The following is a 55,906-nucleotide window of genomic DNA, read 5'->3' on the forward strand; positions in this document are numbered from 1 at the left end:
TCCGCCGCATCCACGCGTGCAGCGCCAGATACAAGTCCTGCCCCGCGCGTGATTTACCAATCGCCGCGCCCTTCAGAATAAACAGCGGAATCGACAGCAGCGTGATGCTGGCCATCTCCTCGTAGACGTTTTGCGTAACCGTATCGAGCGACGACGCGGGCATGAAGCCGAACATGAACGCGACGGCCACGGCGCCGAGGGCAAACGCAATGGGCATGCCTGAGAACATGGCGACCAGCGTTGCGCCGCCGTAAAGCAGGCCAATAGTGAGCTCGCTCATACGTGCGTGCCTCCCTCGCGATTCGACGCCTGCCCATCATCGGCGCGGGGCCCCATCTCACAAGCGCCGATGGCGATTTGCAGCAGCAATTGCACCGTGAGCAAGGTCATCCCGCCCGCCATCAGCCCATAGGGAATCGCCAGCGGCGGGCTCCACGTCGAGCTGCTGGTCTGCCCGTCGACATAGGCTTCCCAGAACAGCGTCCACGACTTCCATGAAAAGAACGCACAAAACGCGAACGTGGCGATGTCGACAAACCAGCGCCGGATACGATTCACCCGCGGCGAGAGCAGTGTCGTAATCGCTTCGATGCCGATGTGACCGCGCAGATGTTGCACGTGCGCGGCACTGACAAACGTCGCACCCACCAGCAGGAACACGGCCGCCTCGTCCTGCCAGTCGGTGGCGAGCTTGAGCACATGCCGGGCAAACACGCTGTAACTAAGCACCAGCGCGGCCCCCACGAGCGCGAGCATGCACACGACCATGAGCAGGCGGCTCACGCCCTGCAAGAGGGCGTCGAGCCGACGCAGGACGCGGGTTCGCGGCACCACGGGATCGGCCCCCATGGCGACCCCGCTCATGAAGGCACCTTCTCGGCGAGCGCGAGCAACTTGGCGCAGGTGTCCGACTTGCTGGCGTAGTCCTTCCACGCCGTGCGCCGGGCAATGTCACGCCACTTCATCACCGTCGCTTCGTCGAGGTCATAAACCTTCGCGCCCGCCTTGGTGTAGACGCTGGCAATCTGCGCGTCGTCGGCCTTGGCCGCTTCGGTACCGAACGCCTCCAGTTCCTTGCCAACTTGCAGAATGACCTGCTGCTGGTCTTTGGGCAGCTTGTCGAAGATCTGCTTCGACATGAGCAGCGGCTCCAGCATGAACCAGTAAGACTTGTTGCGCCCGGTGGTCAGATGCTTCGAGACTTCTTCGAGCCGGAACGACATCAGACTCGTCGACGACGTCATGGCCGCATCCATCGCGCCGGTCTGCATGGCGGCATACAACTCGTTGGATGGCAGCGAAATCACGGCGGCCCCGGCTTCCTTCAACATCATGTCCATCTCGCGGCTGCCGCCGCGCACCTTCATGCCCTTGGCATCTTCGGGGGCGACAAGCGGCGTCGAGCGGCTGGCGACCCCACCGGCCTGCCAGACCCAACTCACGATCACGATGTTTTTCTCCGCGAGCACGTCCGTCAGCACTTTGCCGATCTCGCCGTTGCGCCACGCGTTGCCTTGGGCGTACGACGTCACCAGCCCCGGCATCAAGCCGATATTGAGCTCACGTACCTCACCACCGGCGTACGGCAGCGGGTAAAGCGAGAGATCGAGCGCGCCCCGGCGCAACGCCGAGAACTGCGAATTGGTCTTCATGAGCGAGCTGCCCGGATAGACCTGAAATTTGAGCGCGCCATTCGTGCGCTTCTCGACTTCCTGCGCGAACTTGCGGCACAGCCGATCGCGAAAGTCGCCTTCGGTGAGGGTGCCCCCGGGGAATTGATGCGAAATCTTGAGCGGACCGGTCTGCGCGAAAGCGCTGCCCCACGGGCTGGCCAGCCCGCCGGTCACGAGCGCCGATGCGGCGCCCAGCATGAGTTGCCGCCGCAGCGGGGAAGGTGTCGTCTCCATGGCGTCTCCTGTCACTTCTGTCAGTGATGAACCGGCGAAGCACGGTGTCTGACGTCGCCCGGGCCGAAGATCGCCCCGGGTGCACCACCGGCCCAACCGGCACTGCATGTACGGATGACTTGCTTTGTTTTTTGATATTTCGAGCGCTGAGGTTGCCGCACTCGAGATGAAATCGTATAGTTATTCCGCCACAGTGTATACAAATTGACCTCGTAAAAAATACACTTTCGGCGTTAACCCCGATCTTCAGGCAACGCTCACCGCGTTACCTTGATCGCAATTCCCCCATTCACGGCCCGGGCGACCGGATCGATTTACGTCCTAGCGAGAGCGTCATGACGGTAAAACCGAAGCGATCAGAAGCGCTGCGCCAGGCCATCGAAGAGAAGATTGCGCTGGGCGAGTACCCGCCGGGCATGCGGCTGGACGAAGCCGAGTTGTCGGCCACGTTCGGCGTGTCTCGCACGCCGCTGCGCGAGGCGCTGATTCAGTTGGGCATGTCGGGCGTAGTGGAGATGCGCCCGAGGCGAGGCGCCGTGGTCGCCGAAGTCGATCCGAAGCGGCTGTGTGAGATGTTCGAAGTGATGGCAGAGCTTGAATCGATGTGCGGCCGGCTCGCCGCGCGCCGCATCACTGACGCGGAGCTGGCCGAGTTGCGCACCACTCATCTGGCGAGTCAGGCGGCAGCCGAGGCACGCGATCTCGACCGGTACTACACCATCAACGCGAGCTTCCACGCGCAGATCTATGCGGCGAGTCACAACGCGTATCTTCACGAAACGGCGTTGCAGTTGCATCAACGGCTGCGCGTCTACCGCCGCATGCAGTTGCGCGTACGCGACCGGCTCGGGCACTCGTTTGCCGAACACGACGCCGTCTTCCGCGCGATCGAAGCCGGTGATGCCGACGCCGCCGCCGAAGGCTTGCGCGCCCACGTGACCGTGCAAGGCGAGCGCTTCGGCGATCTGATGGCGTCACTGCGGGCGTTGGAACGAAAGGCGGGCTGAGCGCCCCGGCGCCGGGCACACGGGTCAACCGTCGAAGAATGCGTTTTTGACGACCCGACGGCGTTATTGCGTGCGAAACGCATGGTGGGCCGAGCTGAGCGGTCCGGTCCCGGGAAAATACGCCGCTTCGCCCGTCACAGCGTCACCGTACAAAGGGGCCGTCGTCGCGCGCTTGACGACGCGCGCCGGCTCGGCGGTGTGCGCCTGCGCAGCGCCTTGCACGTCGCCGGCAGGCAGCGCCGCGATCATGTTCTGAATCTCGCGCCAGAGCGCGGGGCGCTCGCTCGCACGGACGAGATAGGCGGGCATCCCCGCAACAGAATGCTGCACGTCTGCGAGCAACCCGGCGATTCGCTGTGCATACGTTGCCCCGCCTTCGATGGGGCGCTGCCCCAGCGCCTGCGTGACGTTGCACCCCCGTTCGCGCAATGCGTCAATTGTCTGGCGCCAGAGACGAAGCTCATGAGCACTGGCGCTACCCTCGAACTCCAGCAACCGGGTGGCAAGCACTTGCACCATGAATTCGCCGTCACCTTGCACACGCGCGTCGCCGCCTTGCAATACCCAGCGATCGGCGGCCACACAAGCCATTTCGATCAGCCCCGCGCGCGGCGATGCCAGCGATGAGGCAGCGGCGCCGGCGACGGCCAACGCGTCGTAACCATCGAACGACTGAACATCGAGACGGCCGCCGTGCCGGGCCAACATCGACATCGTTGTGCCACGCCCCGCAAGCACCGCGTGATGCATGGCCGTCCCCCCGGGCAAGTAATCCAGACCACAGGCAGCGCTGTAGCGATGTGCGCCGGACACCGCCTCGTTCGGATTTGCCCCGTAGCGCAGGAGTCGATCGACAACAGCATCGGGAACGACACGGCATAGCGCATACGGCAGCGGCGGTATGCCACCGAACGCTGTGGCATCGAGACTGGCACCGCAGGCCAACACAATGTCGATGGCGGCAACAGCATCCCGTGTCCCCGCGTCCGGAATGGCATGGTAGTGCCCCATGAACAAGTCGATGACGGCGCTCACGAAAGGCTTACCTCCCGCCGCGTCAGCGAGTCTGTCCAACGACTCCCCGCGAAGCGCCAGCGCAAGCAGACGTAACACAACCGGTGTGTCGGTCATCGTTTCGGCAGCGCTCATATTCGCCGTCGTCGCGCGCCGGATCGCCACCAACACGTCCGCAGTGCTGGAGGTTTCTACGACAGCGCGTGCCACCGTTTGCATCGAGATGCCGTCCGACGCTGCCATCGCAGACAGAAGCACCTGTGCCGTGCGCTGTGCGACGCCTGCCGCGCGCAAATCGTCGAGCCCCCAGCGTGTGGGATCTTTCGACAACAGCGCCGCCACCGGCGCTGTTGCGCAATGCGAGATCGTCAATTGTTCGAGCACGGCGTCCAGCGAAGTCGCTGACGAACCATCGACGGTATTTGACACAGTTATCGTGCCGGTTTGCGGTTGCGCAGACTGACTCGAATGCACGGGTGCGCTCACAGCAGCGGAAAGGACGTTGGTTTTCATCGGAATTCCTTGTTCTGAAAAAAGTCCATCATTTCGAAGAGCAGCATCTTGCGTTTTCTGCTCGGCCTGATTGTCGGAAACACCGCGAGAGATGTGGTGAACCATTGCGTTGGCGCGATACCTGAAACGTTCCGATCCGAAAATCTCGCCGGGATGCGGCGAACCATGCGTGCCGCGTTGATCTCCCGTTGATCTCGGGCTGTGACCAGCCCCGTGGCATGGCGCGGCTATCTGGAGTTGCCAGCGTCCGCGAGCACAGCCGTACGGATCACGTTCAGAAGTCGTCCGTAGTTGTCGTCTCGCTGCAATGGCCCGCTGAGTGCGCCGGCAACCTTTTCATACGAAACGACCAGGGCGCTGCCATCGATCAGCTCTGGAATCGCCTGACGCTCGCGGCCGCAGGCAATCGTGAGCAACAGGCTGCGCATGAGATGGTTAAACGAGGCCAGCTTCACAACAGAATCGGGCTTGCCTCGTTTGAGCGCTTCTGAGTACTCACTGAGGTCGGCAACCTCGAGAAGCGCGTTGACTGGCGGGTAGAGGTTGGCGATCACTTGGCCATCAACGCACTGCAAATCGTCTTCCCAGTTCGCGACGATATGGCCGAACTCGTGAAACACGATATCCGCGAGGTGAGTTCTCGCGACATGGTGAGCGAGGGTGTGAGCGTCGTGTGCCTGCACGGCCGCGACTCGGCTTCGGTCGATGGCGATGGCGGGAATATCGAAACGGCCGATGAGATCCACGTCCTCCAGCGTTCCGTGGCTCAGTCCGCCTGTGGTGCCGTTGCCCGCGAACTCAACGATCGATATCAACGCCTCGCTGCGCTCAAGGCTTGCCCGAAACGTGGGGGCATTGTCTTCGAGCGCCTGAAGATGAGCGTCGACCAGCCTTTGCGCGTCCCCTGCGTTCGGAACAAAGTTTCTGTAAAGATCGCAAACGGTGTCGCGCTTTTCCGGCGCTTTGAGCACGCTCACTATCGTGTCGAGCTCAGTCTCCAGCGTAGCCGCGATCTCGTCGAAAAGCCGCGAAAGCGGTTTCGCTCCGGGCTCTGTGCGCAATGGTTGAATGGCCAGACACCGTCCGGAAGAAGCGATACCTGCCGTCCAGGAAACGCCTTTGACGTCGCGGATCTTGCCGTCGAAATCGCGCTTCAGGTTCGTCAGGCGCTCGCTCATCTCGAACCAGTGGAACTCGGTACTGTCCGGCATCGCGCGTCTTGCTTCCACGTTCTGCACCCATCGCTCGCCTTGCTGTTGCGCAATATCGAACGCGTAATGGGCGCCTGCAACGCTCGCCATGCCGAACCAGCCGTTTCCCGGGTCGAAGCACTTCACGAATGAGGATTCAATGGTCTGCGCGGGCACGGCGTCATCGCACGAATGCGACAGATCCACGTCGCAAACGCTGCGCGACAATTTGCCGGGCGTTAGCTCCACTCTGACGACTGACGGATAGGCACGCTCACCGCGCTCGAACGCCAGAAGCAGATGCGCGGTCTGCGCTGGCACGTCGCCACGATCCTTCGGCTGGCTCAAACGTGCGCTGGCCGTTCTGTCGAACGTCCAATAGCTTGGCATTTCTTCCTTGGCCAATGCGCCCGGCGCCCGTGCCGCCTCCTGTCCGCACGCGAGACCCGGCCTTGGATAACCTTGCCGGAGCGCTTGCCTGACCGACGTCAGATCGCTTGCCATCGTCTGGCCAGACCTGCTGTCCGTCGCGCGTACGTTCCCCTGTCCGATCGCGTGGCCCGGCTTCGCGTACGGCGGCAAGCCGTGCACGTGAGCAGCACCTGTGCCCGTCAATTTGGGTTTCATTCCGATGTCCTCGCTCCAATTCGCCATTGCAGCGCTCAGGTCGCAACAATGACGAGAAAGTAAGCAGCGTCACGGATCGCCGCTTTGCGAGAACGGTTCACTAGTTTTCGAATTCATGCCGCAAGGGATTTCGCTTGCGAAAATGGGCTCGAATTCCCCTAAAACCAGCCTCGAGCGCAAAAAAAGGGCCGCCAGTGACACCACTGGCAGCCCTTTTGGATTTTCCACTGCGGTCAGCCGACCGCGCAAAATTCGCCGCTATGCGACCGATGGCGCGGCGCGTCGATGCGCCCACACCAGCATGATCACGCCCGCGACGATCATCGGCAGCGAGAGCCATTGGCCCATCGACAACCCGAACGACAGCAGGCCAAGGAACGAATCCGGCTCACGGGTGAATTCGGCAAGGAAGCGGAACAGCCCGTAGCCCACGAGGAACATGCCGGAGACCGCGCCCACCGGACGCGCCTTGCGTGCAAAGAACCACAACAGCAGGAACAGCGCCACGCCTTCAAGCGCGACCTCGAACAACTGCGACGGGTAGCGCGGCAACCCATGGAATTGTGCGAACACCATCTGCATCGCGCTATCGGCCATCGCCTGCGGGTGGGCCATCGCCCACTGCGCATCTTCGGCCGCCGCTTGCGGAAACAGCATCGCCCAGCGCGAATCGGGGCTCGTCACCCGGCCCCATAGCTCGCCGTTGATGAAGTTGCCCAGACGCCCCGCCGCCAGCCCCAACGGAATCATCGGCGCGATCAGATCGGTGCCTTCCAGCAGCGAATGACCGCGGCGGCGCGTGAACAGCCACATCGCCACCAGCACGCCAAGGAAGCCGCCGTGGAAGGACATGCCCCCTTCCCACACATTGAAGATATCGAGCGGGTTTGCCAGATAGAACGACAGCTTGTAGAAAATCACATAGCCCAGCCGTCCGCCGAGAATCACGCCGATCACGCCGTAGAACAGCATGTCGTCGAGATCCTGCGCCTTCCAGCCTTGCGCGGCAATTGACGGCTGGCGCACGCGCAAGCGTCCGACCAGCAGGAAGAGAATGAAGCCGACCAGATACATCAGGCCGTACCAGCGGATGGCGAGCGGGCCGAGATGAATCGCGACCGGGTCGAATTGAGGATGAATCAGCATGGATCAGAAGATAGGGATTCGTGAACAAAAGTTCCGAAAATTTCCGTGAACTCGCGCGCCGCCATTCACAAAAAAGCGGTGCCGCCGCGTCATGACACACAGATTCCGGCGTGCCGTCGGATGGCCTGCACAATACCACGAGCCATAGGGGGGAACAGGCCCTAGTCCACCAGCGTTGCACCGGGCGGTGTTTGTGCCACACCGCGCGCCGTTTCGAGAAAGCCTTCGAGCACGGGCGTGACTTCCGCCGTGCGCCAGAGCAGCCCCGTCTCGATCAGCGCACTGGTCTCGCGCAGGGCACGATACTCGACGCCCGTGCGACGCAGATGACACAGCGACTGCGGCACCAGCGCCACGCCCATACCCGCCGAGACGAGACTCACGATCGTCTGCATCTGAATGGCTTCCTGCCCGACACGCGGCGTCAGCCCCAATGCCCCGTAACAGCCCATGATGATGTCGTAGAACGCCGGGGCCACACGGCGCGGGAAGATCACCAGCGGCTCGTCGGCAAAGTCCGTCAGGCTGACGGGCTCGTTCGGCTCGTTCGACGGCTTCGACCCGCCCCGCCGATCCCCCCGCCCCGCCGGCAACGCCAGCATCAGCGGCTCGCGCATGATCGGCAGGTACGAGAGCTCGTTCGCGAAACGCGCGGGCACGGGCGGGATGAAGAGGCCCGCGTCGATCCGGCCGTCCATGAGCGCCTCGACCTGCACGTCGCTGGTCGCCTCGAGCAATTGCAGCCGCACGCGGGGATAGCGCTCGCCGAATTCGCGCAGCAGCGGCGGCAGGATGCCGTAGTCCGCCGTCGACACGAACCCGAGCGATAGCGTCCCGACCTCGCCGTGCGCCAGCCCCTGCGCCAGTGCGGGCAGCGCCTCGGCGTCAGCGAGAATGCGCCGCACCTCGGGCAGCAACTGCCGCCCGACCGCCGTGAGCTCCACCGAGCGGTTCGTTCTCACGAACAGCGGGGCGCCGAGCGACGCCTCCAGCGCCCGAATCTGCTGAGAGAGCGGCGGCTGGGTCATCGCCAGACGCTGTGCGGCACGGCCGAAATGACGCTCTTCGGCCACCGCCACGAAATACCGAAATTGACGCAGATCCATGATATGTTTTTCGACCTAATCCGAGTCAAATAATATATTTGACAAGCATCCAAGGAAAGACGAATCTTAACGTCCAATTCAGTCCGGCCAAAGCCCGCTTGGATGCGTGGCTGCCCAAAAGCCGGACGACTCGCCTGACCATTCTTTACCCACAAACACTGCGTTTCACGAGACGACCATGCCTCACTACCGTTCCCGCACCTCCACCCACGGCCGCAACATGGCCGGTGCCCGCGCGCTGTGGCGCGCCACCGGCATGACCGACGAAGACTTCGGCAAGCCGATCATCGCCGTGGTGAATTCCTTCACGCAGTTCGTGCCGGGCCACGTGCACCTGCGCGATCTGGGCGCCGTCGTCGCCAAGGAAATCGAGGCTGCCGGGGGTGTCGCCAAGGAATTCAACACCATTGCCGTCGACGACGGCATCGCCATGGGTCACGGCGGCATGCTCTATTCGCTGCCGTCGCGCGAACTGATCGCCGACTCGGTGGAATACATGGTCAATGCGCACTGCGCCGACGCCATGGTCTGCATCTCGAACTGCGACAAGATCACCCCGGGCATGCTCATGGCCGCCATGCGCCTGAACATCCCCGTCGTGTTCGTCTCGGGCGGCCCGATGGAAGCCGGCAAGGTCAAGTCGGGCGACGGTCAGGTGATTGCCAAGATCGATCTGATCGACGCCATGATCAAGGCCGCCGATCCGAAGATCAGCGACGCGGAAGTGGCCGAAGTCGAGCGTAGCGCCTGCCCGACGTGCGGTTCCTGCTCGGGCATGTTCACGGCCAACTCGATGAACTGCCTGACCGAAGCCATCGGCCTCGCGTTGCCGGGCAACGGCACCATCGTCGCCACGCACGCCTGGCGTCGCGGGCTGTTCGAGCAAGCCGGCCGCCTCGTGGTCGACCTGTGCCGCCGCTACTATCAGGAAGAAGACGCCTCGGTGCTGCCGCGCAACATCGCCACCAAGGCGGCGTTCGAGAACGCCATGACGCTCGACGTCGCCATGGGCGGCTCGACCAACACCGTGCTGCACTTGCTGGCCGCCGCGCAGGAAGCCGGTGTCGACTTCAAGATGGCCGACATCGACCGCATCTCGCGCAACGTGCCGTGCCTGTGCAAGGCCGCGCCTGCGACCGACAAGTACCACATCGAAGACGTGCACCGTGCCGGCGGCATCATCGGCATTCTGGGTGAACTGGCGCGCGCCAACCTGCTCGACACCTCGTGCGGCAACGTGCACAGCGGCACGCTCGGCAACGCCATCGCCAACTGGGACGTGGCTGCCAGCGCCGAGAAGGTGAACGACAAGGCGCAAACGTTCTACAGTGCCGCCCCGGGTGGCGTGCCGACGACCGTGGCATTCAGCCAGTCGTCAACGTACGCGAGCCTCGACGTGAACCGCGAAACCGGTTGCATCCGCGACCTGGAACACGCCTACACCAAGGACGGCGGTCTGGCCGTGCTGTACGGCAACCTCGCCGAAAAGGGCTGCATCGTGAAGACGGCCGGCGTGGACGAATCGCAATGGGTCTTCACCGGCCGTGCGCGCGTCTATGAAAGCCAGGACGACGCCGTCGAAGCCATTCTCGGCGACAAGGTGCAAGCGGGCGACGTGGTCGTGATCCGCTACGAAGGTCCGAAGGGCGGCCCGGGCATGCAGGAAATGCTGTACCCGACGTCGTACCTGAAGTCGAAGGGGCTGGGCAAGACCTGTGCGTTGTTCACCGATGGCCGTTTCTCGGGCGGTTCGTCGGGCCTCGTGATCGGTCACGCCTCGCCGGAAGCGGCTGAAGGCGGCACCATCGGTCTGGTGGAAGACGGCGACGTGATCGAAATCGACATCACGCAGCGCAAGATGCATCTGGCCGTGTCCGACGAAGAACTGGCGCGTCGCCGTGCCGCCATGGAGGCGCGTGGCGACGAGGCATGGCAGCCGATCGGCCGCGAGCGCGTGGTGTCGCAGGCTCTGCAAGCTTATGCAGCGCTGGCGACGTCGGCCGATCGCGGCGCCGTGCGCGACCTGTCGCAACTGAAGTTGGCCAAACGTGGCTGATTTCGCACTGGCAACCTGACGTAAGCCACACGGCGCGCCCCTTCCGGAGCGCGCCGTTTTTGCATCTGACGTGTGATACAACAACGCATGTGTCTGCGTAACCAAAGCGGCGCATCCCCACAGGACAGAGGAGACAGTCATGGCATTCAACCGTCGTTCGCGCAACGTCACGCAAGGCGTGGCCCGCTCGCCCAACCGCTCGATGTATTACGCGCTGGGCTACAAGGAAGAAGACTTCGACAATCCGATGATCGGTGTGGCCAACGGCCACTCGACGATCACGCCGTGCAACGCCGGCCTGCAACGCCTCACCGACGCCGCCGTCGAGGCCATCAGAACGCATCAGGCCAACCCGCAGACCTTCGGCACGCCGACCATCTCCGACGGCATGTCGATGGGCACCGAAGGCATGAAGTACTCGCTCGTGTCGCGTGAAGTCATCGCCGACTGTATCGAGACGGCCGTGCAGGGGCAGTGGATGGATGGCGTGGTCGCCATCGGCGGCTGCGACAAGAACATGCCGGGCGGCATGATTGCACTGGCCCGCATCAACGTGCCGGGCATCTATGTCTATGGCGGCACGATCAGGCCGGGCAACTGGAAGGGCAAGGACCTGACCATCGTCTCGTCGTTCGAGGCCGTGGGCGAGTTCACCGCCGGGCGCATGACCGAGGCCGACTTCAAGGGCATCGAGAAGAACGCGTGTCCGTCGACCGGTTCGTGCGGCGGCATGTACACCGCCAACACGATGAGTTCGTCGTTCGAGGCACTCGGCATGTCGCTGCTGTATTCGTCGACGATGGCCAACCCCGATCAGGAGAAAGTCGACTCGGCGGCCGAATCGGCGCGCGTGCTGATCGAGGCAGTGAAAAATGACATCAAGCCGCGCGACATCATCACCCGCAAGTCCATCGAAAACGCCGTGGCCCTCATCATGGCCACGGGTGGCTCGACCAATGCCGTGCTGCACTATCTGGCGATTGCACATGCGGCTGAAGTCGAATGGTCCATTGAGGATTTCGAGCGCGTGCGCGCCCGCGTGCCGGTCATTTGCGACCTGAAGCCGTCGGGCAAGTATGTGGCGACCGATCTGCACAAGGCCGGGGGCATTCCGCAAGTGCTGAAGCTGTTGCTCGATGCCGGTCTGCTGCATGGCGACTGCCTGACCATCACTGGCCGCACGATTGCGGAAGAACTGAAGGATGTGCCGTCAGTGCCGCGCGCCGATCAACATGTGATCTACCCGATCGACAAGGCGCTCTACAAGGAAGGCCATCTCGCGATCCTCAAGGGCAACCTTGCCGAAGACGGTGCCGTCGCCAAGATCACGGGCCTGAAGAACCCGGTCATCACCGGACCGGCACGCGTGTTCGACGACGAGCAAAGCGCGATGGACGCGATTCTTGCCGACAAGATCAAGGCTGGCGACGTGCTCGTGCTGCGCTACCTCGGCCCCAAGGGCGGGCCGGGCATGCCGGAAATGCTGGCCCCGACCTCGGCGATCATCGGTAAGGGCCTCGGCGAGTCGGTCGGCTTCATCACCGACGGGCGGTTCTCGGGCGGCACGTGGGGCATGGTGGTCGGCCACGTCGCGCCGGAAGCATTCGTGGGCGGCACCATCGCACTGGTGCAGGAAGGCGACTCGATCACCATCGATGCGCACAAACTGGTGCTGCAACTGAACGTCGCGGACGATGAACTCGCCAAACGCCGCGCGGCATGGAAGGCCCCTGCGCCCCGCTACACGCGTGGCGTGATGGCGAAGTACGCCGCGCTGGCACAACCGGCGAATAAGGGCGCCGTGACGGGCTGACGCGTGACGTTTGCGCGCGAGGATCGTGATGACGACTGCCGCGAGGCGGCATCCTTGCAGCGGATTGCGGTATAGCGGTATTGCGGCACGTTTTGCCTGCCCGGCAGACGTGCCGTTTTCATTGGGCAATCACGGGTAAAGAAGGGCGTCGGCCGCCGCCGTATAATGGCGCGTCGATGCGCCCTGCGCCACAGCTTCCCATCACTATCACGCAGCCTCGCATCGCGATCCGTCAACGATCGGGGAGTAGCACATGAAGGATTCAGGCGACAAAATCGCCGTAGTGGTTGCAGGCCTGCTGATGACGCTGCTCGCGCTGGTGCCGCCGAGTGCGGCCGCCCAGACGTCGGCGACCGATCAGGCCATGCTGAAGCTCGCACGCGAGCGCAACTGCATGACATGCCACGCGGTCGAGCGCATGCTGCTGGCGCCGGCTTATCGCGACATTGCCAAGCGCTACGCCGGGCAGAACGGCGCGGTGGAAAAACTCACCCAATCGATTTCGGACGGGAGTCGCGGTACGTGGGGCAATATTCCGATGCCCGCCAGTCCGCAACTGGCACCGGGCGAGGCCGAGCGCCTTGCCCGCTGGATTCTGGGCTTTATCCGCTGAGCGCGGGCACAGGGCCTGAGGCAACGCGGCGTTACGACCAAAGGCCAGCCGCCCTCCACCCTCTCAGCCCTGCGAGCGGGCCTGCTTCGCCACTTCCTCGATGACCGCCTGCCGGATGCGATCCGGCAGTTGCACTTGTAACGCGTCGGCCACCTGTTTGCCGATAAGTTGCACGAGCCACGACGTCTGATCGATCAGCGCGTCGTGACAGCGACGTTCCACCAGCGTCGTGATCTCGTCGGCCAGTTGCAACGTCAGCCGCGCACTCACGCGCTCGGCGAACACCGCCACATCCGCCGGTACGCCCTGCTCGGCAGCGCGCTGCCCGCCAGCGCCCCCGGCGGCCGACACCGACGCTGCTCTCGATTCGTTCGATGGGATCGTCGGTGGCACCTCGTCGCCGGGCGCGAGCACTTCGGTCAGCGTGGGGATGCCGGGGTCGTTGCGCTCGGGCTCATGCGTCACGGTCAGCCTCGTTGGTCGTAGTTGTTCAGGGTATAGCCGCGATCGCGGTAGAAACGGTAACGCTCCCGGGCGCCGGCCAGATCCTCGGGCGCATCGCCCACGATCTCCACCACCCGTTCAAACCGTGCAAAGTGCGTCGGCACGGCATTGGCCAGATTGAGCAGCACCTGATGGTGTTGCGCTTCTTCGTCCGGCCCGGCCAGCACGACGGGCGTCTTCGCCGCCTCATCGTCACGCGTGAAGCAGTGCGGGACAAACTCCAGCGGCGAGAACGTCCACAACGCCTGATCGAACGCCCGCAGCACGTCGGGTTCACCGACGACCACGAGCGTCTGCCCGGCCAGATAGACCTTGCGCGCGAACCGGCACGCGTAATCGAGCCGGTTCGCCACGTGGGTATGAAAATCGACGCGGGTCACCGGGCCTCGCGATCGATCAGGAACTGCGTGAGCAACGGCACCGGACGGCCGGTCGCGCCCTTGGCCGCGCCGCTCTTCCATGCCGTACCGGCGATATCCAGGTGCGCCCACTCGTACTTTTCGGTGAAGCGTGCCAGGAAACAGGCGGCGGTGACGCTACCCGCCGGACGCCCGCCGATGTTCGCCATATCGGCAAAGTTCGACTTCAGCTGCTCCTGATATTCGTCTTCGACCGGCAGACGCCAGGCGGTGTCGCCCGTCGTGCGGCCGGCAGCCACGAGTTCGTCGGCGAGCGCGTCGCTCTTCGAGAACAGGCCCGAATTCACATGGCCCAGCGCGATGATGCAAGCGCCCGTCAGGGTTGCCACGTCGATCACGGCAGCCGGCTTGAAGCGTTCGGCATAGGTGAGCGCGTCGCACAGGATCAGGCGGCCTTCGGCGTCGGTATTGAGCACCTCGATGGTCTGACCCGACATGCTGGTCACGACATCGCCCGGCTTGGTGGCTTGCGCGCCCGGCATGTTTTCCGTGGCCGGCACCACCGCGATCACGTTGAGCTTGAGGCCCATCTCGGCGACGGCACGAATCGTGCCCAGCACCGACCCTGCGCCGCACATGTCGTATTTCATCTCGTCCATGCCCTCGCCCGGCTTGAGCGAGATGCCGCCCGAGTCGAAGGTCACGCCCTTGCCCACCAGCACGATCGGGGCCTGCTTGGCAGGGCCGCCCTCATACTTGAGCACGATGAACTGGGGCGGCTGGACCGAACCGCGCGACACCGACAGGAACGACCCCATCTTGAGCGCTTCGATCTGCTTCGGCCCGAGAATCTCTGCCTTGAGCTTGAACTCGCGGGCCAGCTTGCGGGCCGTGTCGGCGAGATACGTCGGCGTGCACACGTTGCCCGGCAGGTTGCCCAGGTCCTTCGTGAGCGACATGCCGTTGGCGATGGCCTCGCCGCGCTTGGCAGCCAGCTTGGCGGCCTTCAGGTCTTCCGGGGCAACCGCGAACACGATCTTGCGCAGCGCCACATTGGCCGGCTCGACCTTGCTCTTCATCTGGGTGAAGCGGTAGGTGGCGTCGCGCAGCGCGAGCACCGAGGTGCGCACGGCCCACGCGGCGTCCTGCTTGGCCACCTTGGTTTGCGGCAGCGTCCACAGGGCGTCGGCAGCGCGCGAGGCCAGCACGGCACGCACGGCGGCGCGCGTGGCATCGTTGAAACCCTTTTGCGAGAGCTGGTCTTCGCGGCCCAGGCCGACGAAGAGCACGCGTGCGGGGCTCCAGCCTGCGACTTCGTGCAGCATCAGGGTGCTGCCGAGCTTGCCGTCGAGTTCGCCACGCTTGACCATGCGGGCGAGCAGGCCCTTGCTGGCGGCGTCGAGCGCCTTGGCGAGGCCCGCGAGCGGCTGTTGCTCGAATACGCCGACCACCAGGCATTCCGTCTTCGCATTGGCGAGATCGGCCAGGCCGGTCTTGGTCGAATCGAAGGCTTTTGTGCTAAAGTCCATCGCGCTTTCCTCGGGTAAAATTCGTACGAGCCGCAATTATCCGCTTTTTTCCGCGCTCGCCCAACCGCGAGAGCTCCCCAATCTTCATCACATGATTTTTCAGCGTTCCCTACAGCGTGAGCTGAACTACACCGCTGGGGCCGTCTTCATGGTGCTGATCACCGTCATGCTCACCACGATGATGATCCGCATCCTGGGCTTCGCAGCGTCCGGGAAGGCCGATCCGCGCGACGTGCTCGTGCTCATCGGTCTGGCCGTGGTCGGCTACCTCGCGGTGATTCTGATCGTCACGCTGTTCGTCTCGATCCTCTTTGTGCTGACCCGCTGGTACCGCGACTCCGAAATGGTCGTGTGGTTTGCCTCCGGTCTGTCGATCAACGACTTCATCAAGCCGGTGCTGCGCTTTGCTGCGCCGTATCTGGCAGTCATCACGTTCTGCGCGCTGGTCGCGTGGCCGTGGGCGAACCTCCAGATCTCTGCACTCGAAGCCCGCTTCGCCCAGCGCGACGACGTCTCGATGATCGCACCGGGCCAATTCCGCGAGAGCGCCGCCAATCACCGCGTGTTCTTCGTCGAAACCGTCTCGCCCGACGCCACCAAGGTGCACAACGTCTTCGTCTCGGGCACCGAGAACGGCAAGGTCAACGTCATCGTCTCGAAAGAAGGTCACATCGAGACGGCCAAGGACGGCAACCGCTACATCGTGCTGGAAAACGGCCGCCGCTACGACGGCGTGCCCGGACAGCCTGATTACCGCGTGATGGAATTCGAGCGCTACGGCGTGAAGATCGACAACCCGGCCACGACCGACGTCGACAACACCCCGACCAAGGGCGTGCCGACCATGCGTCTGTTCCGCGAGATTGCCAATCCGATCTTCCGTGGCGAAATCGTCTGGCGTATCGGTCTGCCCCTGCTGGCGCTCTCGCTCGTGCTGCTGGCCGTGCCGCTGGCGTACCAGAACCCGCGCCATGGCCGCACCGTCAACCTCGTCATGGCCGTGCTCATCTATCTGGGCTATACCAACTTGCTGAGTCTGTCGCAGGCTTACGTGGCACAGGAGCGCCTGCCGCTCGCCATCGGCGTGTGGTTGCTGCACGCGCTCGCCCTCGTCGTCATCGTGCTGCTGTACGTGCGCCGCATGCGCTTCCGCGGGCTGCTCGGCCGCAAACGCAATCGTGGCAACGGCGAAAGAAGCGAGCCGACGGCAGGAGGGGTTCGCTGATGCGCGTCTACGAAAAATATCTGGCGCGTCAGATCTATCTGGCGTTCCTGTTCGTCCTGCTGGCGTTTGTCGGCCTGTTCGTCTTCTTCGACCTCGTGAGCGAACTGGGCGACGTGGGCCGCGGCAACTACCGCTTCCAGCACGCGCTCGCCTATGTGTTGCTGTTCGCACCGCAGCGCATGTACGAAATCATTCCGGTCGCGTCGCTGATTGCCGCGATTTATGTCTGCGCGCAGTTGGCGGGTAATTCGGAATTCACAATCTTCCGCGTCTCGGGCCTCTCGACGGGTCAGGCGCTGCGCTCGCTCCTCAAGATCGGCCTGCCGGTCGTGTTGCTGACGTTCGCCATTGGGGAATTCGTCGCACCGGGCGCCGAGCAACTCGCGCAGAAGATTCGTCTGGAGGCCTTGGGCAGTTCCGTCTCGGCGGGCTTCCGTTCAGGCGTCTGGGTCAAAGACACCGTCGAACAGGAAGGCGGACGTGTTACGCGCTTCATCAACGTGGGCACGCTCAATCCTGACAACACGATTGCCGACGTGCGCATTTACGAGTTCGATTCGTCGCTGCGCCTCGATAGCGTGCGCCTCGCCAAGCTCGGCCAGTTCCAGACGCCGAACTACTGGCAGTTGACCGACGTGTCGGAGACCGTGTTCTCCGCCACCGATGACGCCACGGCCGGCAAAGACCCGCTGCGTGCGCTCGTGCAGAGCAAGCAGGTGCACATCGACAAGGTGCAGATGAAGTCGGAGCTGACGCCGCAGATTCTGTCGGTGTTGATGGTCTCGCCGGACAATATGGCGATCGGCAGCCTGTACAAGTACATCGGACACTTGAAGGAAAACCAGCAGAACACCGACCGCTACAACCTGGCGCTCTGGCAAAAGCTGCTGTATCCGTTCGCCGTGTTCGTGATGATGGCGCTGGCGCTCCCGTTCGCCTACCTGCATGCACGCGCCGGGGCCATCGGCCTGAAGGTGTTCGGCGGCATCATGCTCGGCATGAGCTTCCAGTTGCTCAACAATCTGTTCTCGCATCTGGGCCTGCTCAACACGTGGCCGGCGTGGTTCACGGCGGCATTGCCATCGCTGCTTTATCTGGTGCTCGCCATCGCGGCGCTGCGCTGGGTGGACAAACACTGATGCAGAACCAGGCGCTCATTCTGTTCGGCCATGGCTCGCGCGATGCGCGCTGGGCCGAACCGTTCGAGCGCCTGCGGGCCATCGTCGCCGCCCGCCGCCCCGGCGTGGACGTGCGTCTGGCCTTTCTCGAACTGATGACGCCCAGCGTGCTGGATGCCATCGACGCCCAAGTGGCGGCAGGCGCTGCCGAGATCACCGTGGTGCCCGTCTTCTTCGGGCAGGGCGGACACGTCCGGCGCGACCTCCCCGCGCTCGTCGAGCAGGCACGTCAGGCACATCCGCAAGTGCAGATCGACATCGCCGGTGCCGTCGGCGAAAACGACGACGTGCTGAACGCGATCGGCGATTACTGCCTGCATCAACTCGACGCCGGCAACGCTATCTGACGGCCATCGGCATCGCCACGCCACTGGTCCCCTCCGCGTCTCCTGCATCCCCCGCTCCGCTTCGCCCCCGCGCGGCGAATTCCCAATGCGGTCCCGCAGCCAAAAAATGAAATCGGTCCGGCAGGCTCAAGTCCAACAATCGGTGTCACCGCGACGCGTACGTCCGGTTATCTGAGCAACGGCTGGAAGCCCACCCGGGGCGCGCCGTGCTCGTCTGCGCAGCCCTATCAGGACTTCTCGAGCCCCTTATGCCAGGCATCATCACCGACTTGCGCGCCGTACCGGGTGCCATGCCGAAACCCGCGATCAATCCGCCCCGGCACACGCCCAACAACGCGTTCCTGCAACTCTCCGAAGCGGCGCGCGAGATGCTCGATATACCGCACGATCTCGCAGCCGCACTCGGCTTCACCCTGCATGTCATCGAGTCGAGACTGTCGCAGAGCGAACTCGACCAGTTGATCAGAAACGATCTCCCCGACATCGCTCAAGTCCTCGCCGCGAACGAAGACCTCGCCCCGCTCATTCTCGATAGCCTGACGAAGGCATTGAGTCTGCGCCGCCCGTCGGAGAGCGTGCGAGACGTTATGCAACGTGCCGTATCGACAAGCGCCTTGCGCGACCTGCAACGCTCCGTTTCGCGGGCAGAGGCCGGCGACTTGGCGCATACCCTCCCCGCAGACCAGTGGCGCGCGCAGGTCACGCAATGGCTTCGCCTTCTGCACGAGGCGGCGGTACGCTTTCGCTGGGCCGGCTCCGGCCACGATCCGAAGGCACGCCACGGCCATTCGTCCGAATCGGCATTCCCCGCAGCACAACCGCTCCCCTCCGCGCCGCGCCCGCCGAACTTCCGGGACGCTGGGGTCATGGGCTTCGTGCTTTGGTGGTTGTACGCCACACAGACGGCTACCGCGCTGGCAAGCCGGGCGGCATCCGGAACCACGCGTTCAGCGCATCTCGTCGATGCCGCTTCTCCGTTCGCCGAGCCGTCCGGTAACGGCACCCTCACGCGTCTGGCCGACGCGGTGCTGGCCTACCGTTCAGGGCAGTACGCGCCCGGCGTGCCAGATCAGGCATCCGATGTCATCCCGTTTCGGGACAACGTCGCGCATGTGAACGATCTGCGTGCGCGACGTAGCGCCGAGCAAGCATCGGTATCCAGCACGGCAACGCAAGCCGGGCAATTCGCCGAGGCACCGTCAACACCGGCCGTCGTTCCCGCGCCGCGCCCGGAAAGCGACGGCATCGCATCGTCCGCGACGTTTCACGAGGAAGTGGCGGCGTTCATTGGATTGCTGCGAAATCGCACCATGGAGCACAGGACGGCTTTCCGGCTGACGCAAAACACGGTGAACCTCACGCGAATCGTCGAGACCAGTTTCACGCGACGACTGACCAGTGCAGCATCCCCGGACAAAACCGCCCCCACGCTCGACAACGTGTTCCTTTACCAATTCGACACGTTCGACTTCCCTAACCCGTCGCCTGCCTACGACATCGCACACCTGCAACGCTCACGGCCGCATCCGCCGACGCCCATCGTGGCGGCGGCAATGCGCATCGTCAGCGGCGAGACATCGATCCGGATCGAGAACTACGGCGTCTATGCCGGCAGGCTGCAAACGGACCGCAAGTATCTGGCCGGCGAGCAAGTGCCGGGACTGCCGATCGACACGCTCCTCAGGGCACTCACCGAATGGAAATGGCTGGGACAACAAGACGCGTCGAGCCCCGAAGCGCAGGCCTTTCTGGAGAAACTCGATGCGTCCCAGCGTCACATGGCCCGCGACGACCTTCAGTTGTCCTACGCCGCCGGACAGCTATCGGCGGACGCTGTCGTCCTCGGCCAGATCGTTCTGGACACCCCCGTCTACGCCAGTCAGGGACCGCTCGAGTACGTGCGCACCTACACCGTGCACCCCACCGGCTCGGGCGTATCGGATGCGCTGCCGATCGCTGCCATGTTCGCGGCCACCGAACACGAAGACGACGGACGCGCATTGCTATATCTCGCTGGCGACGCCCACCCTTGGCGGGAATACGCGAACCTCTCGGCGTTGCAGGCGGACTTCGCGTCGGCAACATCCGGCCTGACCGGCGCCGTACGGGCTCGTCTGCCGCTGCGCGTGACATCGCCGGCCCGATCGACGCCACCAGACGCTCAGCACGCCCCGCGCAACGACACAGGCTTCCACTTGAAGCCCACCGCGGCTGACCCGCTGGTCGTGGCGCGGGCCGCTTCTCTCACCGTCGTCCTCGACGACATTGCCTTCGACGTGACACGGGCCACCGCCCCCGCACGGGCGGGTGACCACGCCGCGTGGTTTGCGGGCGCGACGCCGCATGCCCGCTATCAATCACTACAGTCAGGCGCCTCACCGGGGACGAGCCTCCCCCCGGGCGCACGGCCGACCGCCCGCGTGATTGCGTTGCCGGAAGACATCGAGTCGTCCATCGAATCGCTGCTCGATCTGCGCGCACAAGTCTCGATGTTGTTGCCCGATGAGCGGCGCATTGCGCGAGCCGCCGCGCGAGATGCGCTCAAGGCACTCGACGCCGAGGCGCTAGACCCCGATCTCATCCGGCTGGAGATCTGCACGCAAACGCCGTCACCTCCCGGCACCTCATCCGGCAACGCGACCACCATCACCTCGATGAGTCTGACCAACGCCGTTCTCGAAGCGGTCAGCGGCAGGCCACCCGTTCCGCTCGCAGGACAGGTCATGCGACTTGCGCGGGTGGCACGCTCCCCCAACGCCCCGGCCGGACAAGCGACTTCGACGCCTCCCCTGCCTGACGCGAACGCCTTCATGCGCCGCGTTCCCTTCGACCATTTTCAGGAGAATTACCGGAACGCACTTGAGGATTTCATTGCCGCGCGGCACGGGTCGTTGCGTCAGGTGCTCAGGGCAAGCTTCGGTATCGATGCGCTCTCGCTGGCGTTGCAACAGAAGCTCGACCCAGCCCAAGTCGCCCTCGCCCAAGCCGTGGCCGAAGACTCGCAGCGCGGCGACAACCGCATCCCCATCGGGGTCGCACCGCCCACGCGATATTCGCGCGAGTGGATCAGTCTCGGCGGCGTACCGACGCGGCTAATGCTCTTCACGGACGCGCAAACGCACAAGGTGCTGATGTACGCCCCCGGCACGGGAAACGGTGAGATCACGGGCTTCGACAGCCGGGCTGCCACGCAGGCGTGGCTGACGGAGCAAGCACGCAGCCCCGATGGCAGACGCCGTCTCCTGTCTTTGCTTCAACCGCATCGAAAACGCGAGGCCACCGCGAGACTGGAAGCGTTTGCCGCCGGTGCTTCAACCACGGACACGCTGGCCGATACCGTTGGCACACCTGTCGACGGCGATACCTTTCAGGTGGTCGCCGACCGGATGTTGAATCATTCGAGCGCGTATCTCAACGCGACGCTGACCACCGGCAATTCGGGGGAATCGGTGGTCGGCGTAGCGCGCGCGATCCGGTGGATAGACATGACGATGGGGCTGGGCACCTGGGCCGCCGATATCGTCCGCCCGGCGTCGATTTCCGCGAGCATCTCGGACGGCATGATCGGCGCGCTTCTGGCCGCGTTCGGCGATGAAAATACCCGCCCTGAGGGCTGGAAATCGCTGGCCACCGCCATTGGCAGCCAAGGCATCTCTGCGCTGCGGCTTCAGATACTCAGCCGTCTGCCCGGCGGCGCCAAGTATCACTTTTTCGTCGACGGCCCGTTGGATGGCGTGAACGGGGTCATTGACGGGCTGTACTACGTCGACGGTGAATTCATCGCGCATGTCGACGAATTCACCTATGCCCATCTCACCTTCGATTTCGGTGCGGGCGAGTTCCGGCTGTGGCATCCCGAGACCAACGAGTTGGGACCTTACATGCAACTGGACACCATCGGCGGGTGGCGCGTGATACCGCAGCCCGAAGTCGGGGCAAGTTCGTCCCTCAACGAACCCCATCTGGCGTACGAAATCGATCAGGCCTACGGGGCACGCCTCGAAGCCGTGCGCAACGAGGCGACGCTTGCCGAACGCAAGGTCTTCAGAAACGCGAAGAACGAGGCCTATATGCGGGGGACCCGGCCCATCGGAGAGCGCGCGCCCGCCACGTATCACATGCTGCTCTTCATCGCGCCGGACATCTCCGATTACGCCGCGCTGGGTGAGATTGCCGGCGAAGTCGAAAACGCCTTGGCCGCGGAGGCGTCCAGTGAGCTGGTGTCAGATATCGAGACCGAAGCGGCCGCTGCGGGGGCCGTCGTCACACGCGTGACCGAGATTCCCGGGGTGCCGGCCGGCACGCTCCACAACGGCATGGTGCGCGCGATGGCGGTGGCGGTACGCGATGGGGAAGAAGGGACGCTATTGGCCCATCAGAGCGAGTTCGCGATGGCGCCCGAGGCACCGGCGACGCAGCAATACGTGGACCAGATGCAAAGTCTGGGGGCGAGCGAGTACGCCGGTAATGCCATCCACTCGGGCGCCGACAGCGTGCGCACCTTCAGCATCGACAATCTCGGCGCGGCACTCGATGGCAAAGCGAACATCGAGCGCATCTACGAGATGACGACCCCGCATCACATCATGCTGTTTGGACGCCGGGTCATCAGAATGCGCACCGAGTATTTCTTCTTCGACCCGGCGACGGGCATCGTCGTCCATCCCGACAAGTCCGTTGTACTCGAGACCACAATCCGGCACCTCAAGCGCATGAGCGCAACCTACGGCGCGTTCAGGTTTCCGGGCGGCCCTGCGGTCATGATGCGGCGCGTCGATGTCGCCCAACTGACGCACGTGCCGATCGCCGAGGGGCGCAGCGTGCAGGATCTCTTCCGTCTGACGCAGTAAGGTCTTGTTCGCGGCAGGACAGGGCTCGGTGCGTGGGGCTCCGGGACGTGCCGTTGCTTTGTTATGCCGCGAAAGGTCAGGCGGCCAACGATGCGTCGGCGTGCATCGCAGGCGAGGACGTCGACACCTGCGCCTGCGCAAACGCCTCGCCGATCAGCAGCACGCTCGGCTGCGTGCTGTCGAACCAGCTTGCCGCGACACCGCGCGAGATATCGTCCAACGTCATGACGACGCTGCGCTCCCGGGGTGTGGTCGCGGCTTCGACAATGGCCACGGGCGTTGCAGCCGGCTTACCAGCAGCGATCAGTTCGCCGGCGATGCGTTGGGCCGCATCGCGGCCCATGTAGTAGACCAGCGAATCGGCCGACGCTTGTGCGGTAATCTCAGCCGATTCCGGCGCCCGGCTCTGCGTGGCAAAAGCCACACTGCGGGCAACGCCGCGCAGCGTCAGCGAGCTCTTCAGCGTGGCAGCACTGGCGAGCGCCGCCGTAATACCCGGCACGACTTCCACCGCAATACCGGCGGCCTCCAGTGCGCGCAACTCTTCGTCGGCGCGCCCGAACAGCATCGGGTCGCCGCCCTTCAGGCGCACCACGAGCGCATGCGTGCGCGCGTTGTCGATCAACTGCTTGTTGATGAAGTGCTGTGCGCTGGAATGCTTGCCGCAACGCTTGCCCACGGCAATCAATTTCGCCTGCGGGCAAAGCGCGAGCATTTCCGGCTCGACCAGTGCGTCGTGAAGCACCACGTCAGCCTGCGCGAGCAAGCGTGCGCCGCGCACCGTAATCAGGTCTGCGGCACCGGGGCCGGCACCGACCAGATAGACCTTGCCCGGAAGTGCGCCAGATTGCGAAGAAGTCACCGTCATGTTGCAGCCGTCGTCGTGAGGAGTGAGCGCCGGCCCCTTCGAGAGGGAGCCGTGCGCCGTGAAAAGCCGATGAGTACCTGTGATTGACGCGTGATCGACGCGTGGCAAACCGGTTATGCCGCCAGCGAGCGGATCATGCCGGCGGCGACCGTGTGATGCGTCGCCTCGTCGATCAGCACGAACGCGCCCGTGGCCGGGTTGGCGTCATACGTATCGGCGGCGAGCGGCTTTTGCAGGCTCAACTGCACGCGGCCGATGTCGTTCATCGCGAGCGTGGTCTTGTCCGTGCCATGCAGCAGCGTCGTCACGTCGAGCACCGTATCCACGCTGCCGACCTTCACATACACCGAGCTGGTCGCTTGCTTGAGCACGTACTTGCGCTGCGGCGCCAACGCGTCTTCATCGAACCAGCACACATCGGCAGACAGCTTGCGCGACGGTTGCAGGGCCGACTCAGCCGTGACAAATGTGTCGCCGCGCGAGACATCCACATCCTCCGCCAGACGAATCGTCACGCACTGGCCGGCAAACGCTTCTTCGAGCAGACCGCGCGGGCCGACGATTTCGGCGACCGTCGCATCGCGCCCGGCGGGCAGTACGCGCAGCGCTTGACCGACGCGCACCGAACCCGATTCCACACGGCCCATGTAGCCCCGGAAGTCATCGGCGTGCGAGCCGTCCTGACGTGCCACCAATTGCACCGGGAAGCGCAGTTCGCGGCCCGTTTGGGCGACCGGCAGCGATTCGAGTACGTCGAGCAGCGGCTCGTCCTGATACCAGGGCATACGCTCGCTGGCCAGCACGATGTTGTCGCCCTTGAGCGCCGACACCGGCACGAAGCGAACGTCTTGCAGGCCGAGGCGGTGGGCCAGTTCCAGATAGGCGGCGCGAATCGCGTCGAACGTAGCTTCGCTGTAATCGACCAGATCCATCTTGTTGATGGCAACGATCACGTGTTGCAGGCCCAGCAGCTTGACGATGGCACTGTGACGCTTCGTCTGTGCGAGCAACTCGGTCCTGCCATCGACTTCGGTCACGCGTGTTGCATCGACCAGAATGATCGCCGCGTGAGCCGTCGACGCCCCGGTAACCATGTTGCGCGTGTATTGCTCGTGGCCCGGCGTGTCCGCGATGATGAACTTGCGGCGTGCCGTCGTGAAGTAGCGGTACGCCACGTCAATGGTGATGCCCTGCTCGCGCTCGGCTTCGAGGCCGTCGGTGAGCAGCGAGAAGTCGATATCTTCGCCGGCGGTGCGCTTGTGCTTGGCACGCGCGAGGGCCGAGAGCTGATCCGTCAGCACGGCCTTGCTGTCGTACAGCAGGCGGCCGATCAGCGTGCTCTTGCCGTCGTCGACGCTGCCTGCCGTGATGAAACGCAGCACGCCGAGATCTTCTTGGTGAGGGGTGAGGCTCATGGTCAAATCCACTCGAATCCGTGGCCCCGGCGCTTGCGCGCAATCTGCTGCGCGCGCCGGCGGGCCGTTATTTCCGTTAGCTCAAAAAGCCGGGGTGTCCTGTCGTTCGACGATCACTCGTAGCTCGTGATGTCTGGCGTCATGCGACTTAGAAGTAACCCTGTTTCTTGCGCTGCTCCATCGCTGCCTCGGACGCTTGATCGTCCATGCGCGTGGCGCCGCGCTCGGTGATATCGGTCACGGCCGTCTCGGCGATGATTTCCACCGGGCTGGCGGCGACGCTGGCCACCGGGCACGTGCAGCTGATGTCGCCGACCGTGCGAAAACGCACCGACGCCAACTCGCTCGATTCATCGTCCTGCTTCGGCGTAAGCGGCGTCACCGGCACCAGCAAGCCGTTGCGGCGCACGATCTCGCGCTCATGCGCGTAATAGATCGACGGCAGATCGAGATTCTCGCGAGCGATGTATTGCCACACGTCGAGTTCGGTCCAGTTCGAAATCGGGAACACACGCAGGTGCTCGCCGTTGTGCAGACGCGCGTTGAACAGATGCCACAGTTCCGGGCGCTGCGCCTTCGGGTCCCACTGGCCGAATTCGTCGCGGAACGAGAAGATGCGCTCTTTCGCACGGGCCTTCTCTTCGTCGCGGCGCGCGCCGCCGATCATCGCGTCGAAGCCGTGTTCGGCAATCGTCTCGAGCAGCGTGACGGCCTGCGCGGCGTTGCGCGAATCGGTTTCACGACGCAGACGCACCGTGCCGCGCTGGATCGAATCTTCCACGTGACCGACGATCAGTTCGGCGCCGAGTGCCTTGGCATGACGGTCGCGGAACTCGATGACTTCCGGGTAGTTATGGCCGGTGTCGATGTGCACGAGCGGGAACGGCAGCACCGTCTTGCGGTTCGGGCCAAGACCGAAGGCCTTGAGCGCGAGGTGCAGCACCACGACAGAATCCTTGCCGCCCGAGAACAGCAGCGCGGGTTTGCGGCACTCGGCCACCACTTCGCGCAGGATGTACATCGATTCCGCTTCCAGCCAGTCCAGATGATCCATCCGCGCGCCGCTGGCCTGCGCGACTTCGTGCATCGCACCCATAGTGTTCCCTTCCTTGACGATTCCGTGATTCGTTTTGCTTCGATGCGTCGCTCGCGGCCTATTCGTGAAGCGCGGCGTCGCATCGCATGGTGTTGTTGGTCTGTCGCGTGCGCGTCAGTTCGACTGCACCGAGACCGGGATCTTGCTCAGGTTGCCCGCGTGCAGCCCGCATTCCTTGCTGTCGCGCGACTCCCACCACCAGCGGCCCGCCCGGCTGTCTTCACCGGGGCGGATCGCGCGGGTACACGGTTCACACCCGATGCTCGGGTAGCCGCGCGCGTGCAGCGGGTTGACCGGCACATCTCGCGCGGTGAGGTACGCCCACACCTGCGCTTCCGTCCAGTCGAACAACGGGTTGTACTTGGCGATACCGCGTGCCTCGTCTTGCTCGGCGAATGCCAGCTCGCCACGCGTCACCGACTGCTCGCGACGCTGGCCCGTGAGCCATGCGTCGGCATCGGCCAACGCACGGCCGAGCGGCTCGACCTTGCGAATCTGGCAGCAGGCCTTGCGCAGGTCCACGCTTTCATAGAACGCGTTAGCGCCGTGCTCGCTGACGTATTGCGCTACCGCGTCGGGCTGCGGCGTGTACTGCACCACGTCGTAGCCGTAGCGCGCCTTGATCTTGTCGATCATGCCCACGGTCTCGTCGTGCAGACGGCCGGTGTTGAGCGAGAAGATCGTGATCGGCAGTTGCTGGCGCAGAATGACGTGCGTAATCAGCATGTCTTCGGCGGCCAGACTGCTCGCAAACTTCACGTTGCGATGCAGCGAGGCGATGCGCGCCAGGCGCTCGGCCAGCACGGCCTCCATGTCATCGAGCAGTGCCGCGTCCAACTGTTCGGCGTGCGCGACGGTCGACGGCACGGCAGCCGGGGAAGCGGGCGATGCAGACACCGCCGGCTGCCAACGGGATTCGTTTCGCATGTCGCGAACTCCTTGTTTTATGTGGGGGTGTCAGCCGACCAGCTTGACTGCCGCGAGCGTGAGCGTGGCCGCCAGCGCCCCGCGCACGATGCGCTCGGGCAAATGACGGGTGAGCTTCGCGCCCAGCCAGATTCCTGGCAGCGAGCCGATCAACAAACTGCCGAGCAGTGCCCAGTGCACCGTCTCAAGCCAGATATGGCCCAGCGCCGCAATCGCCGTGAGCGGCACCGCGTAGGCGATATCCGTACCGGCGACTTCTGCCGGTTCCAACTGGGGATACAGCATCAGGATCAGCGTCGCGCCAACTGCGCCGGCGCCAATCGAGGAAATCGTCACGAGCACGCCGATGACCGCGCCCACGAGGACCGTGGCAATCGTCTGCGTGCGGCCCGTCAGTTGCCAGTTCGGGTGCGCCCGCAGTGCCGCCAGCAACTTGGCGCGGAACAGGAGCGAGAGCACCGTGAGCAGCACCGAGGCGGCAATCGTCAGTTTGATGACGTGCAAGGCACTGTCATCGATGCCGCCAAGGCGTTTCAACCCGAGAATGGTCACCAGCGCCGCCGGCAGCGCGCCGAGCGTGAGGCGTCGCACGATATGCCACTTCACGTGGCCGTGCGAGCGGTGTGCGACCGTGCCGAAACTCTTGGTGACGGCGGCAAACGCCAGATCGGTGCCCACGGCTACCGGCGCCGAGTAACCCAGCAGCAGCGTCAGCAGTGGCGTCATCAGCGAGCCGCCGCCCACCCCGGTCAGGCCGACCAGCAGGCCGACGCCAAATCCGGAAATGGGTTCGAGCCACAACGACATGTATGACGTTCCTGATGGGTCTAAATGACTGAAAGGAATAACGTTATCGAAACAGTGGCACCCACTGTAATGAAAACGCTATATACTTCAAACGAATTAAAAATTGTTTGTATATTTTCTAAAGTTATACAAATGAACCTGCACCAGTTCCGTTTTGTGCGCGAGGCCGTTCGTCAGAACTTCAATCTGACGGAAGCGGCCAAGGCGCTGTTCACCTCCCAGCCTGGGGTTTCAAAGGCGATCATCGAGCTAGAAGAAGAGCTGGGTGTCGACATCTTTGCCCGTCATGGCAAGCGCGTCCGTAACCTGACGGAGCCGGGGCGCATCATTTTCGAGTCCATCGAGCGGATCTTGCTCGAGGTCGAGAGCCTCAAGCGCATCGGCAAGGACTACGCCGCACAGGATCAGGGCAACCTGACCATTGCGACGACCCACACGCAGGCGCGATATTCGCTGCCGCACGCGGTGGCCGAGTTCAAGCGTCGTTACCCAAAGGTGCGTCTGTCGATCCTGCAAGGCAGTCCGACGCAGATCGCCGAGATGGTGCTGCACGATCAGGCCGATCTGGCCATCGCGACGGAAGCCATCGCGGGTTATAAAGATCTGGTCTCGCTGCCGTGCTATCAGTGGCAGCACGTGGCCGTGGTGCCGCCTGACCATCCGCTGTTGCAGCTGTCGTCGGTTGGCATCGAAGATCTGGCGAAGTACCCGCTGATCACTTACGACCCTCAGTTCGCCGGGCGCGCCAAGATCGATCAGGCGTTTGCGCTGCGCCATGTGCAGCCGGACATCGTGCTCGAAGCCATCGACGCGGACGTCATCAAGACTTACGTGGAGCTGGGGCTAGGCGTGGGCATTCTGGCGGGCGTGGCGTTCGACCCCGAGCGCGATCGCAATCTCCGCGCGCTTCAGGTCGGCCATCTGTTCGGCACGAACGTCACGCGTGTGGCGCTCAAGCAAGGCGCTTACCTGCGCGGCTATGTGTATACGATGGTCGAGCTGCTGTCGCCGATTCTCACGCGCAAGCTGGTCGAACAGGCCTTGCGCGGCGAGCACGAAAGCTACGAGCTCTGACGTCGCGGGTCAGCCCCGTTCAGGCCATCCCCCTCCCGATCATGAGGCGCTGCTATCCATTAGCAGCGCCTTTGTTTTATGTGGCTCGCAAGCCGGTCTTTTGACAGCGTTTGCGCGGCTCGCAGCGTACGGTATCCTTGCGTGATTCGACCAAAAGGAGACCCCATGCGCTCACCCCTTCGCGGTATTCGCCTGTCGGGCGTGTTACTCGCCATGACCCTGACGGGTGTGGTGACGGCAGCACACGCCGACATTACCGTCGGCATCGATCTGTCATCCACCGGTCCGGCTGCGGCCATCGGTATTGCCAGCAAGAACGCCATGCAGTTGTGGCCCGACGAGATCGGGGGGCAGAAGGCGCATTACATCTTCCTGGACGATGGCTCCGACCCTGGCACCGCGGTGAAGAATGCCCGCAAGCTCATGAGCGAGAACAAGGTCGACGTCATCGTTGGCCCGAACATCACGCCGAGCGCCTTGGCGATGCTCGATCCGATCTCGGAAGCCAGCACGCCGATGATCACGCTCATCGGGTCGGCCGTGGCGGTTGAGCCGCAGGATGCCAAGCGCCGCTGGGCGTTCAAGATGGCGGCCAACGATTCGGCCATGGCCGACGTGATGACGCGCTATATGGCAAACCACGGCATCAAGACCGTTGGTTTCATTGGCTTTGCCGATGCTTACGGCGAGAGCTGGTGGAAAGAGTTCTCGAAGTTTGCCGAGTTGCGCAAGCTGAAGATCGTGGCGCAGGAGCGATTCAATCGCACGGACACAAGCGTGACCGGGCAGGTACTCAAGGTCATGGCGGCCAAGCCCGACGCGATTCTCGTGGCTGGCTCGGGCACGCCTGCGGCACTGCCGCAGCGCACGCTGCAAGAGCGCGGGTATGCCGGGAAGATTTATCAGACGCACGGCATCGCGACCTATGACTTCGTGCGCGTAGGCGGCAAGGATGTCGAAGGCACGCTGTTCCCGACGCAACCGGGGGTTGTCGCCAAGACGCTGCCCGCTGGGCATCCGGCACGTACCGCGGCGCTGGCGTTCACGAAGAAGTACGAAACGAAGTACGGCGTGGATACGGTGACGCAGTTTGCTGCCGATGCTTATGGCGTGTGGGACTTGCTCAACGATGCGGTGCCTCGCGCAGTCAAGACGGCGCAGCCCGGCACGCCGGCATTCCGTGCGGCGTTGCGCGATGCGCTCGAATCGACGCACAACCTGGCGATCCCCAACGGCATCATGAATCTGAGCCCTGCCGACCACGTCGGTCTGGACCAGCGTGCTGGCGTGATGGGTCAGATCAAGAACGGCAAGTTCGTGTACGTCTCGGATTGATCGCGGCATGACGACATACACCATTGCATTTATCGGTCTGGGCGCGATGGGCGGCCAGATGGTGCGTCATTTGATGGCGGCGGGTCACAAGTTGCACGTCTACGCGCGGCGCCCGGAAGCTGCGGCCGCGTACGTTGAGAATGGCGCACGGGCGTTTTCGAGCCCTGCGCAGGCAGCGGCGGAAGCCGACTTCGTGATCACCAACGTGACCACCACGCACGACGTCGAGCAGGTTCTGCTTGGCGATGACGGCGTGATTCATGGTGCACGGCCCGGCACGATCTGCATCGACCACAGCACGATCTCGGCGGAGGCCACCCGTCGTATGGCGGTGCGTCTGGCACGCGAGGGCATTCAGTTGGTGGATGCGCCGGTGTCGGGCGGGCCGTCGCGGGCAGCGGACGCGTCGTTGTCGATCATGGTCGGTGCGCCGCGCGAGGCGTTCGAGAAAGTGAAGCCGTTGCTGGCGACGCTGGGCACGACGATCACGCATGTTGGCGACACGGGGGCGGGTCAGGTGGCGAAGGCCTGCAACCAGATCGTTCAGGTGATCAATATCCAGGGGATTGCCGAGGCGATGTTGTTTGCGGCGCGTAACGGCGTGGATCAGGACAAGGTCATCGAGGCGATTTCGCAGGGTTTGGCGGGTAGCCGCATGCTGGACATGATGGGGCCGAAGATGGCGCACCGGGACTTCTCGGCGGGCATCGAGGCGCGCCTGCACGACAAGGACTTCTCGATGATTCTGGACGCCGTGGCGGACGCGGGGCTGGCGTTGCCTGCGCTGTCACTGGTGAAGGGACAGTTGTCGACGCTGATGGAAAACGGCTGGGGGCACGACGACACGTCGTCGTTGCTGCGCGTGCTGGAAGGCCAGCAAAAGCTGCATTGAGCATGACGAACGCCGGGTCTGGGGGACGAAATATCCGGCCCGGCGTTTGATATTGTCGATGGGCTTGTGGGCATCGAAAAATTCGGTCATAATCTCGCCTTCGTCCGGTAGCCGAACAGGCCAACAAGACGAGTATCACGCTGCGACACCGTTCGGTGAACGCACACCTGCCCAGGTGGTGAAATTGGTAGACGCAGGGGACTCAAAATCCCCCGCCGCAAGGCGTGCCGGTTCGATTCCGGCCCTGGGCACCACTCCTGCCGGTTCTGGCAAATATTCCGAATCATCTTTCAGATTCTCTGGCTTTGCTATTGATCTGTTCGTGCCTTCCCGCTTCAAACAAAAAAACGGCCCACCTGAAATGGCGAGCCGTAATCCGTACTGACGCTGTCGCTTATTCCATCGCCTATCCCATCACTGTCGGCGACATACCCGGCCCGGGCGAATGCAGTACCCGACTCGGACTGATCAACTTCGCTGACACGACGGCGGCCTGCGCAAAGGTATCGAAGTAAATCGCGTGCTCGGCGTTCTTCACATGGGCACGCCGGATTTCCTGCTCCGGTTCACTCCATGCATAGCCGAGAAATTTGCCGTGGTTCAGAAACCAGACGACGTAGCCCTCTCTTGGGAGCGCCTGAGGCACCGGATGCGGCTTTGCCGCCCCGGCGCGCTTGCCTTTGCCTCGCTTGCGCTTCGGAGGTTGCGTGTCATCATCTTTCGCGTCACTCATCGATCGCTCCTTGAACAGAAGTTGCCATACCAAAGTGGGGGCACTTCCATCATCGCAGCGAGGAGGGCACTTGAGTTTCAGTAACTTCCGAATCACGTGACACAGCGCGTTGACATTCGATAAGCGCCGGTCCTTTTCCCATGCTGTCCCACGCTTTACGCGGGATTTCCCGAGGCATCGACCAATTAGCCACTTCTCGATATGAAGTGGGTAGCAGCGACCAACGCCGTGCAAACCGTGATCAACGTACCGATCAACCGCCACATTAGCGCCCCCATCGACTGATGCATCTCGATGCGCAATCCGTTGATTTCGGAGAACACCGTTTGGCGTAGCTCGCGGACTTCCTCCTTGACACTGCCAATCTCGCCTCGGAGCATGGAGACCTCGCCGCCGATCTCTTGTCGGACTTTGGCAAACTCACCGCTTATCTCCTGCCGGACCTTGGTGAATTCACCACTCATCTCCTGCCGGACCTTGCCAAACCCGTCACTCATCTCCTGCCGGACCTTGCCAAACCCGTCACCCATCTCCTGCCGGACCTTGGCAAACTCACCGCTCATCTCCTGCCGGACCTTGGCAAACTCACCGCTCATTTCCTGCCGGACCTTGCCAAACTCCAGATTCACTTTCGCGAATCCCTGATGCATTTCGGAGCGCAGCGTGCCCACCTCGCGCGCCAGGTCTTCCTTGGTCGCAAGCGTCGGCAAGACCGCTTCGATTTTCGTTACGCGTTCGTGAAGTCTCATGCTGTCGTTCCTGTCGTGACTGTCGGCGTCGCCGATACCTGCGCGCGCTTGGCGCGGGACTAATTTCCGGAGTGTTCCCATCTCTACCTGCACCTTCCGCCGTGCCGACACGTCTGAAACGTCTCGTCACGGCAGGTTGAATACGGAGTGCAGCACCTGTTATTTCGCGAAAAAACGCGGACATTTACCAAACTCTCCGCGCCGCCCTCGCATCCATCGGGCACTGCATGGAATCACTCTATCCCGCCACCCCACCCCGCTGGTTCTGCGTAGTCCGCGCAGCCCCTTGCGCCAGACATGCCACGACGTCCTGTACCGTCGCACGCGCACTGCGCATCACACCGATGAGCGTTGCCGACGCGTAGCCCGTCCACTCGCCATAGCCGACCAACCACAGACGCGGCTCGTCAATCGCTCGCGTGCCCTCAACGAGAATCCGCCCGTCGTCATCGGTAAGACCCAAGCCCGCCAAGTGCCCCAGCGCCGGACGAAACCCCGTACACCAGATCACCGCGTCCACCTGCGTATGCGTGCCATCCGTCCACACGACGCCATCGTCGACAAAACGCTCGAAGGGTCGCACCGCCTTCAACACACCACGCTCACGCGCCTCTCGTACCGGCGGCACCATCACGATGCGTCCCAGTCCACTGTCCGGAAATGGATCAGGCAACCCACGCTGTCTGGCTTGCCATCGTGCCGTCGCCTGCTCGAAAAGCACGCGCCCGTCGACATCGTCCGGAAGATACTCAGGCCGCGCCAGCGTGACCCACGTTGCATCGCACGTCGATGACAACTCTGCGAAAATCTGCGCCCCTGAATTCCCGCCACCGATCACAAGCACACGCGCACCACGCAAATCGCCGACATCGCGGTAGTCGGCCGAGTGCCATTGCCGTCCGCGAAACAACGCGTGCCCCGGGTACGCCGGGATATACGGTGAACGCCACGACCCAGTCGCGCTAATCACGGTCTTGGCCAACCAAGCGCCTCGGTCCGTTTCCACTCGCAACACGCTCCCGCCCGGTTCACGAACGACGCGCTCCACCCGTACCGGCCGCTCAACAGGCACGGCGTAGCGCGCCTCATACGCGCGCAAGTACGCCACCACCTCATCGCGCGACGGATAGTGCCGCTCGCCACCGGGCATCGGCCACCCCGGCAGAGAACTCCACTGCGCCGGCGAGAAAAGTCGCAGCGACGGCCACGCGCGCTGCCACGCCCCTCCCGCTTCAGGCTGATCGTCGAGCAACACATGATCGACTTGCCACCGCCGCAGGAAATACGCCGTTGCCAACGCCGATTGCCCGCCACCGATCACCAACGTATCGACGGTCCTCACGGACGGCTCCCCCATGCGGCTCATGCGTCATCTCCCTCGCTCACGTGCACACGTGGCCCCACCTGCTTGAAATAGCGGCCCGGCGACTCGCCGAACGCCCGCCGGAACATGGCAATGAAATTGCTCGGGGTGGAATATCCCAACGAATCGGCAATCGTGCTGACCGGCTCGCCTCTGGCCAGATGTTCCAGCGCATTCACCAGCCGCGCCTGCTGTCGCCATTGCGTGAATCCCATGCCGGTCTCCGCAACGAACAGACGCCGTGCGGTGCGCGACGACACCCCCGCATGCTGCGCCAGCGCCTCAAGCGACGCCTGCCCGCCAAGGTCTTCCAGCACGGCACGCGCGATCCGCGACACACGGGCATCGATCGGCATCGGCAAGCTCAGCGGCTCCGCCGGTGCCCGCTCGATTTCATCGACCAGCACCTGCGCCAGACGCAATTCGTCCTCGGTCAGTTCGTCGCGCGCCGCCCACGTCACCGCTCGCTTGACCAGCGCCGCCAGCAGTTCTGAAACCCCGACCACACGTGGCGTCACCGGCAGGCGCTCGCCGGCCGAAGGTGCCACCAGCACGATCCACCCGCTCACCACACCGATAAATGCCACGCGGTGCGTCATACCCGGCGGAATCCAGCCCGCGCGGTACGGGGGCAACAACCATGACCCGTGGGGCGTATGCACATGCACCAACCCCGAGTGGATACAGAACAGCTGGCCGCGCACATGCGAATGCCAGTCGAGCTCCCGCGTGCCCATCCTGAAGAGACTCCGCTCGTGGTCATGGCCGCCGAACGCCCAGATGGGCGGTCCGTCGAGCCGGTCGTTAGGCTTGTACCGCGCAAAGGGAGAGTCAGAGAACGAGATCAGCACCTCGTCCGTATTCATGGGCGTTCGGTCGGCGGTCATGAGTTTGTCCGATTCTCATTATTGAATGACCAAACGATGTTATCAGGTCAATCACCGTCGCGCAGACAATGATCGCAGTGCAACAACCGACCGCCCGAGGGGGGTCACCGAAAATCATGTCTGCCTTGCATGTCACCATCATCGGCGCCGGCCTTGGCGGCCTGTGTCTCGCGCAGGGGCTGCGGCGTGCCGGAATCCCGTTCGACGTCTTCGAGCGCGACAGCGCCCCCGCCGCCCGCTTTCAGGGCTACCGTCTGCGTATCGATGCCAACGGTTTCGACGCCATCGACCAATGCCTCCCGGACGGACAAGCACAGCGCTTGCGCCAGCACGCCGCCGTGGCACGAAACGGCGGCCATTTCGTCACGCCCGCACTGGACGATGCGGACGTCGTTCTGCCGCCGAGCTGGCACGAGTCACATACCGAGTCGCCCACCGAGCCAGCGGTTGTGCGCCACCCTGCCCCTCAACAGCGCCGAAACATTGCACGCGCCAAGACCCATGACGGTGCCCCGCCCGGCGATCTGAGCATGCACCGCCAGACATTGCGCGAGATTCTGCTCGACGGCATTCTCGATCACGTGCATTTCGGCAAGACCTTCACGCACACCACACGCACTGCCGACGGGCAACGCGTCGCGCATTTCGAGGACGGTACGTGCAGCGTTCCGGGCCTCGTCGTTGCCGCCGACGGCACCCACTCGCGCGTGCGTGAGCACCTGTTGCCGGGCATGACGCCGCGCGACACCGGCAACGTCTGCTTCTACGGCCTCACCCCCGTGTCGACGGCGTTGCTCGTGCTCATGGACAGCCACGGTGAAGCGACGTTGATGGAAGGCAGCACCGTCGTGTTTGCCGATGGTTTCGCCGTCGTGGTCGATGCCATGCTGTTCCGTCGCGAATCGGGCACTGGCATGTACGCGACGCCTAACCTGCAAAACGATGGCACGAACGACAGCGCCGACGACGCAGCCCGCATGCCGCTCTCGCCGGTCTCTGACTATCTGTACTGGGCGTTCATCGGTCCGTCGCAAGCGCTGCTCGGGCGCGAAGGGATGGCGGCCGAAGCCTCCGGCCTCGTGCCGCTCGCCCACATCGACACGCTCACGCGCCGCTGGCACCCGCACCTGCGGTCGCTCTTTGCGCACGCAGTGCCCGACACCGTGCGCACCATGCCGGTACGCAGCACGGCAAGCCCGCTGCCGTGGCAACTCGACGGTGTGACAGGACTGGGGGATGCCGTACACACCATGAGCCCAGCCGGTGGTCTCGGCGCCAACACGGCGCTTAGCGATGCCGCCATGCTGACCCGCCATCTGCAAGCTGTCGCCGCCGGAGAGCAGCCGCTCGCGCAGGCCCTCACCGCTTACGAGCGAGATATGTGCGAGCGCGCACGCGAAGCCGTGAGACTCGCGGACGCCGCCGCCGCGATGCTCAATGCACGCCGCGCAGCCCCGCACGAAGCCGCGCCGACAAGCGCGTCGACCAGCGCCGACGCGGTCCACCTGTAGGCCTCCTGTGAAGCGTCGACGCTCCCGTGGTACTTTTACGGCAACGACATTGCGCGCGAGGATTGGCCATGTACACCGTAATGGGTATCACGGGGCGAGTGGGCGGCGTTATCGGGCACGATCTGCTCAAGGCGGGTCTGCCGCTGCGGGCCATCGTCCAGGACCCCGTCAAATCGAGCCGATGGGCGACGCTGGGCGGCGAGATTGCCGTGGCCGAGAACGGCGATGTCGAAGCGCTGACCAACGCCTTCCGTGGCAGCGAGGCCGTGTTCGTGATGTTGCCACCCAACGCCGATCCCGAGCCGGACTTCTCGCACGCACGGCATCTGATCGACGCCGTCCGGCAGGCGCTCGCCGCTACGCGCCCGAAGCGGGTCGTATGTCTTTCGAGCATCGGTGCCGATTGCGACGCGCCGAGCCTGCTGACGGCGTTGAGCATGTTCGAGACGGCGATGATCTCGCTCTCGCTGCCGGTCACGTTTCTGCGTCCGGCGTGGCTGATGGAGAATTTTTCGTGGGATATCGCGCCAGCGCGCGAGCGTGGTGTACTGCCGAGTTATCTACAACCGGTCGAGCGCGCCATTCCGATGGTCTCGACGAGCGACGTCGGCCACGTGGCCGCGCGTGCCATGCAAGACGACATCGATGGCGAACGCGTGCTTGAGATCGAGGGGCCGGAGCGCTATTCGCCGGACGACATCGCCGCAGCGTTAGCCCGCGCACTAGTGCGAGACGTACACGCCGAAGCGGTACCGCGCGCAGCGTGGGACCCCCTCTTTCGCGCCCAAGGCATGCGCAACCCGCTGCCACGCATTCAGATGCTCGACGGCTTCAACGACGGCACGTTCCGCTTTGCTGACGATGGCCGTCATGCCGTGCGCGGCGACGTCACGCTCGTCGAAGCCATTGCCGCGCTGGTGCGCGAAAGCTGAACCAGCATCTGAATCTGCACCATCTGCACCATCTGCACCGCTAGCGATTCTCGCGGCATACCGGCGCCACGGCGAGCAACGCGGGCCATTGCTGCGCCCACTCGCCATCGTGGGCCACACCGCTCACCACGCGGGTGCTCACGCAACGGCCGCCCACAGCGGCAGCAAATCGCGTGGCCACAGACGGTGGCACAACAGTGTCTTGTGCACTACTGAAATGCACCTGCGGCATCGCAACCACTTGCGCGGCGACATCCATCGGATTGCGCGACGCCGGCATCGGCGACACACGATGCAACTGGTTCACATACTCCACATCGAGGTTACCGGCCACCGTGCGCAGTGATGCCACGTCGCGACGGCGCGCCGCAATCAATACCGCAATCGCACCGCCTCCCGAGTAGCCAATCAACTCGATACGCTGCCCCGGCACCTGCGCGGCAATACGATCGACCGCCTCGTTCATGGCATCGATCACTTCCGGAGAAAATCGCTTGCCGGTCCAGTACGGAACACCGCATCGCGGGTTCTGCGCCATAGGCGTGAACTGACACGGGCGCGCCAGATACACCACGTTAGGCGACGGATCCACGGCGGCGAGCGCCAGCCCGGTCGCGGCAACGGGCGTCGGGTCGAGCGACGGCTCGGTGCGTGAGAGCCACGCCAGTCCGTCGCCCTCGATATAAATGCGCACCGGCGCATCGGCGTGCGCAATACGGGCGAAAGCAGTCAGCACGAAGTCCCGGGTCTGCAACGTCTCGCGATGCAGACCGGCGGGCTCAGCAAGCGCTTCGGCGTGTTCGTCGCGATCGAGACTGGAGCAGCCCGACATCAGCAATATCGCGCCAAGACTCAAGCCCGCGATATACCGAATGGCGGCCATCGCAGACCACGTCACTTCGCAACCTCGCCGCGCTCGGCCACCCAACGAGTCAGATCCGCCGCCGCACGTTCGATCACCGGCTGCCATGCCGAGCGCGCAGGTTGCCTCAGCAAGCGCATGCCCGGATACCATGGCGTGTCGTCACGATCGAGCAGCCAGCGCCAGTCCGGTACGAACGGCAGCAACACCCACACCGGCCGTCCCATCGCCCCGGCCAGATGCACCGGCGACGAGTCGACAGAAATCAGCAGATCGGCCAAATGCAGAATGGCCGCAGTATCTTCGAAGTCGCGAATCTCATCGCTCAGCGACACGATCGACATGCCATCCGGTGGCGTATCGGCTTGCGGTGCCGCCGGCCCTTTCTGAATCGACAGGAACGTCGCGCCCGACGCCCCTAATGGCGCCAGTTGATCGAGATGCACCGACCGATTGCAGTCGTTCACATGCTCGGGCCGACCGGCCCAGACCAGCGCGACCCACGGCTTGGGCACATCGGCAAGGCGCGCCTGCCAATGCGCAATGCGCGCCGGGTCGGCGCTGAGATAAGGCAGTTGCCCCGGCAAGTCATCCAGCTTGAGCCCCATCGCCATGGGCAAGCTCATCAACTCGCAATGCTGATCGAACACGACCGGCAGCGTGCCGCGCGCGACGATATCGTCCTCACCCCACATGCGCTTTGCGATGGAGAACGTTTCCTGATTGACCTCGAAGATCACGCGCGCCTGACTGCGCCCACGCGCCCATCGGGCCATGCGCATGAACTGAAACGTATCGCCGTAACCCTGTTCGTCGTGAATCAGCAGCGTCTGCCCGGGAATGGGCTGGCCGTCCCAGCGCGGGCGTTGCACCTTGCGCTCGATCGACTGGGTATGCTCCAGACTGTAGCGATAGCGATACTCGCGCCAACCGCGCTCGAAGTCGCCAAGCAGCAGCAACGCCTCGGCGAGATCGAAGCGATTGGCCAGATCTCCTGGCACTTGTTGTGCAAGCATGGCGAGCACGTCACACCCGGCCTGCGCCTTGCCCTGCGCCCGCAGCACCATCGCCAGCAGGCGCCACATCGACATCGGGGCAACACCCTGTGAGACGACCTCGCTCAACAACGCTTCGGCGGCGGCGAAGTCCTGTTCACGCACCAGCGCCAGCGCCCGTTCGTGAATCGCCACCACGTCCGAGCGCTCTTGATCGGTATTCGGTGTCGCGTGGCGCGGATCGTTTGCCTGCGCGCCCGCCTGAGTAGCCTGAGGCACTGTGCGCGACACGTCAGCGTCGGCTTGCCCGCCAGCACGTTTGTCGACTTCCGCCTGAATCGCGGCCAGCACCGCACGCGCGTCCGCACTCTCTGGTTGCAACGCTACGGCTTCGCGTGCGCTTGCCAGCGCGTCGTCCCAGCGACCGACCAGACCCATAATTCGGGCGCGTGCGCCGAGCGTGGACGGATGCCGTTCGGCAAACGCGCTCATCACCTCGACAATCTGCAACGCCCCTGCCACATTCCCGCGCGACAGCTCCACGTCGGCGAGATTGCGATAGGCGTCCACAAACTGGGGATCGATCTCGATTGCCCGGCGAGCCAGCACGGCCGCTTCGTCAAATCGTTTCGTGGCACTCAATAGCGCCGCCAGATTGCTATGCGTGTCGGCACGCTGCGGCGCCAGTTCTAGGGCGCGACGATAGTGTGCCTCTGCGGCTTCGGCACGTCCGAGCAATCGCGCCGTGTTGCCGAGATTGTTCTGTGCATCGGCCGATGCCGGTTGTAGTTCGCTCACACGCAGCAGGCACGTCATGCTCTGTTCGAGCTCGCCCGCTTCCTGCAACACGATGCCGAGATTGTTCCATCCGGCAGCGAATGCCGGATCGATCGTCACCGCCTGCCGCCCGGCTGCCTTGGCTTCCTCCAGACGTCCTGCCTGACGGCACATCTCCGCAAGATCGGACCAGAACGCCGCGGGCGCATCCGGCGCGTCGCAGGCCTTTTTCAGGTGGTCGATCGCCATCTCGCGCTTGCCATAGGCATGCGCCATCAGCGCCAGCAGGTAGTGCGCGTCAGGCTGACCGGGGTCGACCTCCAGCACCCGGCGGCAGAGCGTCTCGGCCTGCGCGGCCTGTCCGGCCTGCCAATGCGACTGCGCCAGTGCGATAGCCTGAGCGAAGGTAAGTGTGCCGGGAGCGGGAGCGGAGGACATCGGGGAACGGGGTGTCGTGCTGAAGGGGAGGAGGAACCGGCGATGAGGGACTGCGCAATACTTCCACGGCGGTCGCAGCCATGTCAAATGGTGCGACCGCCGTGTGTTACATCAGCGCATCAGAAGCGCTGTTGCACGCGCACGATACCCGTGTGCGAGATGAAGCCCGAACCTGCTTGCAGTTGGTAGCGCACGGACGCCGTCAGGTTGTTGGCGCGCACCAGCGTGAGACCCAGCGAAATATCTGCCAGATCCGACACCGGCGTTGCGCCCACCGTCGTGAAGCCGGTCTGACCGATCGGGTCAGCCGCGAAGCTCGCCCCCGTGGCCTGACGCGTGCGGTTGTACTCGTGCACCCAACGCAGGCTCAGCTCCGGCACCAGGTTGCCGTACGACGTCTCGAACGGCAGGGCAAACTTCGCACCCAGCGCGCTGCGCACCGAGCTCGCCGACGCACTGCCCACCGACAACGCCGCGCCGTTACCGCCCGTTTCCGTGTAGCTGTTCTGGTTCAGATAGCTATACGTGAGGCTGGCGAGCGGCGTCACGACCGCGCGGCCCACCGCCAGCGGATAACCGAACTCGGCGCTGGCCACGTATTGCTGGCCGTTGAAGTTGCCGTTGGCCATGCCGTTGAAGCCTTGCATCGTCACGATGCGCTTCGTGTCGTAGCGTTGCATCACGACCGAGCCCGACAGGTTCACGTACCACGGCTCGCCCGTAAAGGCGGCGTAGCCGATCAACCCGTAGCCGTTCACACCCGTGCTGTTGCCCGACGTGCTGCCGTCGTTGTTGATCACCGTGCGCGAGAACTGGAATGCACCACCGCCACGCCAGTGATCGCCGAACGCGCGATCGGCACCGACCAGCAGGCCACCGTAGTTGGCGCTGTAGCCGTCGACACCGTCACGCGCCGACTGGCTGGCGTGACCGCCGAAGGCCTGACCCCATGCCGCCCAGTTCGAAGCGCTGTCGCCAGTCGCCACGCCGGTGCCACCGGCCTGCGCAACGCGCAGGCTGTTGACGTGCGAGTTGACCACACCGAGCGAATCGAACGTGGCGGCACCTGCGGCACGCGTGTGCTGTGCCGGGGCAAGTTGCTGGCCGACGCGATTGGCCGAACCCGTCGACTTATCGCTGAGCGAACCCAACGTGGCGTTGTACAGGTTGAGCAACTGCGGATCGCTCACGCCGGTATAACCCAGCAGCCCGCGCAGCGACGACACGGCATTCTGACTCGACGCGATGGTGGCATTGGTGCGCGGGTCGAACGTCGGCTGACCGCCGTTGTTGCCGCCTTCGCTGCCGCCCGGGGTACCGCCGTTGTTACCGCCGTTGTTGCCGCCGTTATTGCCACCGTTGTTGCCCGAGCCTTGCGCCAGCTTCACCACCAGATCCTGATGGGTGCCATTGGCCACCGAGGCACCGGTCGCGGCAAGCGTCGTCGAGCCGTTGACGCTGTACACCAGCGAATCGGCGTTGTAGGTCGCCGTACCGGCGGTGTCGATCACCACGTAACGCTGACCTGCGGCGAACGTGTAGCCCAACGATTGCAGCGCGACTTTCGAACCCGAGGCGAGCGTCGTGTTGCCGCTCACCACCAGGCGGCCATAACCGCTATCGGTCGTCATATCGCCCGTGGTCACGGCGTTGCCCGCCACGCCAATTTGCAACGTTGCCCCTGCCGCCTGTGCATAGTTACCTGCGACCTGAAGCGGACGATTGATCTGCAACACCGACGAATCGTTGTAAGCCGTACGCGTTCCGCTCAGGTTGAAATTGTTGTTGATCAGCAGGTTACCGCCGTTGAAGTGCACATCCGCGTTGCTGCTCACGATGGTGCCGGGGTAGGTGGCGAAACCCGTGATCGTACCGAACGTCGAGTCGGTCGCGCCGCTAATGTGCAGATCGGTGCCCGAACGGTTGATTATCCAGCCCGCGATCGTGCCCGCGTTATTGATCTGACCGATAGTGCTGCCCGGCTCTTGGTTCGAGATCGCACCGCCCAGTGCCGTGATCACGCCTCCGGCGGCGTTGTTGATCGTGTCGATTCGGGCGGAGTTGTAGATCGCGTAGTAATCGCCCGTGATCAGACCCGCGTTGTTGATAGCACCGATCGTGCCGCCGTACAGCGTACCGGCGATAACCGATGCGCTGTTGCCAATCCCGGAGGGCAGACCCGCGCCGGTAGCGGTGATCTTGCCGCCGGCGAGGTTGTTGATCGCACCAATGTAGCCACCAAAATTCGACACACCATGCGCCGCGCTGCTGATCGTGCCACTAGCGCCCGCAAGGGTACCGCTGTTCGTCAGCGTGCCCAGCGTGGCACTCGACGTCGGGTTGCCCGCCGCCGTGACCAAGATCCCGTTAAACCCGCTGATCAGCCCGCTATTGCTGAGCGAGCCGATCTGTCCGCTGCTGAGCAGACCGATGGCAGACGTCGAAACATCCGTCGCCGCAATGGTGCCGTTGTTCACGGCGGAGGTGATGACGCCATTGTTGTTCACGGCCAACGTGTTGCCGGAGATGAGCCCGTTGTTTTCCAGACGGGTCAGCGTGCCATTGTTCGTGAGCGTACCGAGCGCGCCAACGATCGAGCCGAAGGTCGTCCCCGTGACCGTGAGGTTTGCGCCGTCATACGTCCACACTGGCGAGGCATTGATCGGTGTTCCCGAGACCAGCGGCGTGTTGCCGCCGATGGTACCGACGTTGGTCGGCATGAAGAGCGTGACCACCAGATCGTTGTTGGCACCGTTGGCGACGCGTGCACCGGTCGCGATCAGCGCCGGGTAGCCGTTGACGACATAGCGCAGCGTCCCTTCGTTGTAGTCACTGGTGCCTGCCGTATCGATGACGACGTAACGCTGACCACCCGCAAAGGCATAGCCCATCGATTGCAGCGCAATGGTCGAGCCCGGTGCGATGTAGCTGTTACCCGAAACGACCAGACGCCCGTAACCGCTGTCGGTATTGAAATTACCGGCCGTGTTGGCACCGCTCGCTACACCGATTTGCAACGTGCCCGCCGCGGCCTGAGAGTAGTTGCCGGTCACCTGAAGCACGCGATTGACCTGCAACACCGACGAATCGTTATAAGCGGTGCGCAAACCTGCGAGGTCAAAGTTGTCATTGAGCAGCAGGTTGCCGCCGTTGAAATGCACGTCGGCGCTGGTGCTCACGATGTTGCCCACGCCACCGCCAAAGCCTGTGAGCGTACCGAACGTCGAGTCGGTGGCACCGCTGATGCGCAGATCGTTGTTCGAGCGATTGATGATCCAGCCCGCAATCGTGCCCGCATTATTGATCTGACCGATGCTGCTGCCAGCGAGCTGATTGGAGATCGCACCACCCAGCGCGGTGATCACACCGCCCGCGAGGTTGTTGATCGTGTTGATCCGGTCGGAGTTGATGATCGCGTAGTAATCGCCCGTGATCAGACCCGCGTTGTTGATCGCACCAATCGTGCCGCCGTACACCGTGCCGGCAACGGCCAACGTGCTGTTCTGAATCCCGGAGGAGAATCCGCCGCCAGTCCCCGAAATCTTGCCGCCAACGAGGTTGTTGATGGTCCCAATGGTGCCACCGAAATTCCCCACACCATACGCCGATGAGGTGACGGTCGTGCCGCCGCCCCCCGCGATCGTGCCACTGTTCGTCAGTGTGCCGAGCGAGGTAACCGGTGTGGCATTGCCCGACGCCCAGTTCACGAGCCCGCTATACCCGCTGATCAGCCCGGTATTGGTGAGCATACCGAACTGTCCGGTGTTGACCATACCGACTGCATTCGCCGTGCCATCCGTCGCGGTAATCGTGCCGGTGTTCATGGCGGACGAGATCACGCCGCTGTTGTACACGCCCGACATCCTGCCCGAGATGAGACCGTCGTTTTCCAGACGGGTCATCTCCGTCACGCTATTGATCCCGGACATGTTGTCCGAGACCAATGTCCCGCCGTTGAACATCGTGCCGACCACACCGCCGTTGTAGAGAGCCGAACTGGTCGGGCCTGTCGAATGAATCAGGCCATTGTTCTCGATGCGGGCAATGCCGCCACCGTTAGTGCCAACGGACAGTGCCGATGTCCCCGTGAGCGTGCCATTGTTCGTAAGCGTACCGAGCGAGCCGTTGATCGACCCAAAGGTCGTCCCCGTGACGGTGAGGTTTGCCCCGTCAAATGTCCACGATGGCGATGCATCGATCGGCGTGCCTGCCACCAGCGGCGTCGTGCCGGCGATGGTACCGAGGTAGTTCGGCGAGAAGATAGTGACGACCAGGTCGATCTTGGCGCCATTGCCCACACGCGCACCGCTCGCGGACAACGACGGATAGCCGTTCACGACATAGCGAAGCGTCGCTTCGTTGTAGTTGCTGGTGCCCGCCGTATCGATAACGACGTAACGCTGGCCACCCGCAAAGGCATAGCCCAGCGATTGCAGTGCAATCGTGGAACCCGGTGCAATATAAGTGTTGCCCGTGACGACCAGACGGCCGTAGCCGCTGTCAGTGCCGAAATTGCCCGTCGTGTTCGCCCCGCTCGCCACACCAATTTGCAACGTACCCGTGGCTGCCTGCGTGTAGTTACCCACCACCTGAAGCACGTTATTAACCTGCACCACCGACGAATCGTTGTAAGCGGTACGCAAACCGGCCAGATCGAGATTGTCGTTGAGCAGCAGGTTACCGCCGTTGAAGCGCAAGTCGGCACTGGTGCTGAAGATGGTGCCGACACTAACGCCAAAGCCTGTGAGCGTGCCGAACGTCGAGTCGGTGGCACCACTGATGCGCATCGCACTCGACGAGCGATTGATGATCGAGCCCGCGATGGTGCCTGCGTTGCTGATCTGACCAATCGACGATGTCACTACCTGATTCGAAATAGCGCCGCCAACGCCGGTAATCAATCCGCCTGCGAGGTTGTTGATCGTGCCGATCGTGTAGTCGTTGCTGATGCCGTAGAAGCCGGAAATCACGCCGGCGTTGTTGATCGTGCCGATCGTTCCCTGAGCTGTCAGCGTGCCGACGGCAGCGCTCGTGTTGACGATCCCGCTGACAAACCCACTGGTGTCGGTCGCGGTAATCAAGCCGCCGGCCTGATTGTTGATCGTTGTGATCGTTCCGCCCATGTTGCTCACACCGCGCGCCGTGCCCGAAATCGTGCCGCTGTTCGTCAGCGTACTCAGCACCGAATTGGAATAGCCGGTCCCCCCGTTTGCCACGGCCCATTGACCGGACATCTTCCCGCTGTTGACCGCCGTACCCAACGTACCGGTGTTGGCAAGACCACTCGTCGTGCCGGCAAGCGTGCCGCTGTTGTCGAGGCGGGTCAACGAACCGTTGTTGTTCACTGCGGCAAAAGATACCGAGGAAACTTGTCCGCGATTGGTCAACGTCCCAATCGTGCCGGCATTGAAGAGGCCAGAGTTACCCGAACCGGTTGCCGCGATGGTGCCGTCGTTTTCGATAGTGGCGATATTGCCCGTACCAGCGACCGAAAACGCGTAAGTCCCGGTCAGGGTGCCCGTGTTCGTGATCGTGCCGAGGCTGCCCGCGATCGTGGTAAACGTCGTGCCCGTAACCGCAAGGTTCGAACCGTCGAAGCTGAAGACCGACGGTGCGCTGGTGGGCGTGCCGACAGTCAGCCCATACAGGCCACCCATCGTGGCGTCATAGTTCGGACCGACCAGCGTGACGACGAGATCCTGCCGCCCGTTGATGAGCAGCTGCGCACCGCTACCCGTGAGTGTCGGGTTGCTGACAAGGTAGTTCAGCGCGCCGGCATTGTAGGCGGCGGTATTCGCGTCGATGACGATAAAGCGCTGACCGGCCGCCAGCGTGTAGCCCATCGACTTGATAGAGATAGTCGAGCCCGCAGCGACCGTAGCGTCGCCATAGACCAGCAATCGACCGTAGCCGAAGTCCGTCTGAATATTGCCTGTCGTGTCGGCGCCGTTCGTCACGCCGATTTCGAGCGTGCCGCCTGCGTCCTGCTGATAGTTACCGTAGACCGGGATCGTCCCATCGAGGTGCAACGTGGCGCCGCTGTTGTACAACGTGCGCATGCCAATCAGATCGACGGCTTCGTTCAGCACGATGTTGCCGCTGCTCAGTCGCAAATTCGAATTGGCGTTCATGATGCTTCCCATGAACGTGCCGTACGTATTGCCCGTGCCACCCGTGATCGTCAGATCTTGCATCCCGAGGTGCACAACGTCACCTTGAATGACACCCGCGTTGTTGATCGTGCCGATCCCGCCGGTGCCCGAAACGATGGCAGCCATACCCCCGAAAATCGTCCCGCCTGCCAGGTTGCTGATCAACCCGATCGTGCCGTAGCTGTTGTTGATCCCGTACGTATCGCCCGAAATCAAGCCGCCATTGGTGATCGTGCCGATCGTGGCATTAAAGGTCGTTCCCCCGACGAGGTAGCCCGAATTGTCGATACCGTGAACTTGGCTGCCAATGCCCGAACCCGAAATCGTCCCTGCGGCGACGTTACCGTTCGCGCCCGCGTTGACGATCGACGTGATGGTGCCCCCGAGGTTTCGCACCCCCGCGCTCTGTCCGAAAATCGTGCCTGCGTTGGTCAGCGTGCCGATGGAGTGCCCGTTGGCATCGTTGAACACGCCGAGATCCGACTGGATCAGCCCGCCGCTTGCGTTGCTCAGTGAATCGATGCGATTGGCGTTATACACGCCGCTGCTGCCGTTACCGGCCACGGAACTGGCAAGGATCTGCCCGCTGTTCGACAGCGTGCCGAGAATGCCGTAGTTCTGCACGCCGTTGGCCACCGCCGTAGTAGTTTTGCCCTGAATCGCGCCGGTGTTGGTCAACGTCCCCATTCGCGAGGTGTTGACCACCCCGACCGAGTTGCCAGCAATCACGCCCGCGTTGTTGATCGACGTGATGGTGCTCAGATTCTGGACACCGAAAATGCCACCCGAGATGCTTCCGCTATTTTCGATCGCGGAAATCAGGCCGAGGGCGTTGCGAACCCCGTACGAACCGGTACCCGAGATCACACCGGACGCGTTGTTGTGAATCGTTCCGATCGTCGATGCGTTGGCAATACCGACATCCGTCCCGGTGATCACACCGGAGTTCTCGACACGATCGAGCGAGCCGTTCACCGTAGTGCTGTTGACGTACGCGGTCGTGTTGAGAATGCCGACCTGCCCCTTGATCGTGCCCGTCGCGGACCCGGCAACGTTGTTCGAGATCGTGCCGATCGTCCCGCCCGTGTTGCTGATGCCGTTGGTGCCACCGGAAATCGTACCGGTGTTGCCGATGCTATCGAGTTTGGCAGGCACGGCAGGGTCCGCTGCCGCCACGGAAACGCCGTTGCCGCGGTCGCTCGCGCCGGCAATAGCGCCGGTATTCGTCAGCGTCCCGAGCGTGCCCGAGACCTGAACGGCAGCCGCGTTGAACAAGCCATTCGAAATCAAGCCATTGTTGACGATCGAGCCCAGCGCCCCGGCCACGGTCACGCCGGTTTGTGTTGCTGAGATGGTGCCATTGTTCGTCAGCCCCGACTGATTCGACAGGACGCTGTCTGCCGTAATGGCAACGCCCTCCAAGCCACCGGAGATCGCGGCGCCAGCGCCAACCGCGATCTGCCCAGTCAGGTTGTTGAAGTTCACCGACTTAACGCCGGACATCGAGACGTTCAGATTGCTACCGTCCCAGTCCCAGACGGGGAACCACCCCATTGCGGTGCCGGGGTTCAGCGCGTAACCGTTGTTATCCGATTGGGTGAGGATCCCCACGTAGGGCGGCACCGCATGAGCCACCCCCGACAGTACCGCGAGTGCTGCGGCTGCGGCTGCCTTGCGCGCCCGGCGACGATCGACCGAACGCGACTTGCCGCTATGGCCGCACGCGATTTCCGATGCGACCTGATACATGCCAAGACTGGCGCTCCACACCACGCGGTAGACGTGATTCATCTGATTCCCCCAATGAGTATTCTTTTAATGCGACAGATTGCGAATTCGGTACGGTCCACGCTGAACGTCCGTCAAATCAACGCAAAAGCTCCGCCACGCGGGCGAAGTCCGTTGATATGGGCGATGAAGGCGGGACGGTGCGCCGACGCTAGTGCGTCATGACGCTAGAGAAGCGGATGAGTCGGTCGGGCAGGACGGAAAGCGCTGACGGCGCATCGCTTTGCTGTACGGCAAAGGAAATTTGCACTCGCGCAAAGGTATCAGACGTCTGAAAAGCAGTACGAAGCATTCGGACAACCCCGTTTTATTGACTCGCGCTGTCAATCAGCGCTGTGTGCTTGTTATATGCGGTAACTATTTTTAATTCCGCGAATACTTTCACAGGCTTTCACGACTGTCAATCGGGAATCGGAGAGCGAAAATAAATCATTGATTTCATTGAAATCTTCGTTGTCCAACTGAAACAACATCTGGCCAAAAAATTTCCAAAAATATGTAACTGCAACGTAAGAAACGAGAAAATCCGCCCAAACCTCCACCATCAGGATTTAACTCCCGAAGTGCAACCCGAACGTGCAACCTCTTTCGGCTTACATGTTCCTTACATCGCTTCAGAATCAACCAAATCGTATAAATCGATACCCGGATCAGGCCGCCGTCAGCGCCGTTTCCGGGCTTCCGATACACTCGACTTCGTTGATCCTCGCCACTCCCGGGTCACTCTCGAAAAAGGAATTCACGCATGAGCACGAATATCGAAACCATTGCCGTCAACCGTAACGACGGCACTCCGTCCAAGCTCGGCGATTACGCCGGCAAGGTGCGTCTGGTGGTGAATGTCGCGTCGAAGTGCGGCCTCACGCCGCAATATGAAGGACTGGAACGCCTGTACGAAGACAAGCGCGGTGCGGGGCTGGAAGTGCTGGCCTTCCCTGCGAACAACTTCAAGGGGCAAGAGCCGGGCACCGATCAGGAAATTCTGGATTTCTGTTCCACGCAATACAACGTGACCTTCCCGCTGTTTGCCAAGATCTCGGTGCTCGGTGACGACCGCCATCCGCTCTACGCGGCGCTGGTCGATGCCAAGCCGGAAGCCACGGGCGAAGGCCCGTTCCGCGAACGTCTGAAAGGATTTGGCGTCGAGCGGGAGAACCCCGCCGATGTGCTTTGGAACTTCGAGAAGTTTCTGGTTGGCCGCAACGGCCAAGTCGTCGCGCGCTTCTCGCCCGACGTGAAGGCCGACGATCCGCGTCTGGTCGCCGCCATCGACGCCGAACTGGCCAAGTAAGCCAGCGCGCCAAAAAGATAGGTGCGGGCGCGCCGTTCCCCCCGGATCGGCGCGCCCGCGATGACCGGCTCAGCGCTTGGCCGTGTCGGTCATGAACTTGCCGGTCGGCGCTTCGCCGCCCTTCTTCTGACGGCGCGACGTGCCGTCGATACCGCCATCGACTGCCCATTCCGCGAACACCGTCGGCCCCGGCTCAAAGTCGCGCGGCTGCCACTCCGGCGTCAGCACATCCTCGTCCGCGTAATACTCGATCAACGCGCCGCACGGGTTTTTGAAGTACCAGAAGTACGCCGACGAGATCGGATGACGGCCCGGGCCGAGTTGCGTCTCCCAGCCGCAGCGATCGATGTGCATGCCGCCACCGAATACTTCGTGGATATCGCGCACCGTGAAAGCCACGTGGTTCAGCCCACGCTTTCCATTCGGCAACGCCAGCAAGAACAAATCGTGGTGCCCGCCGTGCGGTGCGCAGCGCATGAACGCGCCGCGATCCGGATAACGGTCGGATAGCTCGAAACCCAGCTTGTCCTCGTAAAATTTCTGCGTCGCTGCAAGCGCATTGGTGAAGAACACCACATGCCCGACTTCAATCGGCTGCGCCCGCTCGTACACCGGGCTCGGCGTATTCACGCGCTGCGCGGGAATACCCCACGGGTTGGTGGGCGCGCCTTGCACGTCGAGCGCCCGCTTGGTGCTCACTTCCACGCCCACGGCCAAACCGTTCGGGTCAATGCATCCCGTGGCACCTTCTGCGAAGTAGTACCCCGGCTGCCCCGCCAGCTTGTCGGCGATGGTGGCGACCTCGTCGGCGGTCGCCACGCCCCACGTCACCTCACGCAGCGTCGGGCCCTCTTCCATCGCAGGCGGCAGCGACGGATCGTCGTGACGGACTGCCAGCACACGGCCACCGTTGAGCGTTTCGAAACGCACACCGTCGGTGTCGGCCGAGACTTCGGTCAGGCCCCAGTCGGCGAGAAAGCGGCGGCAGGTGTCGAGGTCGGTCACCCCGTAAGTAATCTGTTCGATGCCCAGAATCGTCATGGCAGTCTCGGGTGATAAGTCGGGATAAATCGGTTTCAAAGATCCAGCGTCAGGCGGTCGCCTTTGCAACCGGACACGCAGATCATCATCACGTTATTTGCCGCGCGCTCACCAGCGCTCAGCACTGAGTCACGGTGATCGGGGCAGCCTTCCAGCACACGCGTTTCACACGCGCCGCAGATACCTTCCATGCAGCTGTGCTCTGCATCGATGCCCGCGGCAAGCAGCGTGTCGAGCAACGTTGCACCCGCAGGCACCGCAAGCTCCTTGCCGCTTTTCGCCAGCTTGACGACATAGCCTTCGCTTGTCGCGGGCGGTGGCGCATCGGGTGCCGCCGCAAATCGTTCGATATGCACGTTGGCAATCCCGGCGTCGGCACATGCCGCTTCGAAGGCGTCGAGCATCACGCCCGGGCCGCAGCAATAGGCATGCGTACCAGCGGGTTGTCCGGCGAGGAAACCCGCCAACGAGGCAGGCTTGCCGCCCTGCTGATCGTCAAAGTGATAGGTGACGTCGCCACCCAGCGCGCGAATCTCGTCGATGAAAGCGGCCTGCGGTGCGGTGCGCGCACAGTAGAGTAACTTCACGCTGCGCCCCAGCGCGCGCAGACGGCGATACATGCAGAGAATCGGTGTCACGCCGATGCCACCTGCCACGAGCACCGTATGCGCTGCGCTCTCGTCGAGTTCGAAGTGATTACGCGGCGCCGAGATGTCGAGCGTCATGCCCACGCGGAAGTTGTCGTGGATGAAGCGCGACCCGCCTCGGCTCTTCGGATCGGCGAGGATGCCAAGGACGTAGCGGTTCGTCTCACCCGGCGCGTTCACGAGCGAGTAGCTGCGCAACAGCCCGCTCGGCAGATGCAGATCGATGTGCGCACCCGGCGTGAAGCCGGGGAACGTGCTGGACTGTGCGTCGCCGCCAGCGGCAGGCACGAGTTCGATACTCATGATGCCGGCCGCCTCGTAACGAAGCGTGCGCACCATGGCGCTCAGGTTTGACTTGCTCATGACCCAGCTCTCTGATGTTGCTCGCAGGGGTGTCCTGCGTCGGTATTGATATTCACCGGTCCCGGGGTTCGTTCCCGTCAACCGGCTTCGGACAAATCGATATCAAGACGCGCGAACGCCTCGATTTCCACGCGCAACTCGGGAAACACCAGCCCGCTCACTGCCACGAGCGTCGAGCACGGATAGGTGCCACCGTTCGCCGCCACGTCCGCGAAAAACTCGCGGCGCGCGCGGCCCACTTCATCCTTGTCGGCGATATCGGTCACGTACACGACCAATTTGTAGATGTTGCCGAGATGCCCGCCGCCTGCTTCGACCAGCGCCCGAATCTTGCCGAGCACGACCAGCGTCTGCTCGTACGTCGTCAAAGGTTGCGCGGCGTTGCGCGTCGCCGGATGCGCAGTCATGCCCGACATCAGAATCTCGTTGCCGAAGCGAATGCCGTTCGTCCACGTCGCCGTGCCCAGATCGGGCACGCTCGGCGCGTGAATGCGTTCAGCCTTCGGCGCGATGGCGGCTTGTGCGTTCGATGACATGTGTCGTCTCGTTCGGCTTACGCCGCCTTGCCTTGTTGCAGGCGTTCAAGCTCGGCCTTCGCCAGATTCTTCAGATGGCGGCGCAGACGTACGATGCCCATATCGTGTTGATACAAGTGCTCGTTCTGATTCGCATCGAGTTCCATGTCTTCGAGCATCACGCGGTCTTGTTCCAGCACGGCCCAGTGGCGCGCCTCGAGGCGATTGCGATACAGGAAGCGCCACGTATCGCGCTGCCAGTCCTGCAACTTGCGACAGCGCCAATGGAACACGGCGGCGAGCGTCGGCGAAATCGGCGTGTAGCTGCCCACGATCACGAAGTTGCCACCGGGGCCGCCCGTCTTCGGGTACGGAATCTCCAGCCGCATCCAGTGCGTGCCAGTGTCTGCCCACTCGGTCCAGTCGAAGTTCACATCGCGCTGGCCTTCCTTCTCGAACACGAAGCCACGGTCGGTATCGCGAATGCGGAACGCTGCCGTGTTGTCGCCCTCGGCCATCGAGTGCGACTGCTTGTGCAGATACGTGCCGTGCATCGGATCCATCACGTTATCGAGCACGTAACGGTAGTCGCCCTTCCACTCGGTGTAGCAGAGGAACGACGAGAATTCGCCGTCGGCGTCGAGCTCTTCCGGCAGCACCAGCGGGGGCGGCGTGTCGATGTTTTCCGTCGCGTTGTACAGCCAGATGGCTTCGTTGCGCTCAACGATGTGATACGCCTGCGTCGGGCGCGAGCCTTCGAGCTTGCAGCCCGGGCTGCCGGGCACACGCATCACCGTGCCGTCGCTGCGCACTTGCACGCCGTGATAACCGCAGGCGATGCGGTCGCCCATCACGATGCCCTTCGAGAGCGGCGCGCCCCGGTGCGGGCAATGGTCGTCGAGCGCGTGCACGTTGTTGTCCTGATCGCGCCAGAACACGAGCTTCTTGCCCAGACGGCGCAGCGAGACCGGCTCGCGGCCAACCATGTGCGACGGGCAAATCGGATACCAGAGATTCTTCAGTCCACGCTCGAGGATGGCGTCGGCAGTGAGAATGGGTTGTTGCATAGTCATGGGGGACCTCTTCATCGTCGGCGCCGCGCCGGGGCTTATGCCAGCGGGCGAGCGCATCGTCAGGTGATGTTGTTACGCTTCGGCCATACGGGCGATCTGCGCCTTGTAGACCGCTTCGGTCCACAGCTCGCCCTCTTGCGGGCCGGGGCCCGTGCGATTCAGGTAGGCGACGAGGCCAGCCAGATCATGCGTACCGGCCGCATAGGCGCGCTCGATGGCGTCGCCCAGCAGGCTTTCGTATTGCGTCGGCACATGGCGACGCGCTTGGTGCGGGTCAAGATAACGATCCATTATTTCCCTCCTTGGCGAACCCGTTCGCGAATGCGTGCGTGCACGGGTACAAAGTCGTAAGTCGGATAGCATTCGGTGCGAAATACCCCCCACGCCGAGCGCTCCAGCTCGACGTTGACCACTGGCAGCAGGTGGGGCGGCAGCTCCAGCGTCACGATCTGGCCGAAGCCCATCGCCACCGTCCACGAGACCACCTTCACGCCCGCCGGCGGAAAGCGCTCCCACCACTCGGCGGCCTTCAGGCGTTCCTGAAACGCGTCGAGATTGTTCGACTGATCGTGGCGCAGAACCACCGTCAGCAACATCGTCTGCGGGGCATCCACCGGCGAAGCGTTTTCGGTCATCGGTTGCATGGGGGTGCCTGCCTTACTGCACGAACTGATTGGTGTACAGGTCGGCCGGATTCGACTTTTCGCGAATGACCTTTTCCTGTGCGTAAAAGTCCTGAAGCTTCGTCACGCGCGCCGGATCGAACGCGCCGAGGCGTTGCTGGCCCGGATACACATTGCGAGCGTAGTACGTGAGAATTTTTTCGATCTCAGCTTCCTTTCCCTTGTAAGCGGGCACCGCTGCGCAGTAATCCTTCGCCGCACCGGCCGGGTCACGCATGATCTCGGCGACCGACTTGAGCGTGGCATGCACGAACTTGCGGATCATCTCGGGCTTCTCGGCAATGGTTTTGTCCGAGGCGAGAATCGCCTGCGCCATGCCCGGGAAATACTTGTCGGTCGACGTCATGGTGATCTTCACGCCCGCGTCTTCGATGTTCTGCGCCCACTCCGGCGTGCCCACCATCACTTCGGCCTTGCCCGTGGCCACTTGCTGCCACACGCCTGCGGGGCCCGCGCCCTGAATGCGGGCATCGTTACGGGTGAGGCCTGCCGAGGCCAGCAGCCCCAGCGTGGCGTAGAAGCCGGTGTCCTGATAAGCCAGCACGGTGATCGTCTTGCCCTTCAGATCGGCCGGCGACTTGATGTTGGCGTCGTCACGCACGACCAACTGATGCAGCGTGCGGCCGCCGAGGAGTGCCACGCCCTTGATCGGAATACCGTTGGGGCGCAGCACGATGGGCGTGTCGCCCAGACCACCGCCCAGATCGCCGTTGCCCGACGCCAGTTGCTTGCCAACATCGGCGCCGCCCTGCACGGTGAGCCAACGCACCGACAGCCCTTCGGCGGCGTAGTAGCCCTTCTTCTCGGCGAGCATCAGCGGCGCGAACGCCGGCAGATTGGCCGGGGCCGGCAGCAAATAGGTGATCTGCTGGGTCGGTTGTTGCGCCCAGACCGGCGCGGCGGCCAGCCCGGTGATGGCACACAGGCCAGCCGTCAAAAAGGCGCGACGCGCCAACGATGCACGGAAAATCGACAACATATCTCTGCCTCGCTCAAGTCTCGGGTTACCGCGATGCCCCGTGCACCGCAGCTTGTGATGCCACAGCTTGTTGTTCAGACCTGCCCCGCCCAGCCGAGCGGGTTGTCGTTCATGCCCCAGTAGAGGCTCTTCTGATTCGTGTATTCGAGCAGCCCCAGACGCCCCTTTTCACGCCCCATGCCACTCTCTTTCCAACCGCCGAACGGCGTCGAAATCGAGAACTGCTTGTAGGTGTTGATCCAGACCGTGCCGGTCTCCAACGCGCGCCCCAGACGCCACGCGCGCTTGTAGTCGCGCGTCCAGATGCCTGCCGCCAGCCCGTAGACGCTGTCGTTGGCTTCGGCCAGCAACTCGTCTTCGTTCTCGAACGGCAGCACCGCCAGCACCGGGCCGAAGATTTCTTCCTGCACCATGCGCGCCTGATTGGTCAGCCCTGCGATGATGGTCGGCTGATAGAAGTAGCCCTTCTCGCGACCGTCTCCCGCCGGACGCTCACCACCGCACAGCAGGCGGCCTCCCTCTTCCAGCCCGATGGCCACATAACGCTCGATCGACTCGCGATGCGACGACGTCACCAGCGGGCCCATCTGCGTGTCTTCGCGCAGCGGGTCACCCACGCGCAATTGCTTCGCGCCTGCGACCAGCCGCTCGACAAACGTGTCGAAGATCTTCTTGTGCACGAACAGGCGCGAGCCTGCGATGCACGACTCGCCCGACGAACTGAAGATG

At 63.3% G+C, this 55,906-nt stretch carries 44 protein-coding genes, 1 tRNA gene and 1 pseudogene (1 of these 46 cut by a window edge); 15 read left to right on the forward strand and 31 right to left on the reverse strand.

The window, feature by feature from the left end; genetic code table 11:
* The 3 genes in view from CDV44_RS14980 to dctP are tightly spaced (each overlapping or abutting the next) and all read right to left on the reverse strand, a layout consistent with a single transcriptional unit that may run on beyond the window.
* On the reverse strand, positions 1–280 hold the start of the coding sequence (locus CDV44_RS14980; protein ID WP_087688677.1) for a TRAP transporter large permease. The gene continues 1,064 nt to the left of window position 1, outside the view; 280 of the gene's 1,344 nt are visible here — the first part of the coding sequence; the start codon lies at positions 278–280; its stop codon lies beyond the left edge, outside the window.
* Positions 277–864 carry a TRAP transporter small permease gene (locus CDV44_RS14985; RefSeq protein ID WP_087688678.1) on the reverse strand — a complete coding sequence of 196 codons (588 nt, stop codon included), beginning with the start codon at positions 862–864 and terminating at the stop codon, positions 277–279. Before CDV44_RS14985 ends, CDV44_RS14980 begins: the two co-directional genes overlap by 4 nt.
* On the reverse strand, positions 861–1,907 hold the full coding sequence (gene dctP / locus CDV44_RS14990) for a TRAP transporter substrate-binding protein DctP (protein ID WP_371328762.1): 1,047 nt from the start codon (positions 1,905–1,907) through the stop codon (positions 861–863). The genes CDV44_RS14985 and dctP overlap by 4 nt, the downstream gene beginning before the upstream one ends.
* 335 nt (positions 1,908–2,242) lie before the next feature.
* Between dctP and CDV44_RS14995 the strand changes: the two genes are divergently transcribed.
* Complete coding sequence (locus CDV44_RS14995) at positions 2,243–2,914, forward strand: GntR family transcriptional regulator (protein WP_087688679.1); 672 nt, start codon at positions 2,243–2,245, stop codon at positions 2,912–2,914.
* Positions 2,915–2,977: 63 nt separating this feature from the next.
* Here the strand turns inward: CDV44_RS14995 and CDV44_RS15000 are convergent, their stop codons facing one another.
* The 4 genes from CDV44_RS15000 to CDV44_RS15015 form a co-directional block, all read right to left on the reverse strand.
* The gene (locus CDV44_RS15000; RefSeq protein ID WP_087688680.1) at positions 2,978–4,441 is read right to left on the reverse strand and encodes an ankyrin repeat domain-containing protein; all 1,464 of its coding nucleotides are present in this window, start codon (positions 4,439–4,441) and stop codon (positions 2,978–2,980) included.
* Between the two features lie 227 nt (positions 4,442–4,668).
* Positions 4,669–6,285, reverse strand: a complete 1,617-nt coding sequence (locus CDV44_RS15005) for a hypothetical protein (RefSeq protein ID WP_087688681.1) — start codon at positions 6,283–6,285, stop codon at positions 4,669–4,671.
* Positions 6,286–6,516: 231 nt separating this feature from the next.
* Entirely contained in the window at positions 6,517–7,404 is an 888-nt protein-coding gene (gene lgt / locus CDV44_RS15010) for a prolipoprotein diacylglyceryl transferase (RefSeq protein ID WP_087688682.1), read from the reverse strand.
* 161 nt (positions 7,405–7,565) lie between these two features.
* Positions 7,566–8,510 carry a LysR family transcriptional regulator gene (locus CDV44_RS15015; RefSeq protein ID WP_087688683.1) on the reverse strand — a complete coding sequence of 315 codons (945 nt, stop codon included), beginning with the start codon at positions 8,508–8,510 and terminating at the stop codon, positions 7,566–7,568.
* A 178-nt stretch (positions 8,511–8,688) separates the two neighbouring features.
* Between CDV44_RS15015 and ilvD (CDV44_RS15020) the strand changes: the two genes are divergently transcribed.
* The 3 genes from ilvD (CDV44_RS15020) to CDV44_RS15030 all read left to right on the forward strand — a co-directional run bounded on the left by ilvD (CDV44_RS15020) (position 8,689) and on the right by CDV44_RS15030 (position 12,992).
* Complete coding sequence (gene ilvD / locus CDV44_RS15020) at positions 8,689–10,566, forward strand: dihydroxy-acid dehydratase (RefSeq protein ID WP_087688684.1); 1,878 nt, start codon at positions 8,689–8,691, stop codon at positions 10,564–10,566.
* 139 nt (positions 10,567–10,705) lie between these two features.
* The gene (gene ilvD / locus CDV44_RS15025; RefSeq protein ID WP_087688685.1) at positions 10,706–12,379 is read left to right on the forward strand and encodes a dihydroxy-acid dehydratase; all 1,674 of its coding nucleotides are present in this window, start codon (positions 10,706–10,708) and stop codon (positions 12,377–12,379) included.
* Positions 12,380–12,632: 253 nt separating this feature from the next.
* Positions 12,633–12,992, forward strand: a complete 360-nt coding sequence (locus CDV44_RS15030) for a c-type cytochrome (RefSeq protein WP_249277554.1) — start codon at positions 12,633–12,635, stop codon at positions 12,990–12,992.
* A 63-nt stretch (positions 12,993–13,055) separates the two neighbouring features.
* On the opposite strand, the gene CDV44_RS15035 is transcribed toward CDV44_RS15030, so the two are convergent.
* From CDV44_RS15035 to CDV44_RS15045, 3 genes are read right to left on the reverse strand one after another with little or no spacing between them, the layout of a single operon-like run.
* Entirely contained in the window at positions 13,056–13,457 is a 402-nt protein-coding gene (locus tag CDV44_RS15035; protein ID WP_170935992.1) for a DUF2486 family protein, read from the reverse strand.
* Positions 13,458–13,459: 2 nt separating this feature from the next.
* Positions 13,460–13,876 (reverse strand): DNA polymerase III subunit chi, encoded by a 417-nt coding sequence (locus CDV44_RS15040; protein ID WP_087688687.1) that lies wholly within the window; start codon positions 13,874–13,876, stop codon positions 13,460–13,462.
* Positions 13,873–15,384, reverse strand: a complete 1,512-nt coding sequence (locus tag CDV44_RS15045) for a leucyl aminopeptidase (RefSeq protein WP_087688688.1) — start codon at positions 15,382–15,384, stop codon at positions 13,873–13,875. The genes CDV44_RS15040 and CDV44_RS15045 overlap by 4 nt, the downstream gene beginning before the upstream one ends.
* A gap of 91 nt (positions 15,385–15,475) precedes the next feature.
* On the opposite strand from CDV44_RS15045, the gene lptF reads away from it, so the two are divergent.
* The 4 genes from lptF to CDV44_RS15065 all read left to right on the forward strand — a co-directional run bounded on the left by lptF (position 15,476) and on the right by CDV44_RS15065 (position 22,984).
* Complete coding sequence (gene lptF, locus CDV44_RS15050) at positions 15,476–16,609, forward strand: LPS export ABC transporter permease LptF (protein ID WP_087688689.1); 1,134 nt, start codon at positions 15,476–15,478, stop codon at positions 16,607–16,609.
* The gene (lptG, locus tag CDV44_RS15055) at positions 16,609–17,748 is read left to right on the forward strand and encodes an LPS export ABC transporter permease LptG (RefSeq protein ID WP_087688690.1); all 1,140 of its coding nucleotides are present in this window, start codon (positions 16,609–16,611) and stop codon (positions 17,746–17,748) included. Before lptF ends, lptG begins: the two co-directional genes overlap by 1 nt.
* Positions 17,748–18,134, forward strand: a complete 387-nt coding sequence (locus CDV44_RS15060) for a sirohydrochlorin chelatase (protein WP_087688691.1) — start codon at positions 17,748–17,750, stop codon at positions 18,132–18,134. The genes lptG and CDV44_RS15060 overlap by 1 nt, the downstream gene beginning before the upstream one ends.
* Before the next feature lie 248 nt (positions 18,135–18,382).
* Positions 18,383–22,984, forward strand: coding sequence for a dermonecrotic toxin domain-containing protein (locus CDV44_RS15065; RefSeq protein WP_087688692.1), 4,602 nt, complete (start codon positions 18,383–18,385; stop codon positions 22,982–22,984).
* Positions 22,985–23,060: 76 nt separating this feature from the next.
* On the opposite strand, the gene cobA is transcribed toward CDV44_RS15065, so the two are convergent.
* The 5 genes from cobA to CDV44_RS15090 all read right to left on the reverse strand — a co-directional run bounded on the left by cobA (position 23,061) and on the right by CDV44_RS15090 (position 28,097).
* A complete protein-coding gene (gene cobA, locus CDV44_RS15070; protein ID WP_087688693.1) occupies positions 23,061–23,852 on the reverse strand; it encodes a uroporphyrinogen-III C-methyltransferase in 792 nt (263 codons plus the stop codon).
* A gap of 113 nt (positions 23,853–23,965) precedes the next feature.
* Positions 23,966–25,267 carry a sulfate adenylyltransferase subunit 1 gene (locus CDV44_RS15075; protein WP_087688694.1) on the reverse strand — a complete coding sequence of 434 codons (1,302 nt, stop codon included), beginning with the start codon at positions 25,265–25,267 and terminating at the stop codon, positions 23,966–23,968.
* Positions 25,268–25,415: 148 nt separating this feature from the next.
* Positions 25,416–26,363: a sulfate adenylyltransferase subunit CysD gene (gene cysD / locus CDV44_RS15080; RefSeq protein WP_058375508.1), complete on the reverse strand. Its 948-nt coding sequence runs from the start codon at positions 26,361–26,363 to the stop codon at positions 25,416–25,418.
* Positions 26,364–26,477: 114 nt separating this feature from the next.
* Positions 26,478–27,290 (reverse strand): phosphoadenylyl-sulfate reductase, encoded by an 813-nt coding sequence (locus CDV44_RS15085; RefSeq protein ID WP_087688695.1) that lies wholly within the window; start codon positions 27,288–27,290, stop codon positions 26,478–26,480.
* A gap of 30 nt (positions 27,291–27,320) precedes the next feature.
* A complete protein-coding gene (locus CDV44_RS15090) occupies positions 27,321–28,097 on the reverse strand; it encodes a sulfite exporter TauE/SafE family protein (protein WP_087688696.1) in 777 nt (258 codons plus the stop codon).
* 132 nt (positions 28,098–28,229) lie between these two features.
* Between CDV44_RS15090 and CDV44_RS15095 the strand changes: the two genes are divergently transcribed.
* From CDV44_RS15095 to CDV44_RS15110, 4 genes are all read left to right on the forward strand, one after another.
* Positions 28,230–29,171: a CysB family HTH-type transcriptional regulator gene (locus CDV44_RS15095; RefSeq protein ID WP_058375510.1), complete on the forward strand. Its 942-nt coding sequence runs from the start codon at positions 28,230–28,232 to the stop codon at positions 29,169–29,171.
* 165 nt (positions 29,172–29,336) lie between these two features.
* Positions 29,337–30,506 carry an ABC transporter substrate-binding protein gene (locus CDV44_RS15100; protein WP_058375511.1) on the forward strand — a complete coding sequence of 390 codons (1,170 nt, stop codon included), beginning with the start codon at positions 29,337–29,339 and terminating at the stop codon, positions 30,504–30,506.
* 7 nt (positions 30,507–30,513) lie between these two features.
* Positions 30,514–31,398, forward strand: a complete 885-nt coding sequence (locus CDV44_RS15105; RefSeq protein WP_087688697.1) for an NAD(P)-dependent oxidoreductase — start codon at positions 30,514–30,516, stop codon at positions 31,396–31,398.
* 169 nt (positions 31,399–31,567) lie between these two features.
* Positions 31,568–31,652 (forward strand) — tRNA-Leu (locus tag CDV44_RS15110).
* A 152-nt stretch (positions 31,653–31,804) separates the two neighbouring features.
* Here the strand turns inward: CDV44_RS15110 and CDV44_RS15115 are convergent.
* The 4 genes from CDV44_RS15115 to CDV44_RS15130 form a co-directional block, all read right to left on the reverse strand.
* Entirely contained in the window at positions 31,805–32,131 is a 327-nt protein-coding gene (locus tag CDV44_RS15115) for a hypothetical protein (protein WP_087688698.1), read from the reverse strand.
* A 185-nt stretch (positions 32,132–32,316) separates the two neighbouring features.
* Positions 32,317–32,880 (reverse strand): coiled-coil domain-containing protein, encoded by a 564-nt coding sequence (locus CDV44_RS15120; RefSeq protein ID WP_170935993.1) that lies wholly within the window; start codon positions 32,878–32,880, stop codon positions 32,317–32,319.
* Positions 32,881–33,118: 238 nt separating this feature from the next.
* The gene (locus CDV44_RS15125) at positions 33,119–34,246 is read right to left on the reverse strand and encodes an ArsO family NAD(P)H-dependent flavin-containing monooxygenase (protein WP_249277555.1); all 1,128 of its coding nucleotides are present in this window, start codon (positions 34,244–34,246) and stop codon (positions 33,119–33,121) included.
* Positions 34,243–35,130 carry a helix-turn-helix domain-containing protein gene (locus tag CDV44_RS15130; RefSeq protein ID WP_249277556.1) on the reverse strand — a complete coding sequence of 296 codons (888 nt, stop codon included), beginning with the start codon at positions 35,128–35,130 and terminating at the stop codon, positions 34,243–34,245. Before CDV44_RS15130 ends, CDV44_RS15125 begins: the two co-directional genes overlap by 4 nt.
* A gap of 116 nt (positions 35,131–35,246) precedes the next feature.
* Here CDV44_RS15130 and CDV44_RS15135 point away from each other — a divergent pair, with 116 nt between their 5' ends.
* Both CDV44_RS15135 and CDV44_RS15140 read left to right on the forward strand, forming a co-directional pair.
* Positions 35,247–36,641: an NAD(P)/FAD-dependent oxidoreductase gene (locus CDV44_RS15135; protein WP_170935994.1), complete on the forward strand. Its 1,395-nt coding sequence runs from the start codon at positions 35,247–35,249 to the stop codon at positions 36,639–36,641.
* 68 nt (positions 36,642–36,709) lie between these two features.
* Positions 36,710–37,573 (forward strand): NmrA family NAD(P)-binding protein, encoded by an 864-nt coding sequence (locus tag CDV44_RS15140; RefSeq protein ID WP_087688701.1) that lies wholly within the window; start codon positions 36,710–36,712, stop codon positions 37,571–37,573.
* Positions 37,574–37,613: 40 nt separating this feature from the next.
* On the opposite strand, the gene CDV44_RS15145 is transcribed toward CDV44_RS15140, so the two are convergent.
* From CDV44_RS15145 to CDV44_RS15155, 4 genes and pseudogenes are all read right to left on the reverse strand, one after another.
* The gene (locus CDV44_RS15145; protein WP_087688702.1) at positions 37,614–38,456 is read right to left on the reverse strand and encodes a S9 family peptidase; all 843 of its coding nucleotides are present in this window, start codon (positions 38,454–38,456) and stop codon (positions 37,614–37,616) included.
* 11 nt (positions 38,457–38,467) lie between these two features.
* Positions 38,468–39,628, reverse strand: a complete 1,161-nt coding sequence (locus tag CDV44_RS28740; protein ID WP_371328769.1) for a glycosyl transferase family 8 — start codon at positions 39,626–39,628, stop codon at positions 38,468–38,470.
* A gap of 303 nt (positions 39,629–39,931) precedes the next feature.
* Positions 39,932–40,645, reverse strand: a pseudogene (locus tag CDV44_RS28745) (tetratricopeptide repeat protein); the annotation flags it as partial.
* Positions 40,646–40,764: 119 nt separating this feature from the next.
* Entirely contained in the window at positions 40,765–48,588 is a 7,824-nt protein-coding gene (locus tag CDV44_RS15155) for an ESPR-type extended signal peptide-containing protein (protein ID WP_087688704.1), read from the reverse strand.
* A gap of 742 nt (positions 48,589–49,330) precedes the next feature.
* Here CDV44_RS15155 and CDV44_RS15160 point away from each other — a divergent pair.
* Entirely contained in the window at positions 49,331–49,876 is a 546-nt protein-coding gene (locus CDV44_RS15160; protein WP_087688705.1) for a glutathione peroxidase, read from the forward strand.
* Between the two features lie 69 nt (positions 49,877–49,945).
* On the opposite strand, the gene CDV44_RS15165 is transcribed toward CDV44_RS15160, so the two are convergent.
* The 8 genes from CDV44_RS15165 to CDV44_RS15200 form a co-directional block, all read right to left on the reverse strand.
* Positions 49,946–50,917, reverse strand: coding sequence for a VOC family protein (locus CDV44_RS15165; RefSeq protein ID WP_087688706.1), 972 nt, complete (start codon positions 50,915–50,917; stop codon positions 49,946–49,948).
* Positions 50,918–50,952: 35 nt separating this feature from the next.
* The gene (locus CDV44_RS15170; protein WP_087688707.1) at positions 50,953–51,927 is read right to left on the reverse strand and encodes a PDR/VanB family oxidoreductase; all 975 of its coding nucleotides are present in this window, start codon (positions 51,925–51,927) and stop codon (positions 50,953–50,955) included.
* 77 nt (positions 51,928–52,004) lie between these two features.
* Positions 52,005–52,463 (reverse strand): RidA family protein, encoded by a 459-nt coding sequence (locus CDV44_RS15175; protein ID WP_087688708.1) that lies wholly within the window; start codon positions 52,461–52,463, stop codon positions 52,005–52,007.
* Between the two features lie 17 nt (positions 52,464–52,480).
* Positions 52,481–53,515 (reverse strand): aromatic ring-hydroxylating dioxygenase subunit alpha, encoded by a 1,035-nt coding sequence (locus CDV44_RS15180; RefSeq protein ID WP_087688709.1) that lies wholly within the window; start codon positions 53,513–53,515, stop codon positions 52,481–52,483.
* Positions 53,516–53,587: 72 nt separating this feature from the next.
* Positions 53,588–53,806 carry a recombinase-like helix-turn-helix domain-containing protein gene (locus tag CDV44_RS15185; RefSeq protein WP_087688710.1) on the reverse strand — a complete coding sequence of 73 codons (219 nt, stop codon included), beginning with the start codon at positions 53,804–53,806 and terminating at the stop codon, positions 53,588–53,590.
* The gene (locus CDV44_RS15190; protein WP_087688795.1) at positions 53,806–54,150 is read right to left on the reverse strand and encodes a hypothetical protein; all 345 of its coding nucleotides are present in this window, start codon (positions 54,148–54,150) and stop codon (positions 53,806–53,808) included. Before CDV44_RS15190 ends, CDV44_RS15185 begins: the two co-directional genes overlap by 1 nt.
* 22 nt (positions 54,151–54,172) lie before the next feature.
* On the reverse strand, positions 54,173–55,177 hold the full coding sequence (locus CDV44_RS15195) for an ABC transporter substrate-binding protein (RefSeq protein ID WP_087688711.1): 1,005 nt from the start codon (positions 55,175–55,177) through the stop codon (positions 54,173–54,175).
* Between the two features lie 74 nt (positions 55,178–55,251).
* On the reverse strand, positions 55,252–55,906 hold a 655-nt coding region (locus tag CDV44_RS15200; protein ID WP_141118743.1), incomplete at its 5' end, for an aldehyde dehydrogenase family protein.

The organism is Pandoraea sp. PE-S2R-1 (genome assembly GCF_002179865.1).
Lineage (GTDB): Bacteria > Pseudomonadota > Gammaproteobacteria > Burkholderiales > Burkholderiaceae > Pandoraea.

Bases quoted from the DNA above. Each gene is read 5' to 3' on its own strand.
- CDV44_RS15000 (WP_087688680.1), bottom strand. From the start codon at position 4,441: ATGAAAACCAACGTCCTTTCCGCTGCTGTGAGCGCACCCGTGCATTCG.
- CDV44_RS14985 (WP_087688678.1), bottom strand. From the start codon at position 864: ATGAGCGGGGTCGCCATGGGGGCCGATCCCGTGGTGCCGCGAACCCGC.
- CDV44_RS15095 (WP_058375510.1), top strand. From the start codon at position 28,230: ATGAACCTGCACCAGTTCCGTTTTGTGCGCGAGGCCGTTCGTCAGAAC.
- CDV44_RS15135 (WP_170935994.1), top strand. From the start codon at position 35,247: ATGTCTGCCTTGCATGTCACCATCATCGGCGCCGGCCTTGGCGGCCTG.
- CDV44_RS15030 (WP_249277554.1), top strand. From the start codon at position 12,633: ATGAAGGATTCAGGCGACAAAATCGCCGTAGTGGTTGCAGGCCTGCTG.
- CDV44_RS15140 (WP_087688701.1), top strand. From the start codon at position 36,710: ATGTACACCGTAATGGGTATCACGGGGCGAGTGGGCGGCGTTATCGGG.
- CDV44_RS15155 (WP_087688704.1), bottom strand. From the start codon at position 48,588: ATGAATCACGTCTACCGCGTGGTGTGGAGCGCCAGTCTTGGCATGTAT.
- cobA (WP_087688693.1), bottom strand. From the start codon at position 23,852: ATGACGGTGACTTCTTCGCAATCTGGCGCACTTCCGGGCAAGGTCTAT.
- lptF (WP_087688689.1), top strand. From the start codon at position 15,476: ATGATTTTTCAGCGTTCCCTACAGCGTGAGCTGAACTACACCGCTGGG.
- CDV44_RS15015 (WP_087688683.1), bottom strand. From the start codon at position 8,510: ATGGATCTGCGTCAATTTCGGTATTTCGTGGCGGTGGCCGAAGAGCGT.
- dctP (WP_371328762.1), bottom strand. From the start codon at position 1,907: ATGGAGACGACACCTTCCCCGCTGCGGCGGCAACTCATGCTGGGCGCC.
- CDV44_RS15075 (WP_087688694.1), bottom strand. From the start codon at position 25,267: ATGAGCCTCACCCCTCACCAAGAAGATCTCGGCGTGCTGCGTTTCATC.
- CDV44_RS15145 (WP_087688702.1), bottom strand. From the start codon at position 38,456: ATGGCCGCCATTCGGTATATCGCGGGCTTGAGTCTTGGCGCGATATTG.
- CDV44_RS15170 (WP_087688707.1), bottom strand. From the start codon at position 51,927: ATGAGCAAGTCAAACCTGAGCGCCATGGTGCGCACGCTTCGTTACGAG.
- CDV44_RS15100 (WP_058375511.1), top strand. From the start codon at position 29,337: ATGCGCTCACCCCTTCGCGGTATTCGCCTGTCGGGCGTGTTACTCGCC.
- CDV44_RS15180 (WP_087688709.1), bottom strand. From the start codon at position 53,515: ATGACTATGCAACAACCCATTCTCACTGCCGACGCCATCCTCGAGCGT.
- CDV44_RS15120 (WP_170935993.1), bottom strand. From the start codon at position 32,880: ATGAGACTTCACGAACGCGTAACGAAAATCGAAGCGGTCTTGCCGACG.
- CDV44_RS15130 (WP_249277556.1), bottom strand. From the start codon at position 35,130: ATGACCGCCGACCGAACGCCCATGAATACGGACGAGGTGCTGATCTCG.
- CDV44_RS15085 (WP_087688695.1), bottom strand. From the start codon at position 27,290: ATGCGAAACGAATCCCGTTGGCAGCCGGCGGTGTCTGCATCGCCCGCT.
- CDV44_RS15115 (WP_087688698.1), bottom strand. From the start codon at position 32,131: ATGAGTGACGCGAAAGATGATGACACGCAACCTCCGAAGCGCAAGCGA.
- cysD (WP_058375508.1), bottom strand. From the start codon at position 26,363: ATGGGTGCGATGCACGAAGTCGCGCAGGCCAGCGGCGCGCGGATGGAT.
- CDV44_RS15165 (WP_087688706.1), bottom strand. From the start codon at position 50,917: ATGACGATTCTGGGCATCGAACAGATTACTTACGGGGTGACCGACCTC.
- CDV44_RS15005 (WP_087688681.1), bottom strand. From the start codon at position 6,285: ATGGCGAATTGGAGCGAGGACATCGGAATGAAACCCAAATTGACGGGC.
- CDV44_RS15065 (WP_087688692.1), top strand. From the start codon at position 18,383: ATGCCAGGCATCATCACCGACTTGCGCGCCGTACCGGGTGCCATGCCG.
- lptG (WP_087688690.1), top strand. From the start codon at position 16,609: ATGCGCGTCTACGAAAAATATCTGGCGCGTCAGATCTATCTGGCGTTC.
- CDV44_RS14995 (WP_087688679.1), top strand. From the start codon at position 2,243: ATGACGGTAAAACCGAAGCGATCAGAAGCGCTGCGCCAGGCCATCGAA.
- CDV44_RS15175 (WP_087688708.1), bottom strand. From the start codon at position 52,463: ATGTCATCGAACGCACAAGCCGCCATCGCGCCGAAGGCTGAACGCATT.
- CDV44_RS15160 (WP_087688705.1), top strand. From the start codon at position 49,331: ATGAGCACGAATATCGAAACCATTGCCGTCAACCGTAACGACGGCACT.
- CDV44_RS15190 (WP_087688795.1), bottom strand. From the start codon at position 54,150: ATGACCGAAAACGCTTCGCCGGTGGATGCCCCGCAGACGATGTTGCTG.
- ilvD (WP_087688684.1), top strand. From the start codon at position 8,689: ATGCCTCACTACCGTTCCCGCACCTCCACCCACGGCCGCAACATGGCC.
- CDV44_RS15090 (WP_087688696.1), bottom strand. From the start codon at position 28,097: ATGTCGTTGTGGCTCGAACCCATTTCCGGATTTGGCGTCGGCCTGCTG.
- ilvD (WP_087688685.1), top strand. From the start codon at position 10,706: ATGGCATTCAACCGTCGTTCGCGCAACGTCACGCAAGGCGTGGCCCGC.
- CDV44_RS15195 (WP_087688711.1), bottom strand. From the start codon at position 55,177: ATGTTGTCGATTTTCCGTGCATCGTTGGCGCGTCGCGCCTTTTTGACG.
- CDV44_RS15125 (WP_249277555.1), bottom strand. From the start codon at position 34,246: ATGAGCCGCATGGGGGAGCCGTCCGTGAGGACCGTCGATACGTTGGTG.
- CDV44_RS15060 (WP_087688691.1), top strand. From the start codon at position 17,748: ATGCAGAACCAGGCGCTCATTCTGTTCGGCCATGGCTCGCGCGATGCG.
- CDV44_RS15185 (WP_087688710.1), bottom strand. From the start codon at position 53,806: ATGGATCGTTATCTTGACCCGCACCAAGCGCGTCGCCATGTGCCGACG.
- lgt (WP_087688682.1), bottom strand. From the start codon at position 7,404: ATGCTGATTCATCCTCAATTCGACCCGGTCGCGATTCATCTCGGCCCG.
- CDV44_RS15105 (WP_087688697.1), top strand. From the start codon at position 30,514: ATGACGACATACACCATTGCATTTATCGGTCTGGGCGCGATGGGCGGC.
- CDV44_RS15045 (WP_087688688.1), bottom strand. From the start codon at position 15,384: ATGGACTTTAGCACAAAAGCCTTCGATTCGACCAAGACCGGCCTGGCC.